We start from the raw sequence: 57,671 nt of genomic DNA, 5'->3' as shown, positions 1-57,671 counted from the left end.
AGATCGTCCAACGCCATCGGGCGAAGGTTAAAAATGATTTTGCGAATCTCTTCCAGGCCGATGCGGATTTGCGACTTCAGATCGACCAGCTCGTTTCGGACCACTTCCAAGTCCTTCATATCGAGCAGCCGTTCGGCGATCTCCGTCCGAAGCACGAGGTTGGCCAGCGATTGCGCCGGACCGTCGTGAATCTCGCGGGCAATCCGCTTGCGTTCGTCCTCTTGGGCGAGGATGATTTTGAGTCCGATCATCTGACGGTTTTTGGCGGATTCGAGAATGCGGGTCACCTGGGTGAGATCGCCGGACAAATAATCCAGGACGACGCTCATCTGCAGGTTGATCGTATCCGCGCGTTCGATGGATGTCTCCACGCTCTTCACGCGCTTCTGGAGTTCGTCCCGTCGCGTCTTGAGATAACCTTCCTTCTCCCGGTACACCATCAGGTCGAGCTGGAACTGCGTCGCTTTCTCGTAGGCGGACTTGATATCCTTCTCCGAGTAGCGGACGAAATCCCGGCTCACCTCGGTCAGGCGAATGCGGGCCAGCCGATAGTCCCGCTCCAGCGCGTCTACCTTATCGATCGTTTCCGATGTTTCCCGAAGCACCGTTTCCAATTCGAACGTCAAAGAATGCAGCTCGCGGCGGGCAGCCTCGCAGATCTCGAACACTTGAACCTTGCTGTCCTCCATGACGGATATCGCGTTCTGGATTACCCGGTCTATTTGGTCAACATGATAATCCATGAATACGACTCCCCTATCCGTAATCGGCGCCCGCGCATCAGCCGAGCGCCCTGTAATCACTAGGGCGCCCGGCTGTTGCTAGCAATGCTTACATCATACCATAAATCCAGGGAGCTCATAGAGCGGGTTTGGTAGATTTAAGCTCTAAATTAATGAATTGTAATGGTTTTCTTTTTCGGGTCCCATTCGACTTTCATCCCGAGTTGCTCCGTAATGACGCGAACCGGAACGTAAACGTTGTTCTTCAGGAGGATCGGCGTACCCGTTGCCGCGAGGCGCTTGCCGTTCAGAATCATCTTGCTGCTGCCGACCCACAACTCGAGCATCCGGTCGCCCCGGAGCGCGGTAATCTTCTTCGCTGCGTTATCCCATTGATAGATCGCGCCAAGCTTAGCGGCGATGTATTGCAGTGGCACGTAGTTCGTTCCCGCCCGGTTGAACGGCGCCCCCGGCAACGTAACTTTCTTGCCGTCGACCTTCGCGTCCTTCTTCCCGACGGTCATGACGATCGTCGGCTTCGGCACCGCGATCTGAGCCGGCGGATACTGCAATACGAGATTGTCGAACGCCAGCTCGCCGGTTACCGCCCTCTCGTCTTGACCTTCCTCTTGGTTGACGAGGTACAGCTTCGTCAGCTTCGACTGCCCCGTCAGCCCGCCCGCGGCCAGGTCGACGCGTACGTTCTTCCAGCCCGACCAATCGATCTTGTCTGCGATCGTGATGTAGACCGTCTTTCCTTTCGCGTCCGTAAACTCCGCGCGAAGCCAGTTCGAGCTCTGGTCGCCCAGGATGTCGAGCGTCAGCGTGTTCGGCGTGTCGGCGATCGAGATGCCTTTGCCGTCGTTCAACACCGCGTTCGCGTAACGCTTGCCAGAACCGTTCGTGAAGTCGTAGTCCATAACGAGAACCTTGGAATTTTCTCTGCCGAGAATACCCGTCGAGATTGTCGTCGTGCCGACCGTCTCTACCGGCGTGCCGGCGAACCCGACGTTGTACGTCGCTTTCTCGAAGTCTTCTAATGTTTTCTCCGTGCCCGGCGCAAGAACGGCGACGGTGCCGTAACCGTCGTATCTGGCGATCGCGTAGCCGGCGGTCGCGTTCTTCTGCACTTGGTCTACCGTAATCTTGCCGCCTTCCGCTTTGCCCGTGAAGCCGCGGAATTCCCATTTGATAGACGCGGCCGGAACGGAAAGCTGTCTGCCGTCCGATAGAGTCGCCTTCACGGGAACGCTGATCACCGCTCCCGGGCGAAGCACCCGAGAGCTCGGCTCTACGGTCAACTGAGAGATTTGAGCTTCGCCGATCACTTCGATCGCCGTCTTATCGCTCGCTTGCCCGGAGGACACGCTGAGCGTCGCCTTGCCCGGCTTCGTTGCCGTCAGCGTCCCGCCGTTAAACGTTCCGATCGCCTTGTCGAGCTGCCAGACGGCCGCCAAGCCCATCGGATCGAGCGGATTGTAGTACGTATCGTACGCTTTCAGCGAATAGCTCGCTTGCCCGCCAACGAATAGCGTTCTCGGACCGCTGGCCGTAATGCCCTTCAGCTCCCCTTGGGGAGCGGTCGTGTAGACGCCGATTCCATTCGTCACGAGCCGCTGCGTCGTGCCGTAGAACGTCGGATGCGACAGTTGGATCTGGAATTCGCCCAGCGGTCGGGACACCATCGTCGTCGACCCGCCGCCGTCCAGGTTGATCGCCTTCCATGCGCCGAGCGAGGTCAGAATCTGCTGAAGCTCTTTCAACGTGACGCCTTCGCGCCCGCCGTTCTCCTCGACGGTGACGAGGTAAGCCGTCGATCCGTCTTGCGAATAGCCGACCGCCGTGCGGGCGCGATCCGCGCTACCGCTGACTCCGTTGATGTTCCGAGTGAAGGCGGAAGCGACGCCTTGGTCGACGAGAAGCGTGTGCCCGCTCACCATCATCTGGAACGCGTTCTCCGCATACGTCGCGCCGTTCGTTAGCGATTGGAGCGCGTATTCCGATTGTACGGGCTCGCCGACGATCAGGTGCGTCTTGATGAAATCCGCCGCCGTCTTGTCGCCGTGCCCGCGCAAGATGTATCCGTTGGCCGGAATCGCGGTCTTGATCGGCGTGCCGACGGAAATTTCCGTCACGATGCCGTCGACGACGAGCGCTTCGGTCGGTTTCGTGCTGCTATTCACCGGTCGCTCCGGCGCCGTCCAAGCGTTCGTGTAGATGTACAGAGCATCCATGTGGCTGTATGCCTTGTTAGGCTCCGTCATGTACGCGGACTTGTTCATTCCGGTCAACGCGAACGTCGTGCCGTCCGCTGCCGTTACCTTACCGGTAAACGTAAACTGGTCGATCATCGGCTTGCCGTCGTTCGTCACGCCGAACGCGTACATCCCGGTCAATTGCTCCGTGCTGACGAGCAGCTTGCCCGACGTAATCTGCGCGCCCATCGGCACGGCTTCGGTCGAGATTCCCGTCCGGAACACGTCGCCGTTAATGCCTGCTACCGCCCCCGTTTCCTTCGCCATCGCCCCGACGGACTGCTTCGCCGTAACGCTGCCTTTCGGGCCTCCCATCGCATCGAGCTTCACATATGGATTAGTAAGGTCGACCTGCAGGACGTGAATCGCCTCGGTCGGCAGCTTCGCGTCGGACGGAACCCATCCGTAAGACAATTCGCGTACGCCGGACGTCACGATGGCGTCCGTTTGTTTCACTAGTTGGTAAGTAAGCGCGGTTGCGGCATAAGAACGCGGGACGAACCCGCCGTTCAACGACGACGACAAGACGAGAGCACCCGCTAGTAAAGGGGCGATCAGAAGATAACCTTTCGGACGAACCTGTTGTGTATGTTGTGCCATTTCATTCTCCCGGAATTCTCTAGATTAGGCATGGAGCGTCGCAGCTCCTAAGCAAAAACGTCTCCGATGCCTTCGCGACTCGGAGAAGCTTTGCGAAAGTATCGGAGTCGCGAGGCGAATTGGAACGCCCGAACCATCCGATACGATGTAGTACCTACTCTATTAGACTCGCAAATGGTGGAAAAGTTACACATGATCGGAAGCCTGAACGAATTTTCATAGATAACGAGGGAAACGTTGATGAAAATGTAAAAGAAGACGGCCACGTTCGGCCGCCTTCCTTACGTTTCTATTCTATCTCCTCGCGCTCCCGCTTGGTGAGCTTCCCCTTCGCCAGCAAGTAAGATTGCTCGAGCATCGCAAGCAATTCCTCCTCCGGCACCTCGCCGCTCAGCACGACCGTGTTCCAATGTTTCTTGTTCATATGGTAGCCGGGAAGAACGGCCGAAGGATATTGCTGCCGAAGCAGCCACGCCTCCTCCGGATCCGCCTTCAGATTGATGCTTTCATAGCCATCCGTCTGGCCGAGTAACGCGAACATCTTGCTTCCGACGTAGAGCACCGGCAGTTCCGGATCGAACGGGAAACGAAGCGTCGTCCCCCGCCATTCCAGCCCTTTGGCTATCAGCTGCTGGTGGTTCATAGGAAGTCCACGTACTCGAGGAACCGCTTGATCATGATCGCGGCTTCCGCTCTTGTCGCGTTGCTTTGCGGGTTGACGGTCGTAGGAGTAGCCCCTTTGATAATGCCAGCATTAATGTTGATCGCCATGCCATCGAGCGCCCATTTGCTGATTTTGCTTTTATCTTTGAACTGACTCAGAGTGCTTGTCGACGGATTCGACTGCACGCCGACGTAATTCATCGCACGAACGAGCATTGTCGCGATTTCCTCGCGAGTAATCGTGGCGTTCGGCCTGAATTTCCCGTCTGAACCACCCTCGACGATTCCCGCCTTGCTGACCGCACCGATATAGGCGGCGTTAGCGTTCGCCGACGTGACGTCCGAATACCTCGTCGACGCGTTGCGATCCCCGGTAAGTCCGATGCCGCGAGCGAGGAACTCCGCGAAATCTCCCCTCGTAATGCTCTTGCCCGGCGAGAACGTTTTGGCCGTATCGCCCGATACGACGAATTTCGAAGCTAGCGATAACACATCGTTGCTTGCCCAGTGGCTGATCATGTCGGTAAACGTCGCGCTCTTGCGGACGACCGCGTACGTGCTGCTGCCTTTGCGGAAGAAATTCACCTTCACTCCGTTCGTGCCCGGTTCGGTCGTCGTCGGCACGTAGTTCAATTCGTTCGCTTCGGAATCCAAGCGCACGACAGCCACGTTCGAAGAGTTGGATAAAGAGGAAACGACGAAACTACGCTTCACGTACTGGTCGAACGAGTCGATGGTCCTCAAGTTCGATCCCGACAGAATACCCGCCGAGAAGTCGGCCGGCGTCGCCAGCATTTGCGCGCCCGCGACGTTGATCGCGCTCACGATCGGCGAGCTTGCGTTCTTCTCGATGCTCAGTTGCAAATAGGAAGTCGCGATGTTGCCGCCTGCCATATAATTCTCTTTGCTGTAATTGATCGCCGTCAGAGGCAATTCGAATTGTAGTTCTCCGTATTCGACTCGGAATGACGCGTTCGAAATTCTAGAAGAAGCATCCATGATTGCGGTTAAAGGAACGGCCACAAGCGCTCCGAGCTCGGTGGACGGCACTTTGAACGTCAACACCGGCGTTTGCGCGGTTCCTTGGCGGAACACGTCGTACGCCGCCAAGAACTTCGGCCCGTCCAACGTGTATCGCACGAGCGACTTCCCGGTCGGCGAAGTTCCGCTTCCCGTCGACGACGCCTTGGCGTTGACGAATTGCAACCCGCCGGATGTATTGGCTTCCAAGTATTCCGGAACGTTATCCAGATCGGACGATTGGTTCGTGACCGCCATCTCGGCAATAGCCGGAACCGGTTGATTCGTCATGTCCTTGAGCGGGATACCCGTGCTCATGTAGCTTAACGAGACGGTTTGCCCTTTTTTGATCGGCGCGGCCAGCGTCAGCTTTACTTCTTGGCCGGAGACGCTTAGGCTGCCGATGCTCGCGAATGCTCCGTCGACTTTGACATTGTATTGCGAGACGTAAGGCTGCGAAGTCGTATTCAGCCCCGCGCTGTAGGCTAGCGTAATGATCGAGGACTTCGCTACCGCCGAGGACAGCGTAGCCGCGACCGCGTTGCCGGCGACGATCCGGTAGCTATTGATCGACGCCGCAGCGTTTCCTGCCAGATCTTTAATCCCTTGGCTGCTCGGAATATAGGAAACGTAGAGAACCGCGTCCGTCTCTAACTGTGAAGCCAGCGTAAGCTCGACGGCGTTATTCGTTACCGCCACCGAAGAGATGACTGCAGCCGTGCCTCCCTTATAGATGGAGAAGCTCGACTTCAATGGAATGGCCGTCAGATCCAAGCCTTCGTTAAAAGTCAACGTCACTTTCGTACCAGCGGCCGCTGCGGAAGCCAGTACCGGCGGAGTAATGTCGTTGGCGTTCTGAACGAAGAAGTCGGCGAAGCCCGTAACCGCATTGCCGCTCAAGTCTCTTAACGGATACGAACCCGGCACGTAACTCACGCTTACGGATTGCACGTTCGTTCCCGCGTACGGCAGCGTTAACGTCAGCGTCGTGCCGCTAGCCGATGCGGCGCTTACGCTTTGGGCGGTTCCGTTAAACTTCACGACGAATTGCGAAGAAGCTCCGCTCGCAAGCGCCTCAAGCGTTTTGTTGAACGTCAACGTCAACGTCGTGCCGTTCAAGATGCCGCTGAGCGGTTTCGCCAGCGTCGTGTCGAGCGTATTCGTCACTTCCCGTGCCGCGAAAGAAGGCGCGGGATTGGCGGACAAGTCTTGAACCATTCTGCTTATACTCGAATCGCGCGTATAGGCGACCTTGACCGTCTGCCCAACCGCTACTCCGGACTGAAGAGACAGTCTTACCGTCTTGCCGCTGATCGCGACGCCGTTGACCTGGCGCGGCACCTCATTCACCGTCACGTAGAAGTTCGACGGATAAGGCAGGATGCTCTCGTCCAGATCTTCGTTATACGTAAGGACGATCGCGCTTCCGTCCATCGCGGCGCTAGAGAGAATCGGCGCAGCCGTATCCGATCCGAGCGTCTGGAAAGTCCATCGGTAGTCGTTCAAGATGCCCGGGAATGGATTGCCGGCAACGTCCGTGACGGCATCGTTCGGAACGTTAACGATATAAGTCGTCGCCGTCGAGAAATCGATCGGCGTCAGTATCACCGACGACGGGTCAACCGGGTCTGGCGTTACACTTACCGGGCCCAAGAATACTTTGCGCGGATCCGTTTCGGTCCATAACACAGCCGAAATTCCAGATCCTTTGGCGCCTGCTATGACCGGATAGATCGTGGCCAATACTCCATCGCTCATCGAGATCGGCGCAATAGGTTCATCGAACGTCATGGATAGAACGGCATCTCTCTTGACGCTGTTCGATCCCGGAACAGGCGACGTGCTTAATAGCTCAGGCACCGTCGAATCCGACGAGATTCTGAACCACCATACACTATCATTCGATATTCCGCCATATGCATTGTTGGACATGTCAGTAATCGCTTGCGATCCGATCTGCACGGAATAGGTCGTGTTTTTAACAAAGTTCCCGCATACGGACGACGGAGAGATCGTAATCGTATTCGTTCCGCCCCCCGTTACCGCCCCGGACGTGACAGGAATCGAGCAGAAGATAGTGTTGGAAGTGATGTTGCGAATAAGAATCGTTCCGCTACCCGGTTTCACCGGCTCGTTAAAAGCGATGCTCAAGTTGCCGCTAATCGCGGAGGTCGTCGACGTTGCCACCGGCGTAAAGGCCGTGGCGGCCGGCGGAACGTTATCCGCATCGACTACGGTCGCAAAATTCCACGTCGTCGTGTCAATGATGCCTTCGTAAGGATTGTTGGTGCCGTCTTTCAAGACGCCCGGATCGATCATGATGTAGTAGGACTTATTTTTCTCAAGCACATTGCCCGCGAAATCGAAAGTTGCGGATGCCCCCGATACCGTCACACGACCAGGGGTAAGTGCCATGTCGATCGTGTCTACCGGATAATTATCGCTGACTCTCTTCAAGTAAATCTTACCCGTCGTCCCTTTATAAATCGTGGTCGCGCCAAAAGAAATCGACGTCTGCAACCCGGTCGACGGCACATTGGACGCATTGTCGGCGGGCGCCGTCGCAGACACGTTAATGACCGATGGAGCGGTCGAGAACGACCAGCTGATCGCCGTCGTCGGATTACCGACGATATCCGCGAACGCTCCGGCATCGATTTGCACCTGATAGTTTTTGCCCGATACGAGGCGAGTGTTAGGTTGTACGGAAATCTCCGTTTTTCCGCCGCCCGCATCGATGCCGCTTCCCGTGACTTCCGTGGATAATACCGAGACGACTTGCGTATCGCCCGTATCCACGCGGGTAATGCGAATGCTGCCCGAAGCGGTCGTGACGATTTCGTTGAATTTCAATTTCAGCACGCCCGTCGCCGCTATCGTTCCGCCCGATACCGGCGTATACGTTTCCACAGAAGGGGACGCTCCATCGCTCGCGATGACGCCGAAATTCCAAGTCGTCGAATTCGAGATGCCGGCATACCCCGCACCCGCGCCGTTCAAGAACGCATTGGAGCTGATTTCTATGTAGTAGTTTTGCCCTGCGACAAGAGTAGAACCCGGATTAATCTCCACCGTATCCGAGCTAATAAAAGTAATATTGACGGAATCCGAGGCAACGTTATATAACGCGACGGATGCGTTCGTGCTCGCGTTCTTGATCGCGATCGTTCCGCCGCCCCTGCTGACGTTCTCGTCGAACTTGATCCGTAGCTTGGCGTTAGCCGGTACGTTAGCCTGGTTGTCCGCCGGATACGTCGATACGGCGACGGGTCCCGACGGTGCCGCCACGGCCGCTCCCGCGACCCACAGCTGCAAAACTAGCGCCATGAGCAAAGTAATAGATAGAGTCCGTTGAAGACGCAAAAGAAACCCTCCCGATAAACACAGTAGTACCTTTTATTTCGGTTTTCGGGCGCAAGATTATTAGGGTCGATGGACTTATTTCCCAACGATTCCAGGAAAATCGTTCATTCTCACAGTTAGCTTTGTCATTGTTTTACTTGTATCGCATATGCTAAAATGACAATAGAAAGGCCGAGTGCTGGTAACACCCGGCCTGTACAATTGGCTTGGATGGGATGCCCCTTCAAGTTAATGAGTGGCACAAAAACCCACCTTCGGCGAGCAACCTAGGGGTGGGTTTTTACTTTCTCTTGTAGTTATTTGCAATGTAGGTTAAAAGAGCAATGACAAAAGTTGAGAATCCGAGCATGATGAGTATCGCGTCTTTTACTTCCATGGCTTCACCCCCTTCCGAAGGGAAACCATGCCCACTCAAGGTATTCAATTGTACGATTTCATCTTACCTTTAATTCCGAATACGATCAAGCGTTCCCATTCGTTTAGATCTCTTTCTCGGCAGACATACGCCCGAAAAAGAAAAAACAAAAAGTAGCCCCCGCATCCGCGAGGGCTACTTCTATTCCTTGATCTTATCTTCGAACGATTCCCTTACGCCAAAACGCCTTGTTTCAACGCTTCCACGCGATCGAGACGTTCCCACGGAAGATCGACGTCCGTACGGCCGAAGTGGCCGTATGCCGCCGTCTGGCGGTAGATCGGGCGACGCAGGTCGAGCATCTTGATGATGCCCGCCGGACGAAGGTCGAAGTTGCTCGTGATGAGCTCGACGAGCACCTCTTCGGATACTTTGCCCGTGCCGTAAGTATCGACGTTAATCGATACCGGCTTCGCTACGCCAATCGCGTAAGCGAGCTGAATTTCGCATTTGTCGGCGAGACCAGCAGCAACAATGTTCTTCGCGACGTAACGAGCCGCATAAGCCGCGGAACGGTCGACTTTCGTCGGATCCTTGCCCGAGAATGCGCCGCCGCCGTGACGAGCGTACCCGCCGTACGTGTCGACGATGATTTTCCGTCCGGTCAGGCCGGCATCGCCTTGAGGTCCGCCGATAACGAAACGGCCCGTCGGGTTGATGAAGAATTTCGTCTCGTCATCCAGCCATTCCTTCGGAACTTCCGGATAGATGACGTGCTCGCGAATGTCGCTCTGGATTTGCTCCAGGGATATCTCTTCGGAGTGCTGCGTCGAGACGACGATTGCGTCTACACGAACAGGCTTGCCGTCGATGTATTCGACCGTTACTTGCGTCTTGCCGTCCGGACGAAGGTAGCCGAGCTTGCCGTTCTTGCGAACCTCGGACAAGCGGCGGGACAGACGGTGAGCGAGCGCGATCGGAAGAGGCATTAATTCCGGCGTCTCGTTCGTCGCGAAGCCGAACATCAAGCCTTGGTCGCCAGCGCCGATGTCTTCGTTCTCTTGCTGAACGTCTTTGCCGACGCGCGTCTCGAGCGCCGCGTTAACGCCTTGGGCGATATCGGCGGATTGTTCGTTCAACGACGTCAGAACCGCGCAAGTGCTGGAGTCGAAGCCGTACTTCGCGCGCGTATATCCGATATCTTTAATCGTACGGCGAGCGATTGCCGAAATATCGACATAATCGGCTTTGCTGGTGATCTCGCCGATAACGAGTACAAGTCCAGTCGCTACGGATACTTCGCACGCAACCCGCGCGTAAGGGTCCGCTTCCAGGAACGCGTCCAATACCGCGTCCGAGATTTGATCGCAAATTTTATCCGGATGGCCTTCAGTGACCGATTCGGATGTGAACAGATGCCGTCCTTTGATCGACAAAGTGTCCAGCCCCCCACATATAAAATCAGCCTTTTCCCATAGGAAAAGGCTGTCTAAGCTAAACCTTCGATTAATAATAATACCGGAATTGTCGAGGGGTGTCAATAAATCCGGAGCCTATTCCCAAACCTATATAAGGGTTTGTTGCGCTTGCTGAATGAGCCGTTTCGTGATTCCTCCGCCCAGCGATCCCGCTTCCCTCGAAGACAGGTTGCCCAAATACGCTTCGCCGTATCCGGACGAAGGGATACTGCCCAATTCTCCCGCGAATTCCGTATCCTCGCCGCCTCCGCTCGCAAATGCGGGAACTCCGAGCTCCGATGCGATCTCGTATTTCATCTGCTTCAACGCGTTTGCGCATTCCGGTACGACAAGCTTATTGCTCCTTCTAGCCATGATCGATGAGCCTCCTTGAATGTGATGGCCTTATTGTGCGCCGGACCACCTTGTTCAAGGCGTATGTCTTAATGGGATGCGGGGCAAAATGTAGCAGAAATCCGCATTTATCCCCCGTTCTTTCGCTCTAGTTCCATAAAGTGCTTAAGCGCATCTCGCCAATGTCGGAGCGGCTTCAAACCGGCGGCCATCAACGCATCGTTACCTAGTACCGAATAGGCGGGGCGGGGAGCCGGCCTCGGAAATTGTTCCGTCGAGCATGGCGACAACTTCACATGATCCATCCCCGCTTCCGCGAAAATAGCCAGGGCAAATTCATACCAAGAGCAAGAACCCGCCCGTCGCGTGGCAGATGCCGTATTTGTCGCGTCTTTTGCCCCCAGCTCCAGCATGGTCTTCACGAAATTACTGCCGAATTGTTCATATACCCATGAAGTCCTCGCAATAAATATCTCGAATGAAGGCCTGCGGCGATCTTTTCCCCTTCGAGCTTGGTACTGCCGTATACGGTTCGCGGTGCCGTCTGATCGTATTCACCATAAGGCTGCGAGGCATTCCCGTCGAAAACATAGTCCGTACTTACCTAGACCAGCTTAGCGCCAACACTCTCGGCCACCTCCGCCACGTTACGCGTCCCTTCCACATTTATCGACCAGGCAGTCTCAGGCTCAGCCTCAGCGCGGTCAACGGCCGTATAAGCAGCCACATGAATGACGGTATCCGGCTTGTAACGATATATAACCTCTTTGCACTGTTCGGCATGGGTAATATCGAGATGCGTTCGATCCAGGACGACGATCCACAACCCGTTCGGTATCATTTCGACGAATTCTTGCCCGAGCTGCCCGCCGCCGCCCGTTACTAAAATGGTTAATTCCGAGTCGTCGTCGTTCATTGACGATAAGCCCCCGTCTCGATCCGACGCATCCACTCACCATTCGCTCTATACCAAGCAACGGTCTGTCGTATCCCCGTCTCGTAATTATATTTTGGCGTCCATCCCAACTCTTCACGGATTTTCGTCGCATCTATCGCGTAGCGCCGATCGTGACCGAGACGGTCCTCTACATAGGAGATGAGCGATTCCGGCTTTCCGAGTTCATTCAATACCGTTCGGACGACTTGCATGTTCGTCCTTTCGTTATTGCCCCCGACATTATAGACTTCCCCGCTACGCCCTTGATGCAGCACGAGATCGATGGCCGAGCAATGATCTTCCACATGAAGCCAATCTCTCACGTTCTGTCCGTCTCCGTATACCGGCAAAGTTTGGTCTGCGAGGGCATTGCGTATCATAAGAGGAATCAACTTCTCCGGGAATTGATACGGGCCGTAGTTGTTCGAGCATCTCGTGATATTTACGTTCATGCCATAAGTCTCATGATAAGCACGTACGAGCAAGTCGGCTCCCGCCTTGCTTGCGGAATACGGACTGTTCGGAGCAAGCGGAGTCTTCTCGCTGAAGAGTCCTTCCACCCCCAATGTCCCATACACCTCATCCGTCGACACTTGAATGTATTTCTTAACCTGATACTTCCGCGCGAGATCCAATAACACTTGAGTACCGGTCACGTTCGTCTGAACGAAAATACCGGGATTAGAGATGCTACGGTCTACATGCGACTCCGCCGCGAAATTCACGATCGCATCGAAGCCTTCGCCGATTAGGGATTCCATCGCGTTCAAGTCTGCGATATCCGCGCGCACGAATCGATAATGCTCCGATTGCTGAATATCCGTCAGGTTATCCTGATTCCCGGCGTATGTCAGCAGATCCACGTTAACCACGCGATAATGAGAATGCTTATTAAGCATGTATCGCACGAAGTTGCTTCCAATGAAGCCTGACCCACCCGTAACAAGCAATTTCATGCCATCACCCTATCCAGTAAATAAAATTGTTTTCCGCATTCTCTAATGTCGGATGATTCGCATCTTTCTGCGATAGTATCGGCGTTAATGTCGGCCACTTGATCGCAATCGCCGCATCGTCCCACGCGATTCCTTTATCATGCGCCAAAGAATATATACAATCCACCTTGTATTGAACTTCCGTATTGCATTCCAACGTACAGAATCCGTGGGCGAAGCCTTGTGGCACGAGCTACTGCCTCTTGTTGGATGCGCTAAGTTCAAAGCCTTCCCATTGCCCGTAAGTTGGAGAACCTTGACGAATGTCGACGACGACATCCCAGATTGCCCCCGCCGTCACCCTCACAAGCTTACTCTGTGCTTTAGGCTCGAGTTGATAATGAAGATCTCTGAGTACGCCCACATCTTTGGATAACGAATGATTGTCCTGCACAAAATGTTGCGGAATCCCTTGAGAGGTATAACGTTCGGCATGGTAACTTTCCAAGAAAAATCCTCTGTCATCTCCATGAACGATCGATTCGATCAGTTTTACGCCCTGCAGTCTGCTTTCAGTGTCGGATCACCCTACAATGTCCATTTGCCTTCATGGCATTGTATATGTATATTCCCATATGTTGTTGCTCTTAGGTATGAGCTGTACTATACATTCCGAAAAAGTAAAAAGGAGCTACCGGCGTCTCCGCCGACAGCTCCTAATAAATTATAATTGCTATTGCAGTTTGTACGCCCCGCGCACGAGTACGATAAGGCCTTTCGTCTGATTCGGATCCGGCTGAACGCCTCGTTGACCTCTCGGGTTCAAGATCAAGTGATTGTTGACGATCGCCTTACCAGGCTTCACATCGAGTCCCTCCGTCAGATCCGACAGTCCGTTTGCGTCCGAGCTATAAGCAACGGCTTTCCCCGTTCGCACGATGATCTCTCCACCATCGTCGACGATCAGCTTCTTGCCCGGATCGACGGCTACCGTTTCCAACTTCGACGAACCACCACCTCCAGCAGAAGGAACTTGCTTCGCGATTTCTTGTTGCACCAGCGTGCTGATCGCTCCGTCTACGTAGCCTTTGGTGACGATTGGGTCGTCTACGGAGCCAGGGGTGGAAGCGGAATCGGCCATTGCTGTCGACATTATTCCTGCTGTTCCAACGGTTAGCCCCAATAATGTGATTGCTCCCCAAACCGCCCACTTCTTCGACATTTTCAAGCTCTTCACTCCCATTTCGACATCTCTATCCTCTTGTACGCAAATCATTTTGGGAAAGTTGCGTCGGATACAGATCCTGGTAAGATTTAGCCCTTGTCCACGAATACCTAATTTCACAATGATGTTACCGGAATATAGCCGCAATGTTAATGGAGAGATTTTAAATGATCATCCAAATTAGACTGATTTACCAAACACCAAAAGTCACGATACATGCGGTTACAGTTGGCTTCCTTTGCAAGCGATTCATGTGTTACTTTCCTTTAAAAAGGCTTTCAGCCCTTCACGCCATGGCCGTAGATCTGTTAGTCCATTCTGACGAATGGCGGAATGATCCATTACCGAATAAGCGGGACGAGGCGTCGTTCGAGAAAATTGTTCAGTCGTACATGGCTCCGTCCGCACCGACAAGCCGCTCTCTTCAAAGATCGCACGAGCAAATTCGTACCATGTGCAGGTCCCTGTATTAGATGCGTGATATATGCCGTACGCTTCCGTCTGAACAAGCTCGATGAGAAACCGACCCAAATCATAAGTGTATGTCGGCGATCCAATCTGGTCATGAACTACCGTCACCGAATCACGTTCGGATGCCAATTTCAGCATCGTTTTCACGAAATTGTTGCCGTATTTGCCGTATACCCAGGACGTTCTTACGATAAAATAATGATCACAGAGGCTTTGCAAGAGTACTTCTCCAGCCCGCTTCGACTTTCCGTAGATGGATTGAGGATTGGTGTTGTCGTATTCGTTATAGGGCAGGGATGCAGTACCATCGAACACATAGTCCGTACTGATATAACAAAGCTTGGTCCCCTGTTCATTCGCAGCAAGAGTCAGATTACGGGTGCCGATCGCATTGATTCGATAAGCTTCGTCCGGCTCGGATTCTGCTTTGTCAACAGCTGTATATGCACCTGCGTGAATGATTGCGTCAGGACGTACTGCGGCAACCGCTTCACGGCACTGCAAGAGGTTCGTCACATCAAGTTGCTCACGACCATAGCCAACAATATTTACCCGATCATCTCCAAGTCTGACCAGCTCTTGACCCAACTGTCCGTTTGCTCCTGTTACCAGCAGCGTAATCTTTCCCTCGCGCATCTTAACCCTCCAAAACGTTACCCATACTGTTTTTCATAACATTGCTGATAAACTCCGGAATGGACTTTTTCCATCCATCCACGGTTATTTAGATACCAACGGATCGTCTCCCGAATACCAGATTCATAATCGTATTTCGGGTTCCAGCCTAGTTCGTTACGGATTTTCGTTGCGTCGATTGCGTAACGGCGATCGTGGCCTAAGCGATCTTGTACATATCTAATCAGCGTTTCCGGCTTGTTCAATTCTTGCAAAATCGTCTTCACGACATGAATATTGTTACGTTCATTGTTGCCACCGATATTGTATACTTCACCACTTCGACCTTTTCTGATAACGAGATCGATTGCGCTGCAGTGATCTTCGACATATAACCAGTCCCGCACATTTAACCCATCGCCGTATACTGGAAGCGATTTATCTGATAGTGCATTCTGAATCATGAGTGGAATAAGCTTCTCAGGAAACTGATAAGGTCCGTAATTATTCGAACAACGGGTGATGTTCACATGAAGCCCGAAAGTCTCGTGATAAGCACGCACCAGCAGATCGGCACCGGCCTTACTAGCTGAATACGGGCTATTTGCCTGCAGTGGGGTCTCTTCCGTAAACAGCCCCGTGTCGCCCAATGTTCCATATACTTCATCGGTGGATACTTGAACGAATTTAGTTATACCGTATTTTTTAGTCAAATCGAGCAGTGTTTGTGTCCCCATAATATTCGTACGTACGAAAACGTCAGGTTCCAATATACTTCGGTCTACGTGAGACTCCGCTGCAAAATTAACAACCACATCGACGCCGTCTTGAAACAGCGGTTCCAATGCAGCGCGATCCGTAATATCGGCTTTGACGAATCGATAATTCAGATTTGAATCGACCGAACGTAGATTCTCCAAGTTGCCTGCATAAGTCAAACTGTCGACATTAATAATCTCATCTTGGGGATGTTCCCGCAGCATATAGTGAACAAAGTTGCTACCGATAAATCCAGCTCCGCCAGTAACGAGTAATTTCATTCTATTTTTCATCCTTTGTATACGAAATTGATTTCTGCATTGGCTAAGACAGGATTTCTGGTATCTTTGTCGGAGAGTACCGGTTGAAGCAGTGGCCAGTTAATATCAAGTGCAGGGTCATTCCAAGCGATTCCGCGGTCATGTTCCGGTGAATAGTACTCGTCTACTTTATATAACACTTCCGTATGAGGCGCTAATGTGCAAAATCCATGTGCGAATCCCTTAGGAACGAACAATTGACGCTTATTAGAGGAAGATAGTATAAACCCTTCCCACTGTCCAAATGTAGGTGATCCTTGACGAATATCCACTACAACGTCGTAAATCGCTCCAGCAGCAACACGTACAAGCTTGGATTGGGCTTTAGGGTTCAATTGATAATGAAGCCCTCTCAGCACTCCCGCTTCCGCAGATAAGGAATGGTTGTCCTGTATGAATACGCAATCGATACCATTCTCAGCGAATACACGGGAATTGTAGGATTCCATGAAGAATCCTCGATGATCCCCGAATACGGTTGAATCGATCAATTTTATACCGTGCAGCTTAGTGGCTGTGACCTTCATTTCTTTGCTCCCATCTCATATCACAGTTTCAATTTTCCAAATTCTTCTCCGAATAACAAGTCCTTAGCCAGCTCATTGGCGTGTGTAAGTGAGGTATGAGTTCCGGCATCTGTCCACCAACCTTGCAATATATCATACTTCAGTTCACCAGCAGCTATATATGTATTATTTACATCTGTGATTTCCAATTCACCACGACCGGACGGCTTCAATGTCCGAATGATATTAAACACGTTCGCATCAAACATATAAATGCCAGTAACGGCATAGTGACTCTTCGGATGACTAGGTTTCTCTTCAATAGATACAATTTGGTCACCCTTCAGCTCTGGTACGCCATATCTCTTCGGATCAGGCACTTCTTGCAGAAGAATCTTTGCGCCTTTGTTCATTTTCCCGAAGCTCTCCACATAAGAAGCGATGCTATCCGAGAATACATTATCGCCTAAGATGACAACCATTGAATCGTTCCCGACAAAATGCTCCGCTAATCCAAGCGCTTGAGCAATACCTCCTGCTTCATCCTGAACTTTATACGTAAACGTAACGCCCATCTCATATCCACTTCCGAGCAGGTTAACAACGTCCCCCATATGGTCCTTACCAGTGACGATTAAGATATCGGTAATACAGGCATCTTTCAACTTGGCTACGGCGTGAAAGATCATCGGGTATTTACCTACAGGAAGTAAGTGTTTATTTGTTACTTTGGTTAAAGGAAATAGACGAGATCCGGTTCCACCGGCAAGAATGATGCCTTTCATGAGGAACAACTCCTTTTGAATAACTACCTTATATACCGCACTTGTATAACTTATTTTTGGGACTGGATAACCCGTTTACTCAACAAATAGGTGATAGGTGTTGTAAGCATGATGGAAAGGACTAAGGCCAATTTCTCGTTGATATTCAGAATATCTACAGACAGAAGTAGTAAAACGGTATTTAGTAAATACTGAATGACATAGATCAGCGGAAATTTTAAAAACTTGCTCCAAGCTAGCGATTCCTTAAAAACGAGTTTTGAATTCAATACGTACGAAATGATTATTCCTAATAAGTAAGCTATTGAATATGCCAAGAGGTATGGAGCAAAGAGCAGAAGCAATAGATAGATTGCATAGGTAACCCCTGTATTTATTGCACCGACCAGCATAAATTTTACAAATCTATTCGTAAACTTCATCGATGACATATGACGGGCGATTCCTGCTCTCATCTAAAATCCTCCACATATACTCACCAATAATGCCGAGCATCATCATGATCATGCCAAGCAAGAAAGTAACAATTGCAATTATGGAGGTATAACCCTGAATTTTGATATTTCCAATCAAGGCGTTAATAATGACAAACAATCCGTATAGAAAACTAATGAATGCAGTAAAGAATCCTACAATCGACATAAATCTAATCGGAGCGAAAGAGAAGCTTACAAATGAGTCGATGAATAACTTCACTTTCTTTGATACAGTCCACCTGGACTTTCCAACTTTTCGTTCCCGACGAACGTAAGGAACAACGTCGCGGTTATGTCCAAGCCAAAAGATCAGACTCATAATATTCGTATTTTTTTCTTTGATCTGATTCAATTCTTTCACCACTTGCTTGTCAACAAGTACAAAGTCAAACCCGCCGGATGGATAACCTTTTAAAGCATACTTGTCCATTAAGTAATAGTAAGTCCCTGAAAAAGCTTTTTGCGATAACGATTCTTCTCGATCCGAGCGTGTAGCGAGCACAACTTTGCTTCCCGCTCTCCATTTATCAATCATATCGACAAACAATTCTGGCGGGTCTTGTAGATCTGCGGAAATGATACCTACACAGTCTCCTGTTGTAACCGTCAAGCCCGCTTGGATGGCCGACATAGATCCGAAGTTTTTACTCAGCTTTACGACTTTGATGCGGGAATCCATACTTCTAGCCTCTAACAAAAGATTAAGGGATTGATCCTGTGAGCCGTCATCAACAAATACAAATTCAAGATCGTAATCCGGAAGTAAACTTTGCAAGTTTTGTAATTTCGGAATAGTATGAGGAATGTTTAGTTCATTATAATAGATCGGCACGACAATCGAGAATATCGGTTTATTAGTAGGCATTGATCGCATCCACCACTGCTTTAGCTTGATTAATATCCATTACAGGACTCATGGGTAAACTTAGCACTTGCTGATGAATGAGTTCAGATAACGGGTAATTACGATCCTGCCATTCCTGATAGGCTTCTTGCTTATGAGGTGGAATAGGATAGTGTATTAACGCTTGAATCTTAAATTGGGTTAAATGGGCGATAAGACTTTCTCGACTTTCTGTGCGAACCACGAACAAATGCCAAACATGCGAGTCTGGGGAATTTTCTACGATAGGCAGTTGAATTTTGGCATTATCGATATGTTCCAGATAGAAATTCGCTATTTCTCTTCTCTTTTGATTCTCTTGATCTAAGCACTTCAATTTGACACTCAGAACAGCAGCATGTATTTCATCCAGACGGCTGTTGACGCCTTTGAACATATTTTCGTACTTTTTATGAGAGCCGTAATTTCGTAGCGCTCGTAGCTGTTCGGCTACTCGATCATCATTAGTCGTAATGGCTCCTGCATCCCCCAAAGCTCCTAGGTTTTTGCCCGGATAGAAACTAAACCCCGCCGCATCGCCTAAATTCCCGGCACGCAGTCCATTATATATCGCTCCATGGGATTGAGCGCAATCCTCAACAATTTTCAAACCATGTCGATTTGCGATTTCTTGAATAGGTTGCATATCGCACGTCTGCCCATATAGATGAACAACAAGGATGGCCTTCGTATTAGGAGTAATCACATTCTCAATTTTCTGTGGATCAATATTGTAGGTAAGTAAATTAGGTTCAACTAGTAATGGTGTTGCTCCCACCGACGAAATAGCCAATATGGAGGCGATATAGGTGTTTGATGGTACAATCACTTCGTCACCTGGTCCTATGTCATAGGCTTTTAAAATGAGAGAAAGAGCATCCAACCCATTGGCAACCCCTATACAATGTTTGGTCCCACAATAGTAGGCAAACTCACTTTCAAAATTCTCCACTTCTTTTCCAAGGATATACCAACCGGAATGAAGGAACCGATTCAGACTCTCTTTAATTTCTTTTTCATATTGAAGATTGATTTGCTTCAAATCGAGAAAGGGAATCATGACAATTCTCCTATCTTCTCGTTAATAAGTTCATACTTCTTGTTGCACCTTAAACACATCTTGTCCTGACTTAATTTTTCTCCGCACTTGCATACATACCCTTTGAACTTGGCGGGATTCCCGTACCATAGCGTTTGATCCGGCACATCTCGGGTTACGACAGCCCCTGCTCCAATCATCGCGAACTCTCCAATTTCAATTCCGGCAATAATGGTTGCGTTCGCACCAATCGATGCTCCATTTCTTATATATGTTTCAGCAAATTTTTCGGGGTATTGTTTGGACCTTGGCCTAAGATCATTGGTAAACGTTGCATTAGGGCCTAAGAATACGTTATCCTCGATTCGAATACCGTCCCAAATATAAACACCTGATTTAACTGTTACATTGTTTCCAATTACTACATCGTTCTCAATGAAAGTGTGGTCGTTTATATTGCAATTTTCCCCAATAACGGCTCCCGGCAATATATGCGCAAATGCCCATACACGAGTATCTTTACCAATGTGCGTGGATTCAACCAACGCGTTAGGATGTTTAAAGTAATTCTCCATACCCTGCTCCTTTGGAAAATGTTATGCGTACACTTCAATAAAGCGGTTATAGTCTTTGATGTAATCCTGAGGGTCATACAAATGGGAAGCCAAAACCAATAGGACACAGTCAGAAGAAAAGTTATACATTTCGTGCCAATCGTTTGGTTCCAAGATAAGTACCTTGGTTGGCGAATCCAAAGTAATGTCATCTTTGCGCTTAATATTGTCCAAATAGACTTTGCATGATCCAGATACGGCGATCAAGACTTGTCTCGTCTTATAATGAGCATGATATCCCCGACGAACATTTTCTTTGGTTCCATAGATATAAAAAACTCTTTCGAATCCAAAAGGAATTATCTTGTTAGCCTCTAGAACGGCTAGGAGACCTCTTTCATCTCCCAACTCATCAATTTGAATGCATCTACTATCCAACATTGACCTATACACCGAGGATTCCCCCAAAATAATATAATCGCTAGTACTTATACTACCGATTTCTTCATTAATAATTTTATTACGAATCCAATATTTCTACTGATTCCAGCTTTATAAAACTTCCATTTGAAAACAAGAAAAACAGATATTACCTTATTGGAATTTTGTAATCTAATAAATTTAATGAACATTTTTTTCGTTTGTTCATTCATTACTTTACTATAAACATGATAGAACTCTTCACACTGGAGAACATTTTTCTCCAAACTGTAAGGTTGTGAAAAAAACTTGCGAAGTATATTTTTGAGTGTATAGTGAGTTGCCCCGACATGGTTTGAAAAATGCTGCCTATAAAGTATGGTCGGTGTATTTAAGTATCCAATCTTTCCAAAAAGACTAGCAACCAAACTAATCCACCAATCATGCATTATCGAGGTGCTTGGTATGGGAAGGCTTAAGCTTGCGAGCCTTTTATTGATCATCATCGTGCAACCTGTTACAACATTTTGCACGAGCAACCTATTAATTTCTGTAAATCTTGGGTCTAAATTTTGGTAAGCCCAAAATGATTTCGAAATTATATTTAGCTCTGGATCAGTAACCAAAAGGTCGGTATGAATCAGAATCGGTAAATCCCCTTCCTTTTCTTCGAAGAATATCATTTTTTCAAATGTCCATTTAACTTTATCAGGCAACCATACATCATCTTGATCTGCAAACATAAAATATTCAACTTCATGAAAATTTTGGTTGCAATATTCCAACAAAGTCCCGAAGCTTAATTTGCTCCCTTTATTGTTAGAACCTTCAATTAAGTAAAAATTATCGTTTTCGGATACAAATTTGTTAATAATATTCGTCGTTTCGTCGACCGATCCATCGTCCCTGATTAGCACAATAAATTGTTGATACGATTGGTCTAGCAATGAATTGAAAAATTGTTCCAGATATAGCTCTCCATTAAAGGTGGAAAGAAGTACCGCCACATTCCTAATCATGATTTTTCGGTTCCTTTAGTCAAAATGCCTTCAATATTTTTCACAATTAACTGAGGGTCGTCCCCATTAGTAAGAACCTCAACAAACCCATCTGTATCCAAAGTTATTGCCTTTATTTGAGTAAACGGAACTAATAGATCTATCAAAGCTTTTCCTTGGTAGGACTTTTCCTTGTCACCTACTTTAATAGTCAGGGAATGAATGCTAACATGCTGTTCACTATTGCCAGGATCTAAACGTATACTTCTTATTTCTGATGGGTTTGGTAAAGGAAACTTTAGAGAATAAATACTATCCATTTCTGGTTGGATATCCTGCAAATTTTGTGTTACAGACTCCTGCTCATTAAAACCGTTCCCCATATCAAAAAACATTTGATAGCCGTAAGTATTTCGCCCATCAATATTTAGTTTAATGTAATCTTCTTCATCCTTAATATAACTATCCAAACCGGTCAACTCAAACCACGGATCATTACCCAAAGATTCCAACTCGAGACCTTTTTCCGTCAACCGGATATTACCGATTTGTCCCTTTGACTGAATCATTTTTATTAGTTCTTCTGGATATAAAGTAACTTTCTTACCCCTTTTGATAAATTCTATGGATTTAATAATTTTTATTCCAGGTGTGGTGCCGGGATCGATTCTTAAATATTCGATATGTTCCGAATCGGTCCCAAAGAATGCTTGGTTAGTAACAAAACCATTGTAAGACGTCTTGAGGAATTCCGGGGGATCTGACTTAAATTTCTTATAAAATACTTGATAAAAATCCAATGTATTTGAGTCAAACTGAACAATAATCTCCATTGCGGATTGTAACTTCACACTGTTAAATCCGTAATATTTGGCAAGTGACCGGTTTTGATCTTCATTCGGGCCGGTCAACAGATCTCTTACATACATAAATCTACTGCCATTAACATTCAGCGCAGGTAAATAAACATCTTTAATTTCTTCTTGCTGAGATACTTTAATCAATTCAATTCGCTTTGATGAGGTCTGGGCAAGATTATGATAATCTTTATAGACTTCTCTCATGGACGGAATCAGAATAAGCAAAGAACAAAGAGAAATAATGATGCCGGAAACCATCTTATAAGTAAAAATGTTATAGATCATAGAAAGCAAAGTAATGTTCGCAGCAATCAAAAACATAGCCCCTGGGAAAGAAGCTCGCAAAGGAAACTCCGGAGATACAATCATAGATAAGAAAGTTATAAATCCAAGAGAAAAAAGCACAAGAGCAACGAGAAAAGATTTTTTGCTTTTGTTGTTCCATTTATTCTTTCCAACCCATAAGCCTACTACCGTAACTATCAGCAAAGAGATAAAGACAATGACTAGTACCTTTTGCTCCGACAATACGGCATTAAAGGAATGCACATAATTGATCAGCATCGTCTTTGTGTCAGCTTTAAACGGTGAATTGTTTAACCTGTTTTGGTTCCCAGGCGAAAAAACCAATAAACAAAAACCTGCTAAAACGCTCAAAAAGGAAGCGTTATAAAATATTGTTATCTTTTGTTTAATAATTACCTTTTGGTAAAAAAATCCGAGAATCATAAACGCGATTATTGCCGAACCAAAATTTTCTAAGGAATTACCTGCGATAAACCCCAGTATAACGACTGCCATTTTAGACGCTTTTCCAAAATGCCTACCGTCTATTACATTTTTTAAAATTAATAACACAAAAAGCATTGTTGGAACGGACACCCACAAATAAACGAGTGCACCCGTCATCCAAGTAACGGTTTCTCCAAAAACAGGGACACCGAACCATAATAGTATCAGCGACGGAAGAATGAAATAGAAGCTTTTATTAGTCTGTTCAGATGACCTATGAAAACAAGTCAAAAGAGAAAGCAATAATAAAAATACGATCGTGTTAAGAATGTTGAATATATCTTTGCCAATGTACATTTGTACAGAGATAAAAAAAGAAGATACAACTCTACCTGTCCACCATCTATACAGTAGAACTTGGTTTTCAAATATTTCAGAGATATTAGAAATATTATTCAATGTCCCATAAACAAAATTGTTGTTATACTCATCGTTCCAAAAAGGGGTGTACATATTTAACAAGAAAAAGTATAACCCAATCGGCAAACTAAGAATTACGAACCATGTGATGGATTTCATTCCTTTAAGTAACATCTGCACACCCTACCTTATATATTAAAAAGGATACTGCGCTAAAAATCGTCATGATTTTCATGCAGCCTATCTCTTTTTCGTCAATTATCGCTATCCATAAATTATACGATTAATAATTGCCATCGTCTATGTTATATAAAACATCCAAAAGCGAAGATTTAATTTACCATAATAATTGTTGGTAGGAATATAAATATATTTGAAGATGCTTTGGAAAGATAAAAATGAACTTTGCCAGAAAGATATCACTTTGAATTCACTTATACACCTTCCTTTAAGCTAACTGCCGTGAAAATGCACCAGGAAAGCACGACGCTAAAAGAAAGAAATCTTTGTGATAGCAGGCTTCAATTTAAAGTCATCCAAAGCATGCTTGAAGCTTTGGTGAGAAGCCTACGCAACCTCTGGGTTAGGTTATCTGCCTCATCAATTGATAGAGCGATAAAATAGCCAGCTCAATCGCCTCCTTCGCGGACACGCATAAGAATTCAAGCCAACCCAGAGGAAATTAACAAGTAGGGGGTCAAACGCTCAACTGACAAATGAGCACGACTACTGAGAACATGAAATAACAATAAATCCTCCACTTAACAATCTTTTACTCCTAAATATTGTTGTAAATATACCCGATATTCATTTGCTTTTGTTATCGACTCATTACTCATTTCGAAATTTACTTTCACAAACTCTTGCATTCTAATCACTTCATTATAATGGAGCAGCTTATTTTCACTTTTGGTCACACTATTCGTATGTCGCCTGTGATAATTAAGAGATTTATTAGTAAAAAATAGTTTGCCGTGCTGCAAGAGCCATACATAGAATCGCCAATCTCCTGCAATCTTGTAACTCACTAACTCTTCTAATAATTCATCTGGGATTTCAATTTTTTTAAATAAGATACCTGAAACGTTGGGTATGGAGTTCTTTATTGATAATACTTCCTGTATTTCTACTAATCCCATTTCAATATGTGGTTTACTCCACTTATCGGGGTCCAAATTTCTTGTATAGTCTAAGTAAGAATTCGACAGAATATCCCCATTTTCCGACATCTGCTTGGATTGCGAATAACTTAATACGACTTGTTCATCCATTTCAAATCCTTGTACAACCTCTTCTAAAAAATTCAAAGCAGATAGATCATCAGCTTCTGCGATCCAAATGTAATCTCCATTTGCACTGGCAACGCCGTTAGCCCATTGTCGAAAAACAGAGCCGGAGTTTTTCTCGTTATACAATTTTTTAACCTTTAGTTTAGAATCGAAAGGATAACTATCAATCACTTGACAGCTAGTATCTTTTGAGCCGTCATCCAGAACAACCAACTCATAAATGGGATAAGTCTGGTTGAGTATCGAATTCAATCGCTCAGGTAAATAATGGGCATAATTGTAGTTCGGAATGACTGCGCTTATCTTTTTGAAAGAATGACCGCACAATTCCAGCAACTCATACAAATAGTTCAAAAAGTAAAATTGATTTTCAATTAGTTCACGTCCTGCATTACCTTTCAATACCCTTTGATCATTATCTTCAAGGAGTTCCTGCACAGCTATTGCCATGTGGTTCGTATCTGAATGATCCACTAATCGACCTGTAGTCTCTGTTACAATATCCCCGAAGCCTCCGGCATCCTTGAATCCGATTACAGGAACTCCTACGTTCATCGATTCCATTACTACCGAAGGAAATGGATCTTCTCTCGAGGTTAACAAGTACACATCGGCACCCGCATAATACAAATCAACTTCAGTCGTTGCTTCTATAAATATGACGCTTTCTATAAGTTCATCTTTAATATCAGAGAGGGCATAGGGGTCTCGATTTCCTACCCAAATAGATACGACATCAGAATTGCTATTAGTTACACGAGACGCTACTTCACAGAATAAGTCAATTCCTTTACGCCAATCGGCATAACCTACTCCGAGGACTATTCGAGTATTCTCAGATAAACCTAATAATGCTCTAAGCTCTTTGCGGGCGGAATCCTCTTTGCCCTTATACTTATTGGATTTATATAACCCTTGAGGATGTATGACTTTCTTAGAATCATCAACCATAACGACTTGATTGAATTTATCTCCGACATAGTTGGAAGGAAAAACAACCTTATAGGCATACTTAGCTATGTCTCGAGCCTTCTCTTCTGCATTATATTGCTTGATTACTCCAGGTAGTTCATGTATAAGTGATATTGTTTTAATGCCTTTGAACGTTAATTTTTGAACCAAATCTCCCGTAATTACAGTGTTGCAAATTGCTGATCGAAAATTTTTCTTTACTAGTTTCGACAATTTTGAATCCAATTGTTTTTGACAATGCTCTTCCGACAACAAAGTCACATTCCCGAGTTTTCTATAGTCCTCTAATAACACTCCACCTTCTTGAAGAATAATCTCGATGGTATAACCAAAATGTTTTTTTAGTGCTTTTACCATATTTAGAGCTAACAACTGAGCACCATTGAAATGTGCATTGTGGGAGACGATTATCAAGTTTTTCTCAAATTCCTTACTTGTTTCCTGGAGTGCCTCCTTGGTCGCCTCAAGATAGGAATAGCCGAATTTACGATCTGGTTCCAAGTGAGCGCCTTCGGCCCATTCGTTCCAAGCATTTACAAATACAACCTTGTCATCCGAGAAGTTTGCTACTGTATGTCTAATTATATTTTTTAGCCATTTTTTATACAGTAGGGGCGAAGAATTATGGTAAATAGTCCCATTGTTCGGCTTTCGTGCGGTGTTGTCCCAGCTTGGGCTAATGCCCTTATACAGTTTATAGTCGGTATCAAATAAATAGTTTTCTTCTTCGACATACTTTTTATAATCGAAAATTAACCCGTTATAATTAGGGTTCACGACCTCAATACTATCATTGATCAACTCACAGCCATATTCATGTATGGAATGCGGCGGAAATTCAACCAGACCATCCAAACCATAGTCTTCGGGATGGTTAATCTTCCAAGATACACCTAGGAGCTGAATTTCTCCAATTCCTTCCTTGGTACAATACTCACGCCATTGTTTGGCCGTTTTCTTGAAATCAGGAAATAGACCTGGCCTGTATACCATAACCACCGGTTTCCCATTAATACGGATGTACCGTCGGTCTTTAAGGTAACGAGTTAGATCTTGAATAAAATTCAGATCATCTTCCTCTGAATACTTCTGTTCCATTAGAATGTCATTCTCTTCTCCATCCCATCTTCGAGACCAGTTTTCATTGGCCCAACAAAGACAGAATGGTAGGTCAATCTCCGGATGGGCAAGCAATTGGTCAACAGGTCTCTCCAATAATCGCTTACCGGTAAACCAGTAGTGATAAAAACAAAATCCATAAATGCCATATTGTTTAGCCAACTCAGCTTGACGTTTCATGATCTCTATAAGTCGAAGATCGTAGAATCCGAGCTCATCCGGTAGATGAGGTTGGTAATGCCCCGTATATTGGGGAACAGCTTTAGTAACATTAGTCCACTCAGTAAAGCCTGTTCCCCACCATTGATCATTTTCTGGAATAGGGTGGAATTGCGGCAAATAAAATGCGATTAATTTCACATCATAATCTTTTGCGTTAATCGATTCATTTGAATAAGGCACATAGTCTGGCGATTTGCTGCTTGATCTAAATAACAAGTCGTTAATATACTTATCTCTCTGATTATTCGTTGATGAATCAATTGTTATTTGCGTATGGTTAACAGGTTGATTTTGATTCACATAGCGGTACCAAGTTTTGTAACTGTCTGTATTTCGTAATACAATGCGGAAAGACTTGAAAAAAATATTTTTTAAACTCTCTCTTGAACGTTCTGAGAATGGAAGTCTGTGATACGCGGTTCGAAGTACTCTCTTGGCTTTTCTACGTATCTTTCTCATGTATTATTCTCCTTGATTGAGAATATATTTATCGGATTTTCCACTAAATAATCAATCAATCTTTTTATACAATCCTCAATAGACATTGTATTCGTTTCAAGAACTAACTCTGGATTTTTGGGTTCTTCATACGGGGAATCAATACCCGTGAAGTTGGGAATTTTACCTTCCCGAACTTTTTTATAAAGCCCCTTTGGATCTCGATTTTCACATTCAACAAGTGGACATTTCACAAATACTTCGACAAATTCACCATTTGAAAATTGTGATCTAACCGAATTACGATCTTCCTCAAATGGAGATATTAATGCAACAATCGTAATAACTCCCGCATCACAAAATAACTTAGATACTTCTCCTACTCGTCTTATATTTTCTTTACGATCGGCTTCACTAAATCCTATATTGTTATTTAATCCATGTCTAATATTATCACCATCAAGAACATACGTAAGCACACCCTGATGGTGTAATTCATTTTCCAAGCTCGTAGCTATCGTTGATTTCCCTGAGCCAGATAGTCCCGTTAACCAAATCACACAACTATTATGACCCAGTATTCGGCTTCTACTCACTCGATCAATCAGACGATTCTGCCAAACTATTGTTTTATTTTCAGTCAAAATTAGCACCTCAAACCTACTATTTTATATTTCAATCTTACAGTTTTAGTTTCCTTATTAGTCTCCATAACTTTGTTGATTGAATTTTTTCTATTGCTTTATTCGCTAATTCAAGTGATACCGTTTGTTCCACTAATTTGGATTCTAATTGAACAATCTTATCCATTAATGAATTATTATTCCCGGTAATTTGATTCAAAATATTCGATTCTAATTGTCTAAACTTATCAAGTATAGAAAAATCATTCGCATTCGTTTGTTCCATAATTTTAGTTTCAAGTGATCTAATACTTTTTTCGAATATATTGTTATTCATGATTTCATAAATTTCTTCTTTAACTGCCATCTCTAAAATTAATTCCCCTCCAGAGTTTGTAATTTCTGAAGGTAGTTGAATTAATAGTTGTGGGTCATTACATGTACATATTAAATCAAAGGTTTCCCCATTGTTCTCTACTCTAACAATACCTTGTCCATCATACAGATGATTGTTTTGTAATAAATCAAGGTGATAGCCGGTTGAATTAACAAAACACAATTTTTTAATCGAAACCCAGCACTCTCTATTTGTAGGATCTAACCTTAATTGATTATTACAATTAGGGGTTAACCTCATAATGTAAGTATAGAAGTGACCATCAGCATCAATGCTGTAAGTTTGTGACTTTTCTTCTGTGAAGTTATCTTCATCAATCTGTTTCCAAAATAATTGCATTTTGATTTTTTGATTTACAAAAATAGGTGATATCATTTTAGACCAGTGTCGAAGATCCTTATATAATTCCCCGATCGATTTTTCTATTTCATTCGACACTTTCCAATCCATTTTTTTGGATAATTCCAAACACAAAGAATAGATTTCAACTAATGATCTTTGAACACGGCCACTTTCATTTAATAAAATTAATTCTTGTAAGTTTGTTTTTTTATGACGCAAGTCAAGGTTTACAATTTCATTAGCTATTCTTTCGAAATCATATGATTGTTGTATCCCCAAAAATGATGCAAGACGATTTATTTGTAATGTCGGCTCCTCAATAAACCGATCATAATTCACGATTATTCTTTGAAAATTTGAAGTATAATAAAGAGCTGAAAGAGTATGCAAATTCCACATACCCATTGCATTCTCAAATTTCATATTGTTACGCTTTTCCAACGATGATGCAACATCAACAGGATTTCTGATTGGTATAATAAATTTCAATTCAACTTCCATTTTTGATAACACACTTATCCATAATGGGATCGTTAAACAGGTGCGTGGGTCTTTCCAGCCCCAAATCAGTCGGGTATGAAATTGCTCACGGATGATTGTTTGCATCTCCTCATGAAATAAAGCTATCTCCTCTGATTCCCACCAATCATCTGGTAAGGTCGCAGTAGTATCCCATGTTGCGCCCAATAAACTAAGAATTCTCTCATTTAGCAAGATGACATCTTTGCGCTCCCAAAAACCTTCTGGATTATCAAAATTAGCATCAACAAAGTCTTGATCTTCGCCTAGATATACACCCAGAGATTTTACTGCTCTTGTAATTAATGAAGTACCGCTACGATGCATTCCAAGTATACATACAACTTGTGTCCTCATGAGAGAATTCCCTCCTTTACACATTTATTTCATTTTCTAGATCTGAAATCGTTATTTTATTCTCAATATGGAAATCAACGATTGCTGTACCCAACAACCCTTCTCTATGAAGCACTTTAAAAGCATACATATCTACGGCTCTTGTGATGTATGTTCCAGAATCATCCATAACACCACAGTTCAAAAAATAACTTCCAGGCAATAAATTTGCAGTGAAGTTAAATTCGACTTTAACAAGTGTGTTTTCTTTAATAAGGAGTCCTTTTCCCAGCCATGAAGAAACTGCTCCTCCTAGTTCCAAACCACTTTCACTTTTAATAAGCATTCCGAACTGTACATCGTTGAAACTTTTTTGGAATTCTACCAAGTAAGTCCAAGTATATGTTTCCCTCGAAACCAATAGATTCACTTTCTTAGCGCTTGAATCCAATATTTCACAAGAGACAATATTGGCCCCTTTTGACTCATAGATAGTACCTTGAAAAATAAAGTGAGGATCATATGCCGCTTCTAGTTCAATCATACTTGAAGGTTGATCTATTATAGAAATTTTATTCCCTTCCACTTCGAAGGAATCACTTTGAAGGTTTGTAGAACTCAATATTGATTTTATTTCATCTCGTAATTGTTGTTTTTTCTCTATTGGTGCGTGAATAAATTTTTGATATAAATTCACAACCCGTTTACTCAATCCCACTAACAAGCATTCACCACCATCTATAAATACAGCTCTATCACAAAGTTGAACAACCGTACTGCCTGAGTGAGAAACAAAAAGGACCGTTCCTCCCTGTTGCTTAAATTCCTCTAATTTTGCATAACACTTTCGCTGAAATAATTCATCCCCTACAGCAAGCGCCTCATCGACGATTAATATCTCCTTGGGAACCATAACTTGCACGGCAAAAGCCAATCTTACTGTCATGCCGCTTGAATAGGTTTTTACAGGTTGGTCAATAAAATCACCTATATCCGCAAAGGAAACAATACTATTATACAAATCATCCATCTCTTCTTGAGAAAATCCGAGAATGGATCCGTTCAAATAAATATTGTCTCTCCCTGTAAATTCAGGATTAAATCCACTCCCAAGTTCTAAAAGTGCAGCGACTCTGCCGTTCACCTTAATATTGCCGCTTGTTGGAGCAAGAGTCTTTGCTATGATCTGAAGTAATGTACTTTTTCCCGAACCATTTTTACCTACGATTCCAATTGTTTCTCCCTTCTTCACTTCGAAAGAAACATTTCTTAAAGCCCAGAACTCTCTATAGTACTTGCGCCCTCGAAATAGACCCTGTTTTAGACGGTCTTGAGGTTTATTATAAATTTTATAACACTTACTTATATTTTCTACTGAAATCGCCACATCTGAATTCATAGTAATCTCCTTAATCAAAACCATATTACAATATATCAGCAAACATCTTTTTAGTCCTTTGAAACCAGACATATCCTAACACGACTATGAGCAATCCTATTACAATTCCAATCAAGCACGAAGTCCAATCCGGCATTTGTCCCCAGATCACTACGAGACGAATATTCTCGATTACATTCGTAAGCGGATTGATATTGTATAAATATCGCATTCCTTTCGGTATGGCGGAAACTGGGTAAAAGATTGGACTTAAAAACATTAATGCGGTTATTCCAATTCCAACAAGATATCCACTGTCACGTAGAAACACACCCAAAGACGATAAAAACCATCCTAAACCTAAACATAGAAGTAGAATGGGTAGGAGTACAATCGGAATAATAATAATCGTCCAATAAATTGTCCCCAGTAACAGAAACTGGGCTACGAGTAATATAATCAAACTTATTGCAGCTTGTACAAGAGCCGAACCTAATAAAACAACAGGAAGACTTTCCAATGGAAAGACGACTTTTTTGACGTAGTTAGCATTATTAATAATCAACCCCGATGCTTTACTTAACACTTCGCTAAAGATATTAAATGCCGTAAGACCACAAAAGAGAATTAAGGCAAATTCCGTTTTACTACTACTTTCAACACTCCACCTTGCATTAAAAACGCCACTAAAGACAAAAGTATAAATCGATAACATGAGTATTGGAGTAATACAGGACCATAATATCCCAAGATATGATCCTTTATACCGGCTTGAAACCTCGCGCTTCGTTAATTGTATGATTAACTCTCTTATTTTCCACAAATTCGTGATGATCTGGATGGGATTCCATACAGACTGGACATTCATCATATTAATATTATCCCTTCGACTTACTTCATCCATCTTAACCCAACTTCCGTATTCATCTAGACTTCCTTAATTATATCTAGATACTCTAATCTAGTCTTTAATAACGATAGCGAAGATTATAGTCCTGTATTTTCATGTTTATTTAAGATACTCATTAGTAATTTCATTTATTGGAGCTGTTATTCTCCCCTAACCAGTACAATTAACCCCTTGGTCTGCTTAGGATCCGCCTCTACACCTTGTCCGCTTCTTGGGAAAAGTATTAGATGGTTTGTGGCTACCGATTTTCCTGGTGCTATATCTAGACCATCCGTCATGTCAGATAACCCATTAGCATCCGTACTGTAGGCTATAGCTTTACCGGAATGAACAATTAATTCTCCACCGTCGGCTACGATTATCTTGGTACCCCATGGAACCGTGACAACCTCAATCTTAGTTGAAGAACCTTCGCCACCTGAACCTAGATTCTCCAACTCTTCCTTTACAAGTTTTGCAACGCTCTGATCAACATAGCTCTAGGTTACTATGGGATCATCAATATTACCTGGAGTAGAGGAGCTGTCCGCCTCAACCGACTGGTACTAGCCAAAGGCACCGATAGCAATAACTAGTGCAATAATAGCTGTAATCTTCGAAGATCTAGTATTCATAGTCAATATCATTACCCGTCTCATATTGATTTCGTTGATTCAACTTGATCCCAGAATAGTGGGTGCATACTGCATTTGCGGCGAATCTTCTGCGGAATTGCGTGATAAACGAGTCCCATTCGATAGCCAGTGAATTTAACTGTCGATTCTGCAAACCATCGTGGTATCCAACGCCACATTTTGGGCTTACGAAGCTGTCGAAACTGTGCTTTGATCAATCGCATGCCTTCCCCCTCTGCCTTGGCATAACTTAGAAGCCAGTTGTTCATCCTTAGAGAGCCGCCAATATCAAAGTATCTATTAAATAGCTGTTTTAATGTGTATTGATGAGAATGATCTACACGAGCCTCTGGGGCGTATGCGATAGAATGACCTGACAACACACAGCGAGCCGCTAAAATCATATCTTCGTTTGAAACTATAGGTGCAGGGAATCCTCCAACCTTATCAAAAACCTCTTTACGAACCGCGGAACAAACATTGGTAAAGAAAAATGTCTTTATGCCGTAAATCTTCACATCAGCCAAAGATCTTCTCATCGGTTCTAGTGGATAGTTAAATTCAATATTCATTCGTTCGAGAATACGCGCATCAGGAAGTGCAACTTGCCGACCGCAGACAGCAGCCACATCTATATCATCAAAAGGTTGGACCAGATTTTCAAGGAACCGATTATCGGATGGAAGTGCATCTTGAGTAATAAAAACTAGCACTTCTCCTATCGCATGTGATGCTGCATAATTACGAGTTCTGCCATGGTCAAAAGATCCCCTAGTCACAGTTAATACTTGGGTCCCCATACGCCGGGCAATTTCTGCAGAATCGTCTTCAGATGTGGAATCTACCACAATGATTTCATATGGTTTAATGCTTTGATTTTGTAAGCTAATTAGTAATTTCGACAAATAGGGCGCAGCATTTAGGGTTGGAATAATGACTGAAATTCGGATATCCGCTCTCCCCTTCTCTAAAATAATAACTATATTATATTTTAACACACTTACTTGTTATAAGAGAGTCGTAAAATGTGGATACATAAATACTTTTATCGAAATAACAAAAGGTTGCAGAGGATTATACTCTCTGCAACCTTTCTGAATTTATCCTATCACTTATTCTCGATGTACCAAGTGAAGCCTCGATCAGCAAGCATTTTTTTATTGCTTCCAACAACCTCATAAATTCTAAAACGATAATTATAATCGTAGTTAATTGTATCATACGTTGTTGGTTGTTTTATTTCCAAATCATGCTCTCCAACACTTAAGGATGGCGTCGCGGCTTTCTCAACATTTAAGTCTTGTTGGAACATCGTTACCCATTCTTGTTTGGAATTATCGAAATATTCTATTGCAGCTTGTAACTTTCTATCTTCCGGATAAATGCTAATGTTCATATCTTTATCCAGTTTATAATGCATACGAACGATGACTTCTTCATTCGTGAGCAATGGTGTAAATTTATCAATAGTCAGCGTATGCGGTAAAAGAAGTACGTCTTTCAGATTTGTTTTAGCCGGGATATCCGTCGGGAGCGCATAGGCTACCGCGTTCACATAGGCATCAGCATTTGCATTTCCTTCCGCATAAGACTGATCATTCACAGCTTCCCCAACAATTAACTTAAGATTTGCAGTTGATGCTTGTTTAGGGAATATCGCTTCAAAACGAACAAGCGATTTGGATCCTGGAGTCACTTTACCTTCACCAACAACAGCAGTTGCAGGGAAGATTTCCTGATTTTCATTTATAAAGTAACCGCTAAGCTTTACTGGAGAAATCGTACGCTTTTCCATATTCTCGATTGCTACTTGAACCGTATATGTCTTTGTAGTCTGTCCTTCATAAACAGCAACGCGATTGATCGAAGCCTTGGAGGTACTGCCATCACGTTTAATATCATAGAAGGATGTTTCAGACAGAACAGGTAGCTGCGTTAAGAAGGAACTGGATTGTAATTCTCCGGCTTTAACTGCGCTTTGCTCTTTTTTCTCATTCAGTACGACTTTGGCTGTGCTAAATTGATAATTTGATGCCAATTTCACGTATGCATTAAACCGTACGGAGCTTCCAGGTTGTATGGCGACTACGCTAGAAGAAATAACTCGTTTGAAGTTAACCTTAACTTTGTTGTCAAAGTAGAAATAGCCTTCAATTGTCGGAATGGACAGCGGTTCGGTTCCTTGATTTTCGATTCGGATATTTGCAGACAGAACGTCTCCATCTTCCCAAGGCTGACGCGTTACAGAATTCAAAACGAATTTATACTTACCTTGTGTATTGGAGTAGGTGAAATTATCAGTTGCAGTCGTTGCGCTACCGGTCTTTAATAGTACTTGATATATTCCAACTGGAATCGATTTTCCTTCTTCACCAGCATCTTCTAAAGCAATAATCTTCCAGCTTTTGCTTTTCACTGTGGCCGGAACATCTACTGTAACAAGCAACTCTTTACGATTCCATGGAGACAATTCAACATCTCCAACCTCCGCAGAAGTCATATTGTACATATATCCTTCAGAGGTTACTAATACATATTTGTATTTCGAAAGCTTGACCGTTTGTTTGCCTACATTGTTGTAGGATAACGTGACTTCGAGATGATGTGATTCATCTGTGGAATTTATTAAGGATTGGGATATCTTCGAATTGATAACCGTATTTCCAAGATACATTTTCTTATAGGATCCTGGTTTTACTTCTGCAGTGAATCCAGCGGGAAACTTAAAACTCCCAACGATTGCCTCATAATTCGACTGGGAAAAATCAAAGCGAACCACCTTCAAGATCAGATCAGACAACCGAGAGGACGATCCCACATCGGCATAAAGATTAAGGTACGATGTCGTTTTCGGAGCTATTGTTTTCTTCTTACTGTCACTAGCAGTCAATTTCAATGTAAAGCTTTCACCTGCTGATGACCCAAGCCTAAACCAATAATCCAATAAATTAATTGATTTTGTACTGCCATTGTACAGGCTAAGGGTATAAGATACTGTCTTGCCACTATCAGTCGGTGCTAGATTCACGTCCACTACATTAATGGAGACCAGCTTGTTAATAAACACCGGCTTCACGACTCCAGCTGGGAGAGCAGCTTGCGGAGTAGATGATGTTGCCGCTGCCGCCTCGTCTACATTCGATGCCACACTAATCAAGCCTAATAAGAGTAGACAAGCTAAAACTACATTCAGCGACTTATTCATGTTTACCATCCTTTATCTCACATTCGTATATATTAGATACGATTGGATTTGATGGAAAGTTGCACTAAAAGGCGATAGCTTCTCTAATCGTTAAGCAGATTTATGACTTCATACTCTTCCTGCGGATCTGTTTCTATTAGACGTTGGAATAGCGGCAAATCATCCTTTCCCATCTTTCTTAACGAAGCTAGATATAATCTTACGAGAACCTTATCTTCATTAGTTTCTATAATATCCTTTATACCATCTTTCAAAGTTATTGCTGCGTTCTCATATTTACCATTTGTAAAATTTATTTGCCCAACTATCAGCCTCATCTGCGAAGTTATCTCGAATGGCCGAATATAAACTATCGCTTCTGGTAACTCATTCAACTTGGCAACCCTACTCTTTACTTCTTCATACCACGCAAATATTCGTTGCGCCTGATCTTCACTCTTGGCTACGACACCATCATTGTTAGCACTATTCCACAAATCATAACGATCTATTATGACTTGTTCATAGAACGATAGTTCATATGGATATCGCGTGATAGCCTCTTCTAGAACTTCAATTCCTCGTTCCTTGTCACCCTGTTGTAAGGCAAGAGAATATCTACCTTTTACTAAATTACTAAAGTGCGGTTCTGTTGCTGCTAATTTGTCAAAATACATTTGCGCAGTTTGAATGTACTGTTGGTCTTTCGTTTGTTCATAGGCTTGCAATTGATATCCAGCTATACGTTCAAGCAAAAATGGATGACCCGATACACGTTTTAAGCCGGACACTAGCGGTTCTAAGATGGCATCTAAAGACTGTTTTTCTTGCGCACGCCTTATGCTTTCTGTATATTGATTGTTCGCATAGAATAGATTGCTTATAGTAATTATCAGCACAATTGATAATGCAAACCATACAATCGATATTCCTCGCCTCATATTTGTGATAAAAGTCAGTGGGCGGCCTTCAAACAAAGGTTTCCTTAAATTTCCAGATACTATTCCGAGGCACAAAAATACGAGAGCAGAAAAGTAACCATAACTCATTTCAAAATCTATTAGGCTGTGCAGCAATATGCTGATGGCAATTAGAAAGAAAAATACATGATCCTCATTTTCTGATTTCAAATCTCGAAAGTACTGAATCATATATTTAACAATGATATATAAAATGAATAGAGCAAAAATGGCAACACCAATGACACCTGTCTCAACCAGAATTTGAATAAAATAGCTGTGGGTTTGAGCGCTAACAAAAGGGTAAGACTGATATTGGTCATAGAGAGCCTCCCAAGCTCCGCCTCCGCCACCGAGTACAGGTGACTCCTTCCACATTTCGATTGCGATTTTATAGAATTCAAAACGTTCAAGAACGCTGTGAGTATTAAAATTGATATTCGCTAACCTTCCTAACGTTCCAGAAGGCAGTACAGACGAGAGCACACCACTCGATAGAATAACAACACCTATTACTCCAACGATAGTAAATATTAAGGGAATTGCTAACCTTGATCTTCTACTACTCATCCACTTAGACATTTTGCGGTCAATGACAGATTGTACATATTTATGAATCAAATATACAAAACCCGCCATTAACAGAGAAATGAAGACAATACGCAACCAACCACCGATGGACGAGCTGGAGATTAGACGCACTGTTTCTATCGCTTGCCTGGAGGCTATTTGCTGCTGATAACGTTCGTAGACCACCGTTGCACGTGAAGTCAGGTCTGAAACAATTAACAGTGAGAACAATAAAGCTCCACAGACGTACATTAGCATCATGAGTTGCCTACGCGTATTGAATAATAATAATGTAACCAAAGCAATTATTGGCATCATTATAATAGCGCCGCGTGATAATGTAAGTAGCAAAGATATTATGATTGGAACTAGCATAAAACCATGTATCATTACTTCATATCGTTTAGTGGATTTAATAAGATGATGAAGGTTACCAAGGAGTAGCGTGATAAGAAAGGCCGCGTACCCGTTGGGATAAGTGAAGAATGAGGCAAGACGAACGCCATCTGAATAAAGTAAAGCATCCATGCGATATATATTGCCTAGCAAATAGGTAAAACCGAATATAACCATCGTATAACCAAAAGATAGAAATAGATTCGTCATGTACCGAAGAACTTTTCTCTGATCGGATAAAAAGATTCCAAGTAGAAAAAATGAATAGATGAGTAAGTTATTGTATAACCCGATCTTGGATAGATACGCTGACTTTGCAGAAAATGAACTCAAGAAATAAACTAATGGTATAGCCATTCCAATTATTGCAATTAGATGACGCTGTTCAAAATTGCCTTTCTTGATAAATGCCAGCGACGCCAGGATAAAAGCCGGTATGCCAAGCAATAGTCCATATAGTAATGGTTTTTCGAACATATATTGTCCTAGTTTATGAAGTCCTACTCCATTAAAGAATCCAAATTGAAATGGAGTAAGAAACATGAAAACCCCAAGCAGTATTAGTGTCGCCCATCCCCATGCTGTCACAGAGTCTTTAGTTAGTTTCTTTGTCTGATTAGATGCCAACTACGTATATCCTCCTTAGTACGCTCCGCTACCTTTAACAACTACAGGGATCGTTTTCAACAATATTTTAAATTCAAGAGCAATACTCCAACGTTCAATATATTGAATATCCAGGTTAATCCACTCGTCGAAGGTTAAATCACTACGTCCACTGACTTGCCATAATCCAGTCATACCCGGACGAACATCCATTCGTCTCCATTGATGGTCTGAATATTGCTTTACTTCATCTGGAAGAGGTGGTCGAGGTCCAATCAAGCTCATTTCGCCTTTTATCACATTCAGCAATTGAGGGAATTCATCAATGGAGTATTTTCTTATAAATGCTCCAACCTTAGTGACTCTTGGATCATCTTTCATCTTGAAGGCCGGTCCTGTCATATCATTATGATCATTTAATACCTCAAGTTTTTGATCTGCATCCGTAACCATGGAGCGAAATTTATAGATAACGAAAGGGACTCCATTTTTCCCGAGGCGCTTCTGATTATAAAAAACGGGACCGCTGGATGATAACTTAATTGCGACCGCTACAAGCGCCCATAGTGGGCTCAGAATCATTATACCTAGCAGAGATATTATAATATCCATACAGCGCTTTATAACTAGATTTAAGCCCCTTAGTGGAGTTTTCACGATCTGTAGACATGGATAATCATAATCTTGCCGATACTCGTATACAGAGGTCATACGATCATATAGTTCAGGAATAATTCGAATATCAATCTGATATTTATAAATTCTCTGTATGAGTGGATCTAGCTTTTTTCTTTCTGAAGGAATGGTAATGTACAGAATATCTACGTGCTGTTCACGAACTACTTTCTCAAGATCATCTACGGTACCCATGACCCGTTCATTTAACTTTTGATCATCAAGAAATCCGACAAAATGATATCCGTGCGTCTCCGATTTCATAAAAAGTTTTTGAAACTGCATGCCCACTCGTCCAGCTCCAACAATCAACACATTTTGCTTCAATTTCCCGTATTTCTTTAGTTGATAAAAAGTCCATTTACGAATATATCTATAGGCCATTGCCTGAAATATCGTTGTACTAAAGAAAAAGAGGAGTACTGCTCTAGAATAAACCATTGTATTTTTCATTAAGAAAGTTATGCCGATTGCAATCAGAAAGCTAAGTGATATTAATTTAACAATTATAATAAATTCATCTGTAAGACTTCTTTCCTGTCTAATGCTATAGAACTGTTTCTGGTAAGTCAGTAATAAATAAAGACCTAAGAACAACAGAAGATAAATGCAATAATCGCTAATTATTGGTATTTGATTGAACCATTGCGTTACGCTCGTTGTCGAAATCTCAGGATAATCTGGCAATACTCTCATCACGAATAATATCGCAAAGGTTATTAAGTAAGTGAGATATTCAATTCCCCCTAGCGCAAACTGAATGGCTTGAAGGTTGAGTTTCGATCGAGTTCTGTTAGCTGCCAACTGCTCTAATGAATTCAGTTCATTAGTAGCCCGCATTTGGCTTGCCGACACATGAGGCTGCATTGTCTCGGCTCCTTTTCTTCTCTGTTAATATGTATGTATTTCATTATATCATTCCAGAGTAAAACTTGACGACATTAGAGAAGAAAAAGAGACCCCAGCAAAAGCTGGAGTCTCTTTCTTAGTAGTGATAATTATTTCGCAGTAACTTCGCCGTCAGCAGCGCCGTTGCTGTTTACATCAACGATTCCAGCAGCACCAACCAACTTGACAACGATTGTTTTGTCAAGAGCGAATGTGTTAGCAGGAGCAGTGATGATAAGACCTTTGTTATCGGAACCGTCAGCGGAGAAAGTGAATGTAGCGTCAGACTTGCTGCCATTGATCCAAACTTCAACGCCTGTTACAGTACTAACAACAATTTGTTCGCTGAATGCTACTTTAAGCTGTGTAGCAGATACGATTGTACCGGAAGCTACAGCTGGCTTAACGTTTTCAAGCAGGTTAAGCGGATATCCATCTTTAGAAGCTTGTGTTAGACGGTTACCGTCTTTACCTACGATGTTCTTAACAGCTACCGTACGGAAACCCGATGCGAAGATCGTGCCGGATGGAAGCTCAGCTTTAACTACGAACTTAGTACCGGAGAAGTACAGGTTAGTAGCAGCTGGAAGAGCTGTACCATTGATCGTGTAGTTGTTAACATTCAAAGCATCGTTAGTAAGTTCTTCGTCGAAAGTGAAAGTCAAAGTTCCGCCGCTTGCTACAACTGTGAAGTCAATAGATTCGCCAGTCGTATCAGAAGTTCCAGCAGTGAAAGATGCGTCTTTAGCGGAAGCTTGAATGTTACCAGCGGAGTCACGAACTGTGCTCGCAGGAATTGTAACTACGAATTTACCAGCTTTGAATTTCCCGCCGCTAAGCAGGTTAGCTTCGCTAGTATCAACTTGCAGAGCAAGGTATTGATTTTCGCCAGAATCAGTAGTGTTGCCGTCATTATCGGAATCATAACCAACAGACGTAACAACAGTAGCAGATTCAGTCAGTACAACATTGTCAGTGGAAGTAAACTTCACAGTGACAGCACCAGGAGCGGTGTTAATGATTACTGCTTCGTTGTATTTCACATAGATGATGCGATCTTTCAGGACAACTGCGCCGTCAAGAGCAGGAGCATCAACGTCTTTTTTCAGCAACAACGTGGAAGCCGAGGATTCGGAGCCAGCGTTACCGGAAAGATCTTTGTAGCCTGCAACAACTTTAACGGAGTAGTTCACGAAGCTAGTTCCAGATGGAACAATTGCAGATGCATCATAGAGGTATTCAGCATCGCTGTCGTTCGTTTTCTCTGTTGCAGTAACGCTGTAAACTACACCGTTAATGGAGAGACCGAAGCGACGGCCTGCATCAGTCATCAGGTTTTCGCTGAATTTAACGCGGATTTTACTGTTCTCGGAAGAAATGCTAGCAACCGTTGGAGCAGTGGAATCTTTAACTACCGTTACAGTAGCGTTGAAGTCCGTCAGCGTGTTACCGAAGATGTCTTTGTAACTGATCAAGTCAACGCGATGGTTACCTTCGCTAGCCGTGATTTGAAGCTCAGTAACATCACCCTCAGCGTCAGTAGTTGTAGTGTATGTTGTGTAAGTTACGCCATCAACGGATACAGAACCCAGAACATCAATCGGCTCGGAGAACTTAACTTTGATAACCGGAGCTTCATATACAACTGTAGCTGTTGGAGCTACGCCGTCAGCCAAGAAGATCGGTTGTTTGTACTCAGTCAAAGCAATGCCGGAAGCCGATTTCAAACCAGTCTTAACTGTCAATTGTGCATAGGTATCTTTTAGTGACGCATATCCCGTTGGACCAAACGTCAATGTAACTGCTGTTTTGTCATCAGACAAAGCAACACGAGTCGGAGCAGTTTCAACGCTGTTCAATTTCAGGCGGTAGTAATCAACAACTGCCGAAACTTGATAGTTGTGTCCACCACTAGCTACGCCTTCTTGAACTGCTTTGTTGAATTGAACTTTGATTTGTTTACCGTTAAGGACAGTAGCACCTGTTACAGTGAACTTCTCAACAGTTACTTTCAACTCAGTTACTGCAGATTTCTTAGCACCGTCGTAAGCAGTCACTTTGATAGTGTGCTCGCCAGCTGCCAATTTAGCAGTTGTGTAAGTGAAAGTTTTGTCGTCTTTCAGTGTAGCGGAAACTTCAGCGACAGCGTCAACAGCAACTTTCACGCTGTCAGCTTTACCAACTACAGTTCCTGTTACAGCAGCAGTGTCGTCAGTGCCAAGAGTAGCTTTAACGTCTTTCAGCGTCGGAACAGATTTGATCGTTACTACAGAGTAAGCGATGTCGATCGCTTGACCGCGAGTTGCAGCGCCAGTGTAGCTAGCTTGCTCAGAGATCAAGCCAGCAGCGATAGCAGCTTTGATGTAACCAGCAGCCCAACCGGAAGCGCCAGCCACTGCCGTATCAGCAGTTGGTTTCAAACCAGCCAGCAGAACGGCAACTTTAACGATTTGTTCAACCGTTACGTTAGCTTTTGGCGTGAACTTGCCAAGGCCAGTACCGTTTACCAAACCAGCTCTTGCAGCAGCTTCGATTGCACCGAAGTACCATTGGCCAGCTTTAACGTCCGAGAACGTTTGACCAGCAGTCACTGCAGGAAGACCTGCAACCGCAGCAGCGATCGTTGCGAATTCTGCACGAGTCAGGTTGTTAGCGATGTGTGGGTCGCCGTCCGTCGTGCCTTTCAAAAGACCTGCGTCAACGAGTGCTTTGTATTTCTCAGCAGTCGTTGGAGCAGCTGGAGCGTCGGCAGCAGCCGCCATGTTAGCGAAAAGGCCGAACACCAAGGCCAAAGCAAGGATAAGGGATAAACTTTTCTTCATAACCTTTTTTTCTCCTCCTCGAGAAAATATCTGTTTTGTTTGTGTGGAAGAATTATAGCTCGAATCTCTCATCGGTGTTTCACCCCCTTCCTTGAGTAGAGCATTGTCTATAATTGATGTCTGTCGGCATGCCTATTTAAGGTAGATCATGTCGCAGAAACTCGTAAACAGTAGAATAGATTCGCAATCGAACGCAAAGATGGCAGGGTAAAATATGCCACTTTCCCCATTATACATGAGTCGCTAGCTTAGCGTAAAGAAGATTTTCATAGAGTATCAACGAGCTTAGTTCCGAAGACCCTCTCGTTTGGTACACCATGTTAAACGCATGGGACGAAGAAAAGTTGCGGGAGAAAACAAAAAGCTTTATCTTTTTTTAGACATTCGACCGACTATTCATCTGACGTCCATATGTAAGGGCTTTTTGCTTCCTTAGTATAGCTTTTCCTAGGACTTTCGTCATTGGTAAATCATTTCCTACAGAACCAATGAAAGAGAGAACGGCGCGCCTTGGTGGGGCTCACCATTCTCTCTGAGGACCTCGTTAGCTCAAGCTTTTAGGGAAAAGGCTTGTGCTCTTCATCAGAAGCGCGACGGTGATCTTACCGGCTTCCGCTCGCGTCATATTGCCCTTCGGATTGAAGTTGAAGACCTGCTTCTCCTGTCCGGGAAGCGTAATTGGGGAACCGGACATGATCTTGGCCTTGCCTACAGCTTCAACAGCCGGCCGCGCGTAGTAACCAATCGATCCGGAATCGACGAACGACTTCGCCAATTTTCCTTCGAGCTTCGAATCGTTAACCGACATCTTGATCTTAAGCGCCCTCGCGATCATGACCGCGGCGTCTTGGCGCGAGATCGGAATGCCTGCTCCGAAGAATCCTTCGTCCAAGCCGGTGATGATACCCGCTCTGGCAGCCGTCTCGATGTGTTCGTAATCCCAGGTCGTTGTCTTCGTTCCGGGTGTAATATCGAAATAGGTTTGGTTGCCATCGAAGTTCAAAGGAATGTTCAAACCTTTGACCAGCAGCGTCGCGAACTCGCCGCGCGTCGTCATGTCGTTCGCGCCGAACTCGTCGAAGCGTACGTTGTTCATAATGCCTTTGGAATACAAGGCATTCAGAATATTGCGCGCCCAAGAATGATTCGTAATATCGGAGAAGCCTTTTCTCAATTTAACGACCATGTAATAGCCGAAATCGTCGAACGGCACTTGAATCGTATGTTTCTTCGTATCGACTTCTCCGCCGATGTTCTCCCAATTGCCATTGTCTGTATAACGGAACACGGTGACCGTGTATCCGATCTCGTCTACGACGTTCGTATCATACTTCAGCGTGAGTTCGCCGCGATTGGACGGAATCACCTTGCGCTCGAGTTCATACTCCGTAAACCGGCCTTCGACGGAGTATGGCGCTAATCCATTGGTAGCCGGCTTGTACCCGATATCGCCTTTATTGCCAAGCTCCCCTACGCCGCCGCTGATCCAGTACGTCGGAGAAATCCTCGTGAAGTTCGCCGTGTTCGTATTGTTGCCATAGCGAATGACGAGATAATCCGGAATCAGGATCGGGCTCGCCCCTTGATACGTTCTTCCATCGTTATTAACGTTGATGATATTACCGTAATCATTCTTGCGCTCTACGACGCCATCTGCCGGATCAGCAATGCCGAACAGTACTTGCGTATCCTTATAGAGCTTAGTGATTCCGGTCGTATTAGGGGAAGCCGATTTCAGCACAGTCCCCTTAGGGAACGTCAAGCTAAGATTCTTGTTGAATATGTCGAACTTGTTACTCAACTTCTGCATGAACTGGCTATCTACTTGCACGGTGCTTGTGTAATACACTTGGACCGTATTCTTCAACGTAGTATCCGCGCGTTTGATTTGAATCGGAATCGCCGTTAATTTATCCGGCTTCAATCCGACATAGTCATACGTGAAACGGTTATTGAGATCCACGCGTTTAGTCGCTTGCTCGCCATTGATGATTACTTCTGTCGCTCCCTCCGCTTCGATATCGAAGCGAACGAAGTTCTTGTTCACGATAATCTGGTCTCCGACCGTAGGTTGAGGAGACAGGATGCGGAACGGAGATACTTCTCGAGTCACTTCAAGAATTTGGTTGGTACGCGCTCCGGTTCCATTAATGAGCTCCAAATTATAAACATGCGAGCCTGGGGCCTCAAATGTCAAATCGCGAATTCGCAAGATAAAGTCGGTTTGGTTGCCGGCGAAATCATAGATATAACTTATTCCCGTTGTAACATCCGTATAAGTACCCGATTCGATATGAGAGTTCGTTACGCCGATTGCCTTGGTAAAGATGGTGTTGCTCCCAAGCTTCAAGTTGAGAATTGATGCGCCGCCGCCACGAATGACGAGATCGTATTTCGTTTGGCTCGTCACGTACTTGTCCGTCATGAACAGGAATTCCGGTGAAACGTTGAAGATATTTCCCATCTGCACCGGCGAATAACTCGATACCGCGTCTTGGTTAAACGCGATGCGCGTCAAGGAGCTTAACGTCGGCATAAAATTCGCGATCGTAGAGACGTTCGTATCGATGACGTAAATTTTGATTTCTTTAATGATCTCCTGGCTAATGCCCGTGCTCGCGTTCGTCTCTACGCCCTTCAACAGCAACCTGTTCTCGCCGAAGACGAGCGGACCCACGCCGCCAATGTTAAGCGTCATCGTAAAGCTCGGAGATGCCGTAGTTGCCGAGAAAGTTGATTGCGCAATCCCGTTAATGAAGAGTTGAACGCCGCTCAAGTTCTTGAAGCCCATGTATTGGCCGTTCAGAGTGAGGCTATTCGTGATTCGCGAATCGAAATTATAAGTTTGACCGTCGTATAGATTGGCCACGTAAATGTAGGACTTCTGGACATAAGAGATATCCGCAACGTAAGTGGACGTTGAAGTTCCGACTTTGAACTGGATTTTCTGTTGTCCGTTGGCAAAGTTGTCGACCTTATATACTTTCTGATTACCGGTCGTTCCGGCCGGACTTAACAAGGTTAATGCAAGCGAAGTCGTGCTTAGGGGCAGATATGTCCCCTTTAACGGATTAGCCGCATCCACCGTTCGATCTGCGTCCACCATAATATAGAAGGTAGAATCGCTGACCTCAGCGCCCTTGAGCGGTTCCTTGGAGGCAGTGCTTACGTTGGATGTACCGTCGTACCCCGGCAAATACCACATGTTCGTAATAACGGTTTCGCCCGGCAGGAATTTGAAGCTGCCGTTAAAGGTAGAAGTGAACGACCCGTACGTAACGGATAAAGCAACGAACTGGTCCTTGTTCACCGTTACCGTATCGTCCTTGAGCGTGAACGGCGAAGGCAACGTAAACGTGACGAGTTTATATTGCGGCGTGATTCCGTCGCTACCTGGGATAATGATCTCCGAGGAAACTTGAGCGCTACCGATTGGCGAACTGCCGCTGCCATTGATCGCATAAGTTGCGTTAGTAACGGAAGATGGGCCGCCGAATGGATTGGAATTATACGGAACGAGCATCGTTACTTTAAGGTTGGCCGTCTGACCTAGCGCGCTTGTACCGGAAGTAACCTGTGGAACTTGACCTGCCAACTGATATTCAGGCGGAGTTCCGGACAGTGGGAACTGTAACTTCACGTCTGTGTAGGGGTTGTTCTGATCGAAATAATAAATCTCTCGAGTAATATTGATCGTGTTCGAACCGTTCGTAATCATTATCTTCAACGTATTCAGACCCGCGTTCAACGTCAGCGCCGGAGAAAAGAACGTGCCGTCTTCCAGCACCGAAGCGATAACGGCGGTTCCTCCGTTTACGCTGACAGTTGCTTTATTCGCGTTCTTGGCCACGCCTTGCAGAGTGATATTTTTCGTCGGAACGACTGCCCGGGCTCCTTCGTTCAAATCGATCTGCGTGGATCCGGAAATGACTTTCAAGCTCTGGAGGTACGGAACTTGGTCATAAAGAACGTAAAAGACATCGGATCGTTGCGTCGATCCTTGCATTCCTGTAAGCGTAATTCTGTTCATCCCGCTGAACAACGTTAGATTGCTCGCCGTAAAGCGGTTGCTTGAACCCGAATCTTCTTGAATCGCGCCGGTCGTGAAATGAGTAGCGTCCGGTTGCCACGTATTGTTCGTCTGTAAATTCAATTGTTCGATCTTTACGCTCATCGTAGACGACGATATGTAGGAGTAGGTACCTTTTAAGGTCAAGTTTCCATTGTTCGTCGTATAAGCGTTAGCGCGTGAAAGCATCGTGCCCGTCGGGGTTGGTCCGGGTACGTCGATCGTCAATAAAGCGGTGTCGCGAATGCCGGTAATGTCCGGGATAAAATATGTTGCCGAGTTGGCTGCTTTCGCTTGTTGGATCAGTCCGGCCGGCGCCAATGTTACGACAAGGGCGATTACGAGCAGCATGGATAATAGTTTTCTCACGTAAAATCCTCCTTATGTATAACTAGAGCCGTAGTTGCTCTCCATGAACGAAATGATGGTATAGCGTAGATCAGCGTTGGTACGGGTTCCGATCGCGTTCCTCCTCTTGGCGGTATTCGCCTAATTCGGCAGCTTATCCCATTAGACGTCAAAAAACCGCAAAAGTTCCGTACCATTGTTATCGGGCTTGCGGGTGGAAATGTTTAGACGCGAACGCGAAAAAAAGACCCGAATGCTTGTCCGCCTTGGGAGGAGGAGCGGCAATCGGGTCGATGTCATAGCATTTTGATCAAGAAAAAAATTATTTGCCCCGCGAGTGAGTCTGAGGCTTCATGCGAAGTCTGGCGAGCAGGTCGAGCACCGGACGGCGCGTCTGGTCGACGATGCCGATGAGTTCCGCGCCGATCTGAAGAAGGAACACGAGCGCGCAGATAACGATGAACGTGATCCAGTTGCCGAGGCCGGAATTGGAGACGGCGGACTGGATGACGGCGCAGGCGCCGAAGAACGCCGCGATGCCGTAGATGATCAGCACCGTCTTGCGGTGGCTGAAGCCGAGCTGCTGCAGGCAATGGTGCAAGTGGCCTTTGTCCGGCGCGAAGATCGGTTTCTTGCTTCTCCAGCGGCGAACGATGGCGAAGAATGTATCGGATAACGGCACGCCGATAATAAGCAGCGGCGTTACGAAGGAGACGATCGTAATTTGCTTAAACCCGAGCATGGACAGCGTCGCAAGCGCGAAGCCGAGGAACAGCGAGCCTGAGTCTCCCATGAAGATTTTCGCGGGATGGAAGTTAAAGAAGAGGAAGCCGACGATGCTGCCGAGCAAGATCGCCGAGATCATGATGACCGGCGTGTTACCCATGATGATCGCCATGACCATGATCGTGCCGACGGCAATGCCGGATACGCCGGCGGCCAGCCCGTCCAAACCGTCGATCAAGTTAATCGCGTTCGTGACGCCGACGATCCAGAAGATCGTGAGCGGAATGCTGAGCCACTCGCCGAGCGGCTGCATGGACGAACCGAATGGAATGTTGAGCAGGTCGATCTTGACGTCGAAGCCGAAGACGACGACGCACGCGGCGCCGATCTGCACGAGCAGCTTCAGCTTGGCGGACAGGTCGAACTTGTCGTCCAGCGCGCCGAGAAGGACGATGATCGTACCGCCGATGAGCAAGCTGTAGATCAAATCGCGGTTATTTGAGCTTAATGTTCCCTCGGGAACAAAAGGCAGAACGAGCAATAATCCGATAACGAACGAGCCGTAGATCGCAACGCCGCCGAGACGGGGCATGATGCGGGTATGGACTTTACGCTGGTTCGGTACGTCGATCGCGCCGATGCGTACCGCCAGTTTCTTGACCAGCGGCGTTAGGACAAGCGCTAACCCCAACGTAGCCGCGAATGCGATAAAAATAAGTGCAAGCATCCAACCTGACACGTTTCACAACTCCCCTTTTTGTATACCGGAATGAATTATACTCCCGTCGGAAGCGGATGAACAAGGTGAAGTTTCGGTCGTTTTCAGCCGTTTTTCATGATTTCGGTCATTTTCACGAAAGTTTTCACGATGGATTGTTAGGTTTCAGGACTTTATCTCCGTCTTTAATCACTTTAATCGCGAATTGGGGCAGTACCAACATTCTCTTGAACCGGCTCGGCTGCTGCAGCAACCTGTAAAACCACTCCATGCCCAATTTTCGGAAAATCGCCGGAGCGCGTTTGAGCTTGCCCGCGACGACGTCGAAGCTGCCCCCTACGCCCATGACGACGGGTACACCGAGCTCGGATTGGTACTTCTCAATCCACGGCTCCTGATTCATCGTGGCGCGGGCGACGAACAACAGGTCCGGCTTCGCCTCTTGGATTGTGGATACGATTTGGGAATCTTCGCTTTCGGTAAAATAACCATCCCTGCGCCCTACGAAGCGGACTCCCGGATACTTTGCCGCGAGCTTCTCATGGGCCGCCTCGATGATTTCCGGGGACGCACCGAGCAAATAGGCGCTCCACCCCCGCTTATCGCCTTGCGCAAGCAGCTCGTGCATGAGATCGAAACCCGCGACGCGCTCTTGCACGGGGCGCTTCACTCGGCGAGCCGCCCAGACGACGCCGGCGCCGTCCGGAACGACGAGATCGGCCGTCGCTAGCGTGCGATGGAACGAGGGATTCTCGAGCCCGACCATCAGCATGATAGGATTGCCGGTCACGACGCGATGGGACTTGCGCTCCTCGATCGCGCGGGTTAAGTAGTCGACCGTTTGTTTCATGTTCATCGTGGAGAAAGGAACTCCGTATAAGGATACCGTCGGAAAAGGCTTCGGCGTTGCGTTCACGCTGTGTCACACTCCAGGTTCGGGCGATTGATGAGGCGATTGAGCGCCAAAAGTTCCTTACGTTATCCCTTTCGTTCAGGAAACGTTCGGCGGTCGGCGGTCGAGTTGCTCCCTTTCGCACGTTAGTTATTACGAATGAAATGGATAATTTGTTGCGCGGGTTTCGTCGCTTCCTGCTTCAAACGTTCGATCGCGGGACCGCATTGTTGCAGCCAACGCGCCGGATCGTCGAGGATGTCGGACGCCCTGCGGGCCGCGGCTGATGGGTCGAGAGCCTCGGTCGAGCCGATCGCCGTCTGTCCGAGACGGTGCAGGAATTGGTTGATCTTGGGATCGTACGAGATCCCAAGTAGCGGAACGTTACGATTCGCCGCATAGATAAGCGAATGTAGCCGCATGCCGATGAGCAATTCGCATCGGCCCACCTCCCGCAGCATGTGCTGCGGGTCATCGTGCGCCGGGGCCAGCTCCAGCTCCGCCGGAGCCCCGGAGCGCACGAGCCGTTCCATCACGTAGCGGGACGCGTCCTCGTCCGCCCCGCGATGGAACGGCAGGAAGCGCAGCCTCACGCCGCCCTCGCGGCGTCTGGCCAGCGCTTCCAGCGCGTCTGCCGCGCGGTCCATGTCCGCGCGGTCGGCGCGCCAGAACCTGACGGACACGCCTACCGTCGGTAGCGGGTCCTTCCGGGCTTCGCCTCCGGCATGACCGCCGGTCGGCGTCGCGTCCTTCCCAGCCTCGCCCTCCGCAGACGGCGCATCCCTCGGGATTCCGCCTCCTGCGTTACCACCAAGCGCCTTCTCGCCCTCGCCGCCTTCCAATCCCCCCGGCAACGGCAGGCCCATCACCGGATCCGGCACGACTTCCACCTTCGCCGGATCGACGCCATAGCTCCGCAGCAGCGACGCGGATTCTTCGTCGCGCACGGACGCGTACGTTGCCTTGCGGAACGCGCGGGCGATAAACGGCTTAAACATCGCCCGGTGAACCGGGCCGATGCCTTGCGCGTACACGAAGGTCGGCTTGCCCGCCCATCTAGCGAGCGCCAGTATGCCTAAGTAATACGGAATGGAGCCGAGCCCGGTCGCATCCTGCAGCAGGCTGCCGCCTCCGCTGATGAGGCCGTCCGCCCCCTTCAGCGCCTTCCGCACTTCCGCCAGCTTCATGCGAGGCACCGCCTCGACGCCGTATTGGGTCTTCGTCCATTCGGGATCGCCGGAGAGCACGACCGGCTCGACGGCCACTCCGGCCTCGGCGGCCGCTTCCCCAAGCGCCGTCAAAATACTCTTAAGAACCGCCTCGTCGCCGCTGTTTCGAAATCCGTAATAGCCGGAGAGCAGGATCCGGTACGTTAAGCGACCGTCCTTCATTCGACCTGATTGTTTTCGCTGTCCGATGTTCTACCGCCCCAATCCCTGAATCTTCATATAGAATGCGCCAAAGTGCCAATTCTTACAAGAGAAAAACTTCTCATATTCACTTCCGGCACACGAGTAGAGCTTCCACCGCTAATAACCGTCCTGCACACGCCGCCCATATATCCGTTCGCTCCCCAGACCACGCAGAATCCCCTGCGCCGCCGGCCGGCAACGGAGGGGATTCGATAGGCGATGAAAAATATATCATCTTAACTATTGGCTGAGTTCCACTCTGTTGTGGCTTAATGACGGACAATGAACTGTAAAACATGAGTTATTTCGGCTAAAAATCAGATATCTGGTGAAATAGATGTAAAATATACACTGATTTCACCAGATTCATCCCGCTTCGGTTGAAACTGTAAAATTTAGTGCACTTTTTGCATGTAATTCATGCAAAGGCCTTACCCTGTATCTTCTTACCTGCACATTTTACAGTTAAATATTCCAACTGCGTTATTTCTAAGCAACCTTCACGCGGAACTCAGCCTAACTATTTTTAATGCGACCTCACGCTGCCGCCCGGCTCCGCTTCAGCCATACCGCGTACAGCTTCTCGACGATCTGCCAAGCGACGATCAAGACGAAGCCCAGCACAAGGCCGATGCCAAGGCCTAGCAATACACGAATGACCGACATGAGCAGCGGCGTGTGGATGTGCGCGAACGTGTCCACCATGGACAGCTGCGCGATCGTACCGGCGATGATGAGCACCGAACCCCAGCGGTAACGCAGCGCCAGGAAGATGCCCGCGAAGAACACCGGATGGCCGAGCAGGAATTCCTTCGTGCGCGGACGAACGCCGAACGTGTTCTCCAGTATCGAACGGAATTGCATCTCGAGTCCCGATACTTGTCCGGCATTGCCCGTACGGGTTAAGTAGTACATGCCCGCCGCGCCCAATACGCCGAGGCAGACGATCCACAGAACGGTAAGCGGCATGGCCAGAATTCTCTTCGCGTTGCCGACGACTGTGTTTCCTCCGCCGTACAGGAACACGTAGAGGGCGACGAGTCCGATCGGCGCGAGATGGAGCAGCCCGACGCCGCGGAATTGCTGCAGCACGAGGTTATAGGAAATATGGTTCAGCAGTGCCACGATGAACGGAATGCCCGCGAGCGACAAGACCGTCGTGCGTGCGAATAGCAGCAACGCTCCGCCGATGCGGCGCGATACCGATATAGGCGCGTCGGAGCTTTCCCGAAGCGTACGAAGCTTCTTCACGAGAAGGACGACGGCCGCGGTCGGCGCGCAGATGGCCGCCGCGAGCGCCAAGGCTTGTACCATGAGCGTAGGAGCGACGACGTACAGTCCCGCGCCCCCGATGCATCCGAGCACGAGCGCGATCAACAGCAGCGCCGGAGCGAACAAGCCGATCGTCAGCGCGACCAGCGTAATCGCCGCGAGCATCGTCAAGCCGCGCAGCAGCTTCTCTTGGGAAGCATGATGCACGTCGAACGCGTTCGGCTCTCCGACGTCGTAACCGAAGTCGTGCAGCTTCGCGATGACGCCTTTCTCCCCTTCTTCTCCTTGAAGTACGTCGACGATATTTTGCAGCGGATTCGATACTTTGCCCTTGACGGCGTCTTTTACGGATACCGCGTTCAAATAGAGCAGTCGGATGTCGCGGTCCTTGACGGCCAGAATGAGCCGGTCATCGAGCACCTTCTTCTTAATGACGGTCATCTCGGCTTCCCCGACGGAATGCGCGCGAATCGCGTTGTAATCAATGTAGTTGGCCAGCTTGGCGATCCCGAACTGCGGCACCTTCAAATTCTCGAAAATGCCGATGCCGATGCCGCGCTTCTTGAGCGAAGCCGCGAACGCCTGCAAGTCGTAGAACTTCTTCCCTTCGCCGAAGCCGGTTACCGCTTCGCCGTCGAAGAGCACGCGCTTGACGCCGAGCTCTTGGAACGATTGAAGCCAAGCGTCGGTCTCGTTCGCGTCGAATTTCTCGAAACGGTCCGACAATCTAGGCACGATCTGGAAACCCGCGTCTTTCAGCATCCGCATCGCAATCGGATTCGGTTGCATCGGCCGCATGATGGCGTCGTCGTAGCCGAGATTAACGCGCAAGCCGCTCTCGCCTTTCGCCGTCCAGCTTTGAACTTGGACGCCATGGCGGGCGAAAGCTTTTTCGATGATCGGACGGAGCGTCGCTTCGTTCTCCGGCCGGTTAAAGACGAGGTAGGTCCCGTTATCGCCGGGCTGCGTTAATTTCCCTTCCAATAAAGCGGCTTGAGTCGCGTTGTAGACGTTGATTTCTCCCGCCCACGCCAGCTCCTCGAGCGTGCTTTCGAATACGGCCATGCCGTTGACGCCGGCCGCTTTCAGTTGCTTCAATTGCTCTCGAACATAACTCTGCGGTTCCGGTTGCATGTTGCCGACCTGCAGCAAGTCCCGGTAATCCAAGACGATCTCGACGTTATCCGCGGACGTCTCCGTCTGCATTCTCGCGTACATCACGGGCAACGCAGCGACGACGCCGACCAGCACGACCCACCAAAGCCATTTTGCGCATCTTGCGTTCCATCTGTTTAGCCACTGAAGCACAACGGGTCACTCCTTCATTTTCTAGAGGAAGTTCAAAAAGTCCGGTTTTGATCACGAAGATTTTTGGGAAGCCGATTCGGCGTCGAATCTTGAATTCAGCCGGGACTTCCGGTACTCACGTAGGTTTGCCTACGCTCCGTTCCTCATTCCCTAGCTTCTTTCAACCTTCTCGGTGCTGAAAACCGAACTTTTTGAACACTTACTTGAAGAGGAAGTTCAAAAAGCTCGCTTTTGATCACGAAGTAAATTCGAGAAGCTGTTTCGACGTCGAATCTTGAATTCAGCCGGGACTTCCGGTACTCACGTAGGTTTGCCTACGCCTTTTGAACGCATGTTTGACGGGAAGTTCAAAAGTCTGGTGGCAATCGCTTACGGATTCGCGGGGATCGAAAGTTGGCGTTTCGGTTGCAACGATGAGCGCGATAACCGTCATTTAGACCGTTATGACCGTTGAGTGCCCCCGTTATCCCTGGCATAAGCGTCATCTTGACCGTTATGACCGCTTCAAATCCCTATGGACAAGAAAAATTGGACTTTAACCGCCAATTTGACCTTTAACCGTCCACAAAGATGTCATTTGCCTAATAATAACGGTCAATCGGACGGTTATTTCCTGCTCGGATGTTCAATCTCGAATTTCGCTCCCCCTAAACGAGTACCCTTCGCTTTAACCTCATCCCATCTGACTAAGCCAGAGAATCGACCCGTGCCATTACGGCGGAGGCAAGTTGTCCGAGAGAAGCTTGCGCCTCTTCGACACCCGTTCCGCGTACCGCGAAATAAACTTTGATCTTCGGTTCCGTGCCCGACGGGCGCAAGCAGAACCACGAGCCGTCAGCCAGCATGAACTTCAATACGTTCTCGCGCGGAAGGCCGTCCAACCCTTCGGAATAATCGAGAACCCGCATTACGTTGACGCCCGCGATTTCCTTCGGCGGATTCGAGCGCCAGTCGCTCATGATCGCCCCGATCTGCTCGACGCCGTTCTTTCCTTTCAGCGTGCGGGATTCCAATCTCTCGAGATATGTGCCGTATTGCGCGTAAAGCTCCAGCAACACTTCATATAAAGTCTTTCCTTGCGCTTTGTAATAAGCGGCCGCTTCGCAGATGAGCAGCGCCGCGACGACGGCATCCTTATCCCGGGCGTAAGAACCGGTCAGATAGCCGTAGCTTTCCTCGTAGCCGAACAAATACGCATGGGAGCCCGACGCTTCGAACTTCGACATGAGCTCTCCGATATATTTGAAGCCGGTCAGCGTGCTGAACACTTCGCAGCCGTAGGAAGCCGCGATATCCGCCCCCATCTCGCTCGTGACGATCGTCTTGACGACCGCTCCGTTCGCCGGCAGCTTGTTCTGTTCTTTCAAATTCGATAACAAATAATGAATCATGAGCGCACCCGATTGGTTGCCCGTCAGCACGACGAATTCGCCCTTGTCGTTCTTGACGACGGCGCCCATGCGGTCCGCGTCCGGATCCGTGCCGACGATAATATCGGCGCCGGTCTCGTTCGCGAGCTTGATCGCCAAGGCGAACGCTTCCTGCTCCTCCGGATTCGGAGACTTGACCGTCGGGAACATGTCGTCCGGCTTCTCCTGCTCCGGAACGACCTTGACGTTCGAGAAGCCCGCCAGCTCCAATACGCGCCGTACCGGCAAGTTGCCCGTGCCGTGCAGCGGCGTGAACACGACGCCCAGCGCGGCTCCCGCGCCGTTCTTGATCACGTCGGGACGAACGCTCTGGGCCGCGACGACTTCCGCGAACCTTTCGTCGTCCGCTTCGCCGAGCCATACGAGTAGCCCTTGCGCCTCCGCTTCGGAGCGCGTCAATCTTTGGACGTTATCGAAAGACCCGACGTCCCGGATATAGGAGATGACTTGCTCGGCATCGTCCGGCACGAGCTGACCGCCGTCGGATCCGTATACTTTGTAGCCGTTATATTCGGGAGGGTTGTGGCTCGCCGTGACGACGATGCCCCCGGTCGCCTTCAAGTCGCGCACCGCGAACGAAAGCTGCGGCGTCGGACGAAGGGAACGGAACAAATACGTACGGATGCCGTTCGCCGCGAGCACGCAAGCCGCCTCCAGAGAGAAAACGTCGGAATTGTTGCGGGAATCGTGGGCGATGACGACGGATGGCTTCTCGGATTTCGTCAGCAGGAAGTTCGCGAAGCCTTGAGTCGCTTTGCCGATGACGTAGCGGTTCATCCGATTCGTTCCGGCGCCCATGACGCCGCGCAAGCCGCCCGTTCCGAACTCGAGATCGCGATAGAAACGATCCTCGATTTCTCCTTCTTGTCCGGCGATGCTTTGCAATTCTTCCTTCGTCGTGCGGTCGATGTTAGGGTCGCTTAACCAAGCTTCGTATAATTCAAGAGGATTCGCTGCTGCCATTCGATCGATCTCCCTTCTCCCATTAACCTTTATTCGGATCCTGCAACGCGAACATGAGCTCTCCCTCGGCGACGACGGTATCGCCGACGCGGGCGACGCCGCGGCCTTTGCCGATCGGCCCTTTCAGGCGCGTCACTTCAAGCTCGAGCGTCAGCGTGTCTCCCGGCTTGACTTGCCCGCGGAAGCGGAATTCGTCGATGCCCGCGAAGAAGCCGATTTTGCCTTTGTTTTCTTCCAGCGCCATCATGGCGACGGAACCGACCTGCGCGAGCGCCTCGACGATCAGCACGCCCGGCATGACCGGGTAGCCCGGGAAGTGGCCAACGAAATGCGGCTCGTTCATCGTGACGTTTTTGATGCCTACGGCGCGCTTGCCGGGTTCGAGCTCCAGAATGCGATCCACGAGCAAGAACGGCGGACGATGGGGGATTAACTTTTGGATTTCGATAATATCTAACATAATTGTTCCTCCGTTTATTGCGCCAGTCTCCGACCGGCGAAGTTTAAGTAGCCGAACGCGCATAAGCCGAGCCGGGGCTGTCCATAATACGCATATCCCCGAGGCGAGCTGCAGTCGCGAAGGTTGATATAAGAGAGCGTGCCGCCGGCATCGATCCGCCGGCGGCGGGCTCTTTTGTTATTCAGCTTGCCCGATTCAGGCTCTTGAATTTCATCAAATAGACGAACGACGCGACGAACGACAGAGCGATTCCGAACCATAGCACTTCCACGCCTCCCGAAAGCTCGAAGAACAACAAAGTGATCGCGATATAATAGATCACCGTCGTCGCTTTGCCGAAGAAGTTCGCCGGAACGGTTTTCAGTCCTTTGAAATAGAAGTAGGCCGTCAGAATGATCATCGCCGCCTCCCGGAATACCAAAACGATAAACGCGAGGAGAGGGAGCACGCTCTTGATCAACAAGGCCAACACGACGCAGAGCATCATCAATTTGTCGGCGAGAGGGTCGAGAAGACTGCCGGTAATCGTCACTTGACCGCTTCGGCGGGCGATGTACCCATCCAAAAAATCAGTCAAACCGGCCGCCAGCAAGACGATAAGGGCGGCGATCGACTGATCGTTCAAGTAAAGAAGCATGAATACGGGAATCAAAGCGAACCGGGACATCGTCAACATATTGGGTACGTTCAACATCCCGATTCCCTCCCGTTTCCTCTTTGTCTAAAGTTCCCCATCATTATAACGCTCACCTCTACAAATGAAAACTCCCCGAGCGAAATGCCGGGGAGTCGTTGTCCCGGTTGCAAGGCGCAGGCCAGGCTCAGCCAAGCTTAGCCGCCCTCCGCGAACACGAGATCATACATATGCTTCCATGTGCTGGAATCGAACACTTCCGACATCGGCCGATCCCCCAGAACGCCGTACCCGATCGCAAGTCCCACGATCAGCGCCACGACGCATAGTACCGGGATAATCAATATTTTGAAGCTTACCCAGACGACCCGGCCGATCACCTTGCCGGAAGACCGTTTATCCGGTTCGTTGGGATGAGATGTAGCAGTCATGCAACTTAGTCTCCTTCAAGAGGTA

The 57,671-nt window shown here is 46.8% G+C and carries 40 protein-coding genes and 2 pseudogenes (1 of these 42 only partly in view); all 42 read right to left on the bottom strand.

Features of this window, described 5'->3' with window-relative positions; all coding sequences use genetic code 11:
- On the bottom strand, positions 1-743 hold the 5' portion of the coding sequence (locus ACFPPD_RS13215; RefSeq protein ID WP_209745295.1) for a sensor histidine kinase. Its footprint begins 436 nt before the window's first position; the window shows 743 of its 1,179 coding nt (coding positions 1-743); its start codon is at positions 741-743; the stop codon falls past the left edge of the window.
- A 149-nt stretch (positions 744-892) separates the two neighbouring features.
- Positions 893-3,577, bottom strand: coding sequence for a stalk domain-containing protein (locus tag ACFPPD_RS13210; RefSeq protein WP_209745292.1), 2,685 nt, complete (start codon positions 3,575-3,577; stop codon positions 893-895).
- Between the two features lie 289 nt (positions 3,578-3,866).
- Entirely contained in the window at positions 3,867-4,220 is a 354-nt protein-coding gene (locus ACFPPD_RS13205) for an MmcQ/YjbR family DNA-binding protein (RefSeq protein ID WP_209745289.1), read from the bottom strand.
- A complete protein-coding gene (locus ACFPPD_RS13200) occupies positions 4,217-8,623 on the bottom strand; it encodes an Ig-like domain-containing protein (RefSeq protein WP_209745286.1) in 4,407 nt (1,468 codons plus the stop codon). Before ACFPPD_RS13200 ends, ACFPPD_RS13205 begins: the two co-directional genes overlap by 4 nt.
- Positions 8,624-8,903: 280 nt before the next feature.
- A complete protein-coding gene (locus ACFPPD_RS13195) occupies positions 8,904-8,999 on the bottom strand; it encodes a putative holin-like toxin (protein WP_378082439.1) in 96 nt (31 codons plus the stop codon).
- A 212-nt stretch (positions 9,000-9,211) separates the two neighbouring features.
- Complete coding sequence (metK, locus tag ACFPPD_RS13190; RefSeq protein WP_209745283.1) at positions 9,212-10,414, bottom strand: methionine adenosyltransferase; 1,203 nt, start codon at positions 10,412-10,414, stop codon at positions 9,212-9,214.
- Between the two features lie 129 nt (positions 10,415-10,543).
- Positions 10,544-10,810 (bottom strand): small, acid-soluble spore protein, alpha/beta type, encoded by a 267-nt coding sequence (locus ACFPPD_RS13185; protein ID WP_209745280.1) that lies wholly within the window; start codon positions 10,808-10,810, stop codon positions 10,544-10,546.
- Between the two features lie 107 nt (positions 10,811-10,917).
- On the bottom strand, positions 10,918-11,094 hold the full coding sequence (locus ACFPPD_RS13180; RefSeq protein WP_378082481.1) for a sugar nucleotide-binding protein: 177 nt from the start codon (positions 11,092-11,094) through the stop codon (positions 10,918-10,920).
- 113 nt (positions 11,095-11,207) lie between these two features.
- Positions 11,208-11,630 (bottom strand): annotated as a pseudogene (locus ACFPPD_RS13175) (SDR family oxidoreductase).
- Positions 11,631-11,701: 71 nt separating this feature from the next.
- Entirely contained in the window at positions 11,702-12,682 is a 981-nt protein-coding gene (gene rfbB, locus ACFPPD_RS13170) for a dTDP-glucose 4,6-dehydratase (protein WP_209745277.1), read from the bottom strand.
- Positions 12,683-12,686: 4 nt separating this feature from the next.
- A pseudogene (gene rfbC / locus ACFPPD_RS13165) lies at positions 12,687-13,226 on the bottom strand (dTDP-4-dehydrorhamnose 3,5-epimerase).
- A 168-nt stretch (positions 13,227-13,394) separates the two neighbouring features.
- The gene (locus ACFPPD_RS13160; protein WP_378082437.1) at positions 13,395-13,814 is read right to left on the bottom strand and encodes a hypothetical protein; all 420 of its coding nucleotides are present in this window, start codon (positions 13,812-13,814) and stop codon (positions 13,395-13,397) included.
- Between the two features lie 321 nt (positions 13,815-14,135).
- A complete protein-coding gene (gene rfbD / locus ACFPPD_RS13155) occupies positions 14,136-14,993 on the bottom strand; it encodes a dTDP-4-dehydrorhamnose reductase (RefSeq protein WP_378082435.1) in 858 nt (285 codons plus the stop codon).
- A gap of 17 nt (positions 14,994-15,010) precedes the next feature.
- Positions 15,011-16,012, bottom strand: a complete 1,002-nt coding sequence (gene rfbB, locus ACFPPD_RS13150) for a dTDP-glucose 4,6-dehydratase (RefSeq protein ID WP_209745274.1) — start codon at positions 16,010-16,012, stop codon at positions 15,011-15,013.
- Between the two features lie 8 nt (positions 16,013-16,020).
- Positions 16,021-16,578: a dTDP-4-dehydrorhamnose 3,5-epimerase gene (gene rfbC / locus ACFPPD_RS13145; RefSeq protein WP_209745271.1), complete on the bottom strand. Its 558-nt coding sequence runs from the start codon at positions 16,576-16,578 to the stop codon at positions 16,021-16,023.
- A gap of 20 nt (positions 16,579-16,598) precedes the next feature.
- The gene (locus ACFPPD_RS13140) at positions 16,599-17,342 is read right to left on the bottom strand and encodes a sugar phosphate nucleotidyltransferase (RefSeq protein ID WP_209745269.1); all 744 of its coding nucleotides are present in this window, start codon (positions 17,340-17,342) and stop codon (positions 16,599-16,601) included.
- A gap of 50 nt (positions 17,343-17,392) precedes the next feature.
- Complete coding sequence (locus tag ACFPPD_RS13135; protein WP_378082479.1) at positions 17,393-17,734, bottom strand: GtrA family protein; 342 nt, start codon at positions 17,732-17,734, stop codon at positions 17,393-17,395.
- 13 nt (positions 17,735-17,747) lie between these two features.
- Positions 17,748-18,683 carry a glycosyltransferase family 2 protein gene (locus ACFPPD_RS13130; protein ID WP_209745261.1) on the bottom strand — a complete coding sequence of 312 codons (936 nt, stop codon included), beginning with the start codon at positions 18,681-18,683 and terminating at the stop codon, positions 17,748-17,750.
- Positions 18,673-19,761: a DegT/DnrJ/EryC1/StrS family aminotransferase gene (locus tag ACFPPD_RS13125; RefSeq protein ID WP_209745258.1), complete on the bottom strand. Its 1,089-nt coding sequence runs from the start codon at positions 19,759-19,761 to the stop codon at positions 18,673-18,675. The genes ACFPPD_RS13130 and ACFPPD_RS13125 overlap by 11 nt, the downstream gene beginning before the upstream one ends.
- Complete coding sequence (locus tag ACFPPD_RS13120; protein WP_209745254.1) at positions 19,758-20,315, bottom strand: acyltransferase; 558 nt, start codon at positions 20,313-20,315, stop codon at positions 19,758-19,760. The genes ACFPPD_RS13125 and ACFPPD_RS13120 overlap by 4 nt, the downstream gene beginning before the upstream one ends.
- Positions 20,316-20,336: 21 nt before the next feature.
- The gene (locus ACFPPD_RS13115) at positions 20,337-20,735 is read right to left on the bottom strand and encodes a sugar 3,4-ketoisomerase (RefSeq protein WP_209745250.1); all 399 of its coding nucleotides are present in this window, start codon (positions 20,733-20,735) and stop codon (positions 20,337-20,339) included.
- A gap of 47 nt (positions 20,736-20,782) precedes the next feature.
- Entirely contained in the window at positions 20,783-21,733 is a 951-nt protein-coding gene (locus ACFPPD_RS13110; protein WP_209745247.1) for a glycosyltransferase family 2 protein, read from the bottom strand.
- On the bottom strand, positions 21,730-23,898 hold the full coding sequence (locus tag ACFPPD_RS13105) for a DUF3329 domain-containing protein (protein ID WP_209745244.1): 2,169 nt from the start codon (positions 23,896-23,898) through the stop codon (positions 21,730-21,732). The genes ACFPPD_RS13110 and ACFPPD_RS13105 overlap by 4 nt, the downstream gene beginning before the upstream one ends.
- Before the next feature lie 587 nt (positions 23,899-24,485).
- Complete coding sequence (locus ACFPPD_RS13100; RefSeq protein WP_209745241.1) at positions 24,486-27,785, bottom strand: glycoside hydrolase family 99-like domain-containing protein; 3,300 nt, start codon at positions 27,783-27,785, stop codon at positions 24,486-24,488.
- On the bottom strand, positions 27,782-28,408 hold the full coding sequence (gene cysC / locus ACFPPD_RS13095; RefSeq protein WP_209745239.1) for an adenylyl-sulfate kinase: 627 nt from the start codon (positions 28,406-28,408) through the stop codon (positions 27,782-27,784). Before cysC ends, ACFPPD_RS13100 begins: the two co-directional genes overlap by 4 nt.
- 37 nt (positions 28,409-28,445) lie before the next feature.
- Complete coding sequence (locus ACFPPD_RS13090; protein WP_209745237.1) at positions 28,446-30,002, bottom strand: sulfotransferase family protein; 1,557 nt, start codon at positions 30,000-30,002, stop codon at positions 28,446-28,448.
- 16 nt (positions 30,003-30,018) lie between these two features.
- Positions 30,019-31,380, bottom strand: coding sequence for an ABC transporter ATP-binding protein (locus ACFPPD_RS13085; RefSeq protein WP_209745234.1), 1,362 nt, complete (start codon positions 31,378-31,380; stop codon positions 30,019-30,021).
- Positions 31,381-31,405: 25 nt separating this feature from the next.
- On the bottom strand, positions 31,406-32,263 hold the full coding sequence (locus ACFPPD_RS13080) for an ABC transporter permease (RefSeq protein WP_378082431.1): 858 nt from the start codon (positions 32,261-32,263) through the stop codon (positions 31,406-31,408).
- Positions 32,264-32,903: 640 nt separating this feature from the next.
- Complete coding sequence (locus ACFPPD_RS13075) at positions 32,904-33,881, bottom strand: glycosyltransferase family 2 protein (RefSeq protein WP_378082429.1); 978 nt, start codon at positions 33,879-33,881, stop codon at positions 32,904-32,906.
- A 110-nt stretch (positions 33,882-33,991) separates the two neighbouring features.
- The gene (locus ACFPPD_RS13070) at positions 33,992-36,088 is read right to left on the bottom strand and encodes a hypothetical protein (RefSeq protein ID WP_209745231.1); all 2,097 of its coding nucleotides are present in this window, start codon (positions 36,086-36,088) and stop codon (positions 33,992-33,994) included.
- Positions 36,089-36,171: 83 nt separating this feature from the next.
- Positions 36,172-38,619, bottom strand: a complete 2,448-nt coding sequence (locus ACFPPD_RS13065) for a PglL family O-oligosaccharyltransferase (RefSeq protein ID WP_209745228.1) — start codon at positions 38,617-38,619, stop codon at positions 36,172-36,174.
- 15 nt (positions 38,620-38,634) lie between these two features.
- Positions 38,635-40,140 (bottom strand): sugar transferase, encoded by a 1,506-nt coding sequence (locus tag ACFPPD_RS13060; protein WP_209745225.1) that lies wholly within the window; start codon positions 40,138-40,140, stop codon positions 38,635-38,637.
- Positions 40,141-40,271: 131 nt separating this feature from the next.
- Positions 40,272-43,055 (bottom strand): S-layer homology domain-containing protein, encoded by a 2,784-nt coding sequence (locus tag ACFPPD_RS13055; protein WP_209745222.1) that lies wholly within the window; start codon positions 43,053-43,055, stop codon positions 40,272-40,274.
- Positions 43,056-43,527: 472 nt separating this feature from the next.
- Positions 43,528-47,421 (bottom strand): S-layer homology domain-containing protein, encoded by a 3,894-nt coding sequence (locus ACFPPD_RS13050; protein ID WP_209745219.1) that lies wholly within the window; start codon positions 47,419-47,421, stop codon positions 43,528-43,530.
- Positions 47,422-47,722: 301 nt separating this feature from the next.
- Entirely contained in the window at positions 47,723-48,853 is a 1,131-nt protein-coding gene (locus tag ACFPPD_RS13045) for a glycosyltransferase family 4 protein (protein ID WP_209745597.1), read from the bottom strand.
- A gap of 136 nt (positions 48,854-48,989) precedes the next feature.
- On the bottom strand, positions 48,990-49,700 hold the full coding sequence (locus ACFPPD_RS13040) for a WecB/TagA/CpsF family glycosyltransferase (RefSeq protein ID WP_209745216.1): 711 nt from the start codon (positions 49,698-49,700) through the stop codon (positions 48,990-48,992).
- Between the two features lie 182 nt (positions 49,701-49,882).
- Positions 49,883-51,127 (bottom strand): polysaccharide pyruvyl transferase CsaB, encoded by a 1,245-nt coding sequence (gene csaB, locus ACFPPD_RS13035; RefSeq protein ID WP_209745213.1) that lies wholly within the window; start codon positions 51,125-51,127, stop codon positions 49,883-49,885.
- A gap of 558 nt (positions 51,128-51,685) precedes the next feature.
- Positions 51,686-53,728: a DUF5693 family protein gene (locus ACFPPD_RS13030; RefSeq protein ID WP_209745210.1), complete on the bottom strand. Its 2,043-nt coding sequence runs from the start codon at positions 53,726-53,728 to the stop codon at positions 51,686-51,688.
- Between the two features lie 686 nt (positions 53,729-54,414).
- Complete coding sequence (locus ACFPPD_RS13025) at positions 54,415-56,121, bottom strand: phospho-sugar mutase (RefSeq protein WP_209745207.1); 1,707 nt, start codon at positions 56,119-56,121, stop codon at positions 54,415-54,417.
- Positions 56,122-56,143: 22 nt separating this feature from the next.
- On the bottom strand, positions 56,144-56,581 hold the full coding sequence (gene fabZ / locus ACFPPD_RS13020) for a 3-hydroxyacyl-ACP dehydratase FabZ (protein ID WP_209745204.1): 438 nt from the start codon (positions 56,579-56,581) through the stop codon (positions 56,144-56,146).
- A 181-nt stretch (positions 56,582-56,762) separates the two neighbouring features.
- On the bottom strand, positions 56,763-57,275 hold the full coding sequence (pgsA, locus tag ACFPPD_RS13015) for a CDP-diacylglycerol--glycerol-3-phosphate 3-phosphatidyltransferase (RefSeq protein WP_378082426.1): 513 nt from the start codon (positions 57,273-57,275) through the stop codon (positions 56,763-56,765).
- Positions 57,276-57,412: 137 nt separating this feature from the next.
- A complete protein-coding gene (locus ACFPPD_RS13010) occupies positions 57,413-57,646 on the bottom strand; it encodes a DNA-directed RNA polymerase subunit beta (protein ID WP_209745201.1) in 234 nt (77 codons plus the stop codon).
- Positions 57,647-57,671 lie beyond the last annotated feature (25 nt).

The organism is Cohnella suwonensis (assembly GCF_042655365.1).
Taxonomy (GTDB): Bacteria; Bacillota; Bacilli; order Paenibacillales; family Paenibacillaceae; genus Cohnella; species Cohnella suwonensis.
Note: the sequence above shows the minus strand (reverse complement) of the source record. Positions and strands in the feature narration are given on the sequence as shown.

What these genes read in the sequence shown, in the direction of transcription:
- ACFPPD_RS13210 (WP_209745292.1), bottom strand. Translation starts at nt 3,577, where the DNA reads ATGGCACAACATACACAACAGGTTCGTCCGAAAGGTTATCTTCTGATC.
- ACFPPD_RS13205 (WP_209745289.1), bottom strand. Translation starts at nt 4,220, where the DNA reads ATGAACCACCAGCAGCTGATAGCCAAAGGGCTGGAATGGCGGGGGACG.
- ACFPPD_RS13195 (WP_378082439.1), bottom strand. Translation starts at nt 8,999, where the DNA reads ATGGAAGTAAAAGACGCGATACTCATCATGCTCGGATTCTCAACTTTT.
- ACFPPD_RS13185 (WP_209745280.1), bottom strand. Translation starts at nt 10,810, where the DNA reads ATGGCTAGAAGGAGCAATAAGCTTGTCGTACCGGAATGCGCAAACGCG.
- ACFPPD_RS13180 (WP_378082481.1), bottom strand. Translation starts at nt 11,094, where the DNA reads ATGGATCATGTGAAGTTGTCGCCATGCTCGACGGAACAATTTCCGAGG.
- rfbB (WP_209745277.1), bottom strand. Translation starts at nt 12,682, where the DNA reads ATGAAATTGCTTGTTACGGGTGGGTCAGGCTTCATTGGAAGCAACTTC.
- ACFPPD_RS13160 (WP_378082437.1), bottom strand. Translation starts at nt 13,814, where the DNA reads ATGTCGACAGCAATGGCCGATTCCGCTTCCACCCCTGGCTCCGTAGAC.
- rfbD (WP_378082435.1), bottom strand. Translation starts at nt 14,993, where the DNA reads ATGCGCGAGGGAAAGATTACGCTGCTGGTAACAGGAGCAAACGGACAG.
- rfbB (WP_209745274.1), bottom strand. Translation starts at nt 16,012, where the DNA reads ATGAAATTACTCGTTACTGGCGGAGCTGGATTTATCGGTAGCAACTTT.
- rfbC (WP_209745271.1), bottom strand. Translation starts at nt 16,578, where the DNA reads ATGAAGGTCACAGCCACTAAGCTGCACGGTATAAAATTGATCGATTCA.
- ACFPPD_RS13140 (WP_209745269.1), bottom strand. Translation starts at nt 17,342, where the DNA reads ATGAAAGGCATCATTCTTGCCGGTGGAACCGGATCTCGTCTATTTCCT.
- ACFPPD_RS13135 (WP_378082479.1), bottom strand. Translation starts at nt 17,734, where the DNA reads ATGCTGGTCGGTGCAATAAATACAGGGGTTACCTATGCAATCTATCTA.
- ACFPPD_RS13130 (WP_209745261.1), bottom strand. Translation starts at nt 18,683, where the DNA reads ATGCCTACTAATAAACCGATATTCTCGATTGTCGTGCCGATCTATTAT.
- ACFPPD_RS13125 (WP_209745258.1), bottom strand. Translation starts at nt 19,761, where the DNA reads ATGATTCCCTTTCTCGATTTGAAGCAAATCAATCTTCAATATGAAAAA.
- ACFPPD_RS13120 (WP_209745254.1), bottom strand. Translation starts at nt 20,315, where the DNA reads ATGGAGAATTACTTTAAACATCCTAACGCGTTGGTTGAATCCACGCAC.
- ACFPPD_RS13115 (WP_209745250.1), bottom strand. Translation starts at nt 20,735, where the DNA reads ATGTTGGATAGTAGATGCATTCAAATTGATGAGTTGGGAGATGAAAGA.
- ACFPPD_RS13110 (WP_209745247.1), bottom strand. Translation starts at nt 21,733, where the DNA reads ATGATTAGGAATGTGGCGGTACTTCTTTCCACCTTTAATGGAGAGCTA.
- ACFPPD_RS13105 (WP_209745244.1), bottom strand. Translation starts at nt 23,898, where the DNA reads ATGTTACTTAAAGGAATGAAATCCATCACATGGTTCGTAATTCTTAGT.
- ACFPPD_RS13100 (WP_209745241.1), bottom strand. Translation starts at nt 27,785, where the DNA reads ATGAGAAAGATACGTAGAAAAGCCAAGAGAGTACTTCGAACCGCGTAT.
- ACFPPD_RS13090 (WP_209745237.1), bottom strand. Translation starts at nt 30,002, where the DNA reads ATGAGGACACAAGTTGTATGTATACTTGGAATGCATCGTAGCGGTACT.
- ACFPPD_RS13085 (WP_209745234.1), bottom strand. Translation starts at nt 31,380, where the DNA reads ATGAATTCAGATGTGGCGATTTCAGTAGAAAATATAAGTAAGTGTTAT.
- ACFPPD_RS13080 (WP_378082431.1), bottom strand. Translation starts at nt 32,263, where the DNA reads ATGGATGAAGTAAGTCGAAGGGATAATATTAATATGATGAATGTCCAG.
- ACFPPD_RS13070 (WP_209745231.1), bottom strand. Translation starts at nt 36,088, where the DNA reads ATGAATAAGTCGCTGAATGTAGTTTTAGCTTGTCTACTCTTATTAGGC.
- ACFPPD_RS13060 (WP_209745225.1), bottom strand. Translation starts at nt 40,140, where the DNA reads ATGCAGCCTCATGTGTCGGCAAGCCAAATGCGGGCTACTAATGAACTG.
- ACFPPD_RS13055 (WP_209745222.1), bottom strand. Translation starts at nt 43,055, where the DNA reads ATGAGAGATTCGAGCTATAATTCTTCCACACAAACAAAACAGATATTT.
- ACFPPD_RS13045 (WP_209745597.1), bottom strand. Translation starts at nt 48,853, where the DNA reads ATGCTTGCACTTATTTTTATCGCATTCGCGGCTACGTTGGGGTTAGCG.
- ACFPPD_RS13040 (WP_209745216.1), bottom strand. Translation starts at nt 49,700, where the DNA reads ATGAACATGAAACAAACGGTCGACTACTTAACCCGCGCGATCGAGGAG.
- csaB (WP_209745213.1), bottom strand. Translation starts at nt 51,127, where the DNA reads ATGAAGGACGGTCGCTTAACGTACCGGATCCTGCTCTCCGGCTATTAC.
- ACFPPD_RS13025 (WP_209745207.1), bottom strand. Translation starts at nt 56,121, where the DNA reads ATGGCAGCAGCGAATCCTCTTGAATTATACGAAGCTTGGTTAAGCGAC.
- fabZ (WP_209745204.1), bottom strand. Translation starts at nt 56,581, where the DNA reads ATGTTAGATATTATCGAAATCCAAAAGTTAATCCCCCATCGTCCGCCG.
- pgsA (WP_378082426.1), bottom strand. Translation starts at nt 57,275, where the DNA reads ATGTTGAACGTACCCAATATGTTGACGATGTCCCGGTTCGCTTTGATT.
- ACFPPD_RS13010 (WP_209745201.1), bottom strand. Translation starts at nt 57,646, where the DNA reads ATGACTGCTACATCTCATCCCAACGAACCGGATAAACGGTCTTCCGGC.